Origin of the sequence: Coleofasciculus sp. E2-BRE-01 (assembly GCF_040221695.1) — a bacterium.
Taxonomy (GTDB): domain Bacteria; phylum Cyanobacteriota; class Cyanobacteriia; order Cyanobacteriales; family Coleofasciculaceae; genus Coleofasciculus.
The window spans coordinates 1-57,671 of record NZ_JAVKEA010000217.1 but is presented as its reverse complement, the minus strand read 5'-3'; the positions used below and the strand labels follow the sequence as shown (position 1 = coordinate 57,671).

Below are 57,671 nucleotides of genomic sequence, written 5' to 3'. Positions count from 1 at the left end.
TGAGGTTTTACAGAATTACAAGGCGCGATTACTGTTACAAGTTCATGATGAATTAGTCTTTGAAGTTCTACCGGATGAATGGGAAGAGTTGCAACCAAAAATCCGAGAGACGATGGAATCAGCGGTTGAGTTGACTATACCGTTGCTGGTAGATGTGAGTGAAGGAGAAAATTGGATGGAAGCGAAGTAGAAACAAGGCTTTTTGAAGGCAGGAGGTAGAAGTTATATCGTATTGCAGGGGCGGGTTTAGCCGTTTAATTGGCGGGTATACCGATAACTAATCAACAAAACCCGCCCTCTTGTCGTTTAGATTTGAGCCAAATGACAAATGACAAATGACAAATGACAAATGACCAATGACAAATGACCAATGACCAATGACCAATGACAAATGACAAATGACAAATGACCACAAATCGAGTTTGCTTTGTCGGTGACTCTTTTGTGAATGGTACTGGTGATCCTGAATGTCTGGGATGGACAGGAAGAATTTGTGCAGCTATCTGAAAACAAGGGTATGACTTGACCTATTACAATTTAGGTATACGACGAGAAACCAGTGCTGATATTGCCACTCGTTGGTTACCGGAAGTTTCTCGACGTTTACCAGATGGATGTGACGGGGGACTTGTTTTTTCCTTTGGCGTGAATGATACGACTATTGAACAAAGTCAATGTCGGGTATTTTTCGATAATTCTGTAAAAAATGCCAATCAAATTTTAACAGTAGCGAAGGGATTATTCCCTGTGTTAATGGTCAGTCCACCGCCGATTGCTGATCAGGAGCAAAATATCAGAACTGCTGAATTATCCCAACAGTTTACCGAGGTTTGTCGCCAGTTATATATTCCTTATTTAGATGTATTTCGTCCTCTGCAAGCCTCAAGAGTTTGGATGGATGAAGTAGCTGCTTATGATGGCGCTCATCCCAGTTCATCAGGTTACTCACAGATGGCAGAATTGGTGCAAAGTTGGCAGGCTTGGCAATCGTGGTTTACATAACTTCATTCATCTGCGATCGCGCTTTCCAGAATTTCGGTAACCCAGATCGCGTCTTCAGGTGCAAGGGCGGGTTTAACAGGTTGTGTGTCGGTTATTCCCGCTTGCAGTTTACGGTTACTCCTGTGCTATCTAGGTAGTGAAACAGTTACGTTATCACTTAGTTTAGTAATATGTCTGACAATTCTCAATCTTCAGCTCAACTTCCACCCACCAGCGCCATCCAAAGTCATTCTCTAACCGCCACCACTGAACACTGGTTTGAATATCCGGTGCGGGCACATCCTCACCACAGCGATTATGCAGGTGTGGTTTGGCATGGTAATTACTTAACCTGGATGGAAGAAGCACGGGTAGAATGCTTACGATCTATCGGCATCGAATATGCTGACTTAGTGGCGATGGGATGTGAGTTACCTGTAGTTGAACTCTCAATACGCTATCACCGTCAGCTTCGTATGGGTCAAACGGCGATTGTCAAAACCCGGATGACAGATATGGACGGTGTTCGCATCTATTGGGATTACCAGGTTCAATCGCCTGATAGTAAAGAACTCTATGTAACCGGTCGGGTGACGTTAGTTGCTGTTGACCGGGAGAAAGGCAAGATTCTGCGACAATTGCCGTCAGCCGTCAAAGATGCACTTGTAAAGCTTTCCCTTTAATGTCTGTAATAGTTTACGACTAACGATGATTTGTCAATTATGTGAACGAGATGTTGAGCGTTTAACGATTCATCACCTAATTCCTCGACAGAAGGCAAAGAAGAAAAAAGCCGAGACAATTCCCACCACCATGATTTGTTCTGCTTGTCATCGACAGATCCATTCTCTGTTTGACAACACCCACTTATCCCAAGAACTCAATTCTTTGGAAAAGCTAAAAAATGAACCTCAAATGCAGAAGTTTTTAATCTGGGTGCAGAAGCAAAATCCTTCTAAACGGGTACGAGTGAATCGTCAAAATTTCTAGAGTGTCGATTCATCCCAAATTCGGGTTGACTATCCCCTTTATAATCCAGTCCGTGCAGGGCAGTGAAGATGTCAACTTTGACTGGTACAAGATGTGAGTAAAGTAAACCAAAATGTTGTTCCCTCTCCTGGAGAACTAATCACGCCAATTTCGCCGCCGTGTGCTTTAATAATTTGCCGACACAGATACAATCCTAAACCAATACCACTTAAACTTCGAGAAGAAGCGCCGCGATAGTAGAGATCAAAAAGGCGATCGCACTGCTGTTGTTCCATCCCTACCCCATTATCCGCGATCGCACAGCGCACTTTCTCTTCTTCAACAGTATCCTCCACCACCGTCGCACTCAGGGTTAGATGAATTCCGGGCGGGTTATGTTTCATCGCATTAGTGATTATATTCTCGAACACTCGCCACAATTGCTTGGCGTCAGCACTCACGAACGGTAAATCATCGGGAACTTGATTGGTCAACGTCACTTGATTTTTTGCCAGTAACGGTTGCAACTCTGTCAAAATCTCTTGAATGAGTTGACTCAATTGTAATGGTTCGCACTCACAGGGAATCCCATAAGATTCAGCCGCGTGAATTTCCAATAACGAGTTAATTAAATTAAGCTGGCGATCGCTACTTTGAATCATCCGCTCTACAATAGAACGCGAGACTGGAATTGTCTGTTGTTTTTTGTCGTATGTCTGGAATTCTTCGTTCTCAGGAGAGGAGTAGCTATTGAGTAAATTCTTCAAGACCATTAACATTCCCATCACGGGTGTACGTAAATCATGGGATACCGCATGTAAAAACACATCCTTGAGTTGATTTAGTTCTTGCAGTTCCTGCATTTTTTGCTGTAATTGTGCCGTTCTTTCTTCGACTTGGTACTCTAAGTTCGTATTCAGTTCGCTAAGCTGTTGGTATAATCGTCCCTGCTTAATCGCAATGGCTACTTGTGTCGCTAGACGGCGTAGTAAATCCACTTCCAAGGGTTGCCACTGACGCGGACTTGTGCATTGATGCGCCACTAATAAGCCATACATTTGCTCATCCACAACAATCGCCACGGCTAACGCGGCTCTCACTTGAAATTGATCCAAATATTCGGCGCGTTCCGGGGACGTTTCCCAAAGAGCGGTATCGTTAATAACTTGCACATCAGTATGTTCAAATAAAGCAATTAACTCCTGAAGATACTCATCGTTTTCTACTGCTAAATCCCAACAGGAAGAAAAATTATCCGCCACGGATTCTGCCACAACTTTGCCATGCATTGCCCCATCCATATAACTAATCAGAACCCGATCCGCTTGCAGGAACTGGCGCACTTCTGCTACGGTCGTATTCATAATTTCATTCAGATCCAGCGATCGGCGAATTCGAGCCGCAATTTCTCCCAACAAACGATCGCGTTCAGCCGCTTCTCGTAACCGGGCTTCGTCTTGCTTTTGCTGGGTAATATCCCGCACCACAGCTAAAAGATGGGGTTGTCCTTTGTACATAAACCCGGTTCCCCGTACCTCAATGGGAAACGGCGTACCATCGGAACGCAAATCCACCGCTTCCCGCTGAAAGGGAACTCCCTGTCTGACAGCAGTAAGATACTCGTAAAATATTGAATGGGAGTCCGGATGAATAAAACGTTCGGGATCAAGATGGATAAACTCTGAATAGGAATAGCCATGCATTTGACACGCGGCTGGATTCACCTCCACCAGTTGTCCGTCTAAATCGCTAATAATTAAGCCATCCGTCGTGGCTTCAAAGATTGCCCGATATTGAACTTCACTCTCTTTAAGTCGCTGTTCAGCCAATTTACGCTGAGTAATATCAAGGGTGAGGGCTAGTAAGCAGGGTTCACCTTTTAAGCGGATAATTTCAGCGGACAGTAACCCGATTAAAATCTCGCCCGATTTCGTGCGAAACTCATATTCTTGGTTCGTAATCGCACCGTTGTGCTGTAGACTATGAACCATGCGATCGCGATCATCAGGATGCACCCAGATATTTAATTCCTCAACGGTGCGACCAATCACCTCTTGGCGTTCATACCCAGAATACCGCATAAAGGTTTCGTTGACCTCGATATACCGTCCATCTGCTAAGGTGCTAATCGTGATCGAGTTGGGACAACAGCGAAAGGCTTTAGCAAACTTTTCCTCGCTCAACCGTAACGCCTCTTCGGTGCGTTTGAGTTCAGTAATATCCACGCTGACACAGACAGCTGCTTGACCCTGTTGGTATTTCTGGGCAACTAATAAATAATACCGACAGTTATCACCAATCAAGGTTTCAATTTCTCGCTTGGCTTCCTGGAGGGGACTAGCAAAAAACTGGGCAATAAAGTCCTTAAATCCGGGGGTGGAATTCATAAACCCCAGTTCCTTCCCCACAAATGCTGCGGCGGATAATCCGAATGTCTTAGCCAGATAACTGTTAACGCCTTGGTACTGTAAATCTGTCCCCATCCAGGACACACATCCGGGTACAGCATCTAAAATCGCTTGTAACTGGTCTTTCGCCGCTTGCAGTGAAGCGATTAACTGCTGTTCCGTTTCCTGCGCCCGTTGACGTTCAGTAATTTCCTGGCGCAATTGCTCATTGGTTACGGTTAACGCCGCTGTGCGTTCAGCAACTCGCTGTTCTAATTGTTCATTCATCAAGCGCAGAGCGTTTTGAGCTAAATGACGCTCGGTGATATCGTGACCAATACAGAGAATACCTGTCACTTGTCCTGATCCATCGATGAGCGCTTTATTCGTCCACCCAACCCAGACGCGACTACCATCCCGCCGGATATTTTCGTTTTCGTGGTAGCGGTATTGATCGGGGTATTGAATGATGTCTTGGATCAGGGTAGTCAAGTTCCGTCCCGATGTCTCGGTTTCTGGGATAATCGTCTCCGCCGCAGAATGTCCCAGGATTTCTGCTTCCGGGTAACCCAAAAACTGTTGGGCAAATTCGTTTAAAAATGTGATTGTACCTTGAGTATCGATGCGTAAAATCAGGCTATTGGCATTTTCGACAATGTTTCGATAATAAGCCGCTCGCTCTCGCCATACCTGCTCAACCTGTTCTCGTTCTGCAATCTCGTGCCGCAGTTGTTGATTGATCCGTTTTAATTCCTGGATCTCGTCTGAGTTGTCGGCTTGGGATTGAGTCTCAGGGTACAATAACAGGGGGATAGGAGTTTGCACAGGAGAATTAGGCGATCGCGGGTGGTTATCGCCTTGATTGTTGATAATAGCTAGCCAGAGCTGTTTGAGCTGTTGATACATCGGCGGCGTTCCGAGAATGGTTCCCAAAACGGAATGTTCTTACCACTATACTCTGACAAGTCTCGCCATTTTGATACACTTGTCCCCCAACAAAGCATTAACCCACCGGGAGACGGTGGGCTAAGAGATCTATAAGTTTCATGAAAGAGTGACCCTGATGAATTCGCTGCTTGCTCGTACCTGCTCGTAATGATGTTGAGAGCCTGTCGATGTAGCGTTAAAGTATTCCGATAGCTGGTTCAATACTTCTCCTACACGATTTTGTTGGGAGTGCGGTTGGGAAGAATCCAGCACAACACGGGTGACAGAACAATTGAGAAAACAGAAACGATCAAAATCATCGATAAAACTTGGCTGAGTTCAGTAGTCATGATCTTTACCTCAATACTTGTTTATTTAGTTACGCTGCTTTTCTATTTCAAGTTTAACCGCGCTGTATCTTGGCGAACAAATTTTACTGTAATTTTATGGTAAAGATATCCGCCATTTTTATCAGGTTATCTTTATTAATTTTTATTAAATATTATTCCTGAACAGAAAAATATGTAGTGTAGAGACGTAGCATGCTACGTCTCTACAGGGTTAGTTGACCAGAGCGTTATGGTTTAGAAGCGGTAACCCGCACCCGCTTGGATACTAACCGCAGAAGCTGGACTATCTTCGTAGGCTTCGATACCGAGTTTTGTATCACCATAAACCACAATATTGCGACCAAATTGAGCTTCAGCACCGACTGTTACCACAGGCGCATTTTTGTTTCCTAATGGAGTTGGTTGTCCATCTTCTTCAATGAAGGAATAGCCAGCACCTACATAAACATTAGCGTTGTTCGTAACAGGAACATCGTAGGAAACAATTGGCATAATGGCGCTGGTATCATCGCTGAATAGAACCGCACCGCGCAGAGAAACTGGCGCTTTTGAAGTCGTTACTCGACCTTGAATATTGCCGCCAAATGTTGCAGCATCATTATCTTGTCCACCATTGGTCACGCCTGCGGAAACCCCAGCACCTATATAATTAGCATCGGTTCCTGTCGGTCTAGCAGACGCCATATCAGCCGATAATAAAACAGGCGCGATCGCAGTAGCAGCTAGGGTAGAAAAAGTAACAAAAGACTTGATTTTGCGTTGCATAGTAACTTCCATCAATAGGTAGTGTGTATTGTTGCGTTGTTACTATTCCAGTCGGTTTTAATCGAGTGAATGTTCCAGAATTAGTAAGGTTTTGATCAATTTGTTTTTGGCAAAAGCTTGGATGCCTTGAAGGTTATGCCTTTCAGGAATATTCCTGGCTTGTTTTTCAAAAAAAATCGGAATAGTCTTGATAATTACTTAGAATAAATTAAAAAATTATAGTTAGGTTTCAATAATTTGTGATCAGCTAGTAGACTATTGATTAACTGTCACATTTTTTTCTATTTCTTCCGGATGGGAGACAAAGGGAAAGTTTGTCGTTTGTAGTAAGGGCTTTAGCCCTAGATTTTATGGAGTAACAAGCCTGAACCCACCCTAAAATCTAAATATAGTAGGCTGTTGCTCTCACTATTGCCTATTGCCTATTGCCTCTCCCCACCACAAGACTTATTCAGCAACCCCTAACCTAAAAAAACCCCCCGTTCGTGTTGATCCGGGGGATGAATTCAATCTATCGATTGTGGGGGCAATCCATGACTTGCCCCGACAGAGTTCTATTTCACGGAAACCTTAGCACCAGCTTCTTCAAGCTGCTTCTTGGCTTCTTCTGCGGATTCTTTTGCTACCCCTTCTTTAATCGGCTTGGGCGCAGACTCAACCATATCTTTGGCTTCCTTGAGTCCCAACCCAGTCATGGTTCGCACGACTTTCAGGATAGCAATCTTCTTATCAGCGGGAACTTCTTCTAAGATGACATCAAATTCTGTCTTCTCTTCCGCCTCTTCCGCCGCAGCTCCGGGCGCACCCGCCGCTGCCATTCCAGGCATCATCATCATGCCACCCGCAGGAGCAGCCGCGCTAACGTCAAAGGTTTCCTCGATTTGCTTAACTAATTCCGACGCTTCGAGCAACGTCAGGGATTTTAGCTTTTCCAAAATTTCGTCGGTTGTAGCAGACATGAATAAACTCCTTTGTTTGATTTTTACGTTTGACCTTTCGACTACGCTCAGGGCAAGCTTTTTACGTACAAGGTAGCGGTATTAGTGCAGTGGGTGTGGAAATAACCCATCCGTTAACAAAATTGCAAACAAGCAGATACCATAAACCTTAAAGCCTTCTGCCGTCTGCCGTCTTGCACTAACCCCCACTTTCTTTCTGAGCGGCGAGCGCTTGCAAAACGCGACCCAGTGATCCCGGAACTTCGTTGACACAGCGACCCAGGGAAGCAGGAACTTCGTTGACACCCACAGCCAGTTTAGTGGCGATGGAATTAATCGAACCTGCAATCTGCCCGATGAGTTCTTCTTTAGACGGCAAGTCGGCAATCGCCTTAACTTGGTCTTGACTCAGGGCTTGACCTTGCATCACGCCACCCTTGAAGTCGGTTTTTTTGGTGGCTTTCTGGAAGTCCTGATATGCCCGAATTGCACCGCCTACATCGTCTTTGACTAACATGAAGGCGGAGGAACCGACCAAGAATTCGGTCATGGGTTGCCAGTTTTCATCATCCTCAACCGCCCGCCGCATCAGGGTATTTTTCGTCACCTTACAGACTGTGCCTGTGGGACGCAGCCGATTCCGCAAATCGGTAATTTCCGCAACAGAAAGTCCCTGGTAGTCAATGACGATGGCGAGTTGCGAATCACTCAAGAGTTCCTTGAGATCAGCGATGACTTCCTTTTTGTTGTCTAGGGTTCTGCCCATGCTTGTTTCACCTCCTTTTTTCCTTTCAGAGTTGCCAGTGGGAAAATCCTGCCTTTAGCCATAACGAAACCCCGGACATGCCGGGGTTACGCTGAGTATCTTTTATACCTGTACTTTAATTTTGATGTAAAGTGACAGTGGATACTTCGGGCGTTGACCTCGGCAGGATATTAAGTGATGAACACCTGCTGTCTTTGGTACAAGCCAATGAAATTATTGGATTGTAGACTGCAAAAATAACGGTTCAGATTACGCAGCTTCAGCTGCTTTCATGTCCCGTAAGCTAGGGATATCGACTTCAATCGCCGGTCCCATGGTCGCACTGATAAATATACTGCGCCAAAAGCGACCTTTCGCCCCGGAGGGACGATTGCGGTCAATCGTTTCCTGTAAAGACTTGAGGTTGAGCAACAAGTCTTCGGCAGAAAAGGAAGCCTTACCAAACATAACATGAACGATGCCTGTGCGATCGGCACGAAATTCAAGTTTACCTGCTTTGAATTCTTCGATCGCCTGGGTTAGGTCAAAGGTAACCGTACCGCCTTTGGGCGAGGGCATCAAGCCCCGTGGTCCGAGGAGCCGTCCTAACTTTGCCACTTGGGGCATCATGTCTGGTGTGGCAATCAAGCGGTCAAAATCCATCATGCCATTTTGGATTTCGCCAATTAATTCTTCAGATCCGGCGATATCTGCCCCCGCATTCGTGGCTTCGGTGACTTTTTCACCCTTGGCAATGACGGCAACTCGCACCACCTGACCCGTTCCTTTGGGTAGGGATACGGTTGTCCGCAGTTGCTGATCGGTGTATTTGGGATCAATTCCCAAGCGGATATGGGCTTCGGCGGATTCCGGGAATTTTGCCGTTGCGGTTTCTTTTAACAGCTTCAGGGCTTCTGTAGGTTCATAAGGTCGTTCTTCGACCTTGCTTTGTAATTCTTGTAATCGACGTGATAGTTTTTTGGGCATTTATCTCTCCTGGGGTGACTAACGAAGCGTCTCGCCTCTCCCCCAAATTGGGTTAACAACGGTCTGCAATTGCGGGTTGATGGCACTTAAACCTCAACCCAGGGACTATTCTGCGATCGCGACGCCCATATTCCGGGCAGTCCCTTCGACGATTTTCATGGCTGCTTCAATATCATTGGCATTGAGGTCAGGCATTTTCGTCTGGGCGATTTCTTGGAGTTGCGCCTTTGTAATCGTGGCGACTTTTTGCCGATTGGGTTCACTTGCGCCTTTTTCAATCCCGGCTGCTTTTTTAATTAGCACGGATGCGGGCGGGGTTTTGAGGATAAAGGTAAAACTACGATCCTCAAACACCGAGATTTCCACAGGGATAACCATTCCCGCTTGATCGGCGGTCTTGGCGTTGTATTCTTTACAAAACGCCATAATATTCACCCCATGTTGACCGAGTGCCGGTCCGACTGGGGGAGCAGGGTTGGCTTTCCCCGCCGGGAGCGCCAACTTAATAACTGCAACGATTTTTTTTGCCATGCTTAGCCTGTTTTTTCCACCTGATTGAATTCTAGTTCCACTGGCGTATCTCGCCCAAAAATCGAGAGTAACGCCTTGAGCTTACTGCGTTCAGGGCTAACTTCAATCACTTCGCCTTCAAAGTCTTTAAACGGACCTGATAGCACGATGATTTTGTCACCAACAGCCATGTCCACTTTAATGACTGGCTCTTGTTCTTCGGTTTGCTTGAAGATCCGTTCGACTTCCCCTGGACTCAAGGGTACTGGTTTAACGTGACCTCGCCCTCGTCCATAGCGACGTTTCTGTTCTGCCCCTACAAAATTAATCACATTGGGTGTGTTTTTGACAACCTGCCAGCTTTCATCATCCATGACCATTTCGACCAAGACGTAGCCAGGGAAGACTTTTTCTTCAGAGTGCTGGCGAGACCCATCCTTACGGATTTTTACCGTCGGGGTTTGGGGAATCTGAACTCTCAAGATTCGGTCAGCGACATCTAGGGTTTGCACTCGCTGTTCTAGATTTGTCTTTACCCGCTTCTCACAGCCGGATGCCACCTGAACCGCATACCAACGGGCAGATGGGGATTCTTGAAACTGTGAATCGCGATCGTATGATTCGTTTGCTGCAAAACTCATCCAAATACCTGTTGTGATGCCCACAAGAATAAGCCATCCACTAAATAAATTAGGGTGGCTGATAGAACGACCATCAATAACACGGCAGCCGATTCGCTAATCAGTTGCTGCCGAGAGGGCCATACGACTTTACTGAGTTCCTCTTTGGTTTCTTGAAGAAACGTTACAACATTAAACCCAGAGGTTTTTTGCTGAGACTCTGTTTCCGTTTTAGTTTTCTTTGCCACAATAGTTGACTTCCCCCTTCTACTGATTATCAGAGCTGTTCAACCCAGCGTTCATAACTCATATTAACCTGCTTCACTCATCCGTGAAGTTGACAAGATCTGGGTAGAACCGCTGATGCTCCCCCAGCCTTTTCATATTTTATAGATTCAGAACGCGCCCTGGAGGACTTGAACCCCCGACATCAGGTTTTGGAGACCTGCGTTCTACCAACTGAACTAAGAGCGCTTGGGTTGGCTGGTAGAGGTGAATTTATCCCCTTTGCTTTACTTAGTGTAACGCAATGAGGGCATGAATACCAAGCCAATATCCAAAAAAATCTAAATCCCCCGGTCAAAGCGCTGCTTAACCCGAGTCGCTTTACCCACACGCTCTCGCAAATAAAAGAGCTTCGCCCGACGCACCTTACCTCGTCGCACAATTTTAATACTGGCAATTCGGGGGGAATGGAGCAGAAAAACTCGTTCTACACCAACACCTTGGAAGATACGCCGCACGGTAATCGTTTTGTTGATGCCACCGTTACGCATGGCAATCACGGTACCTTCGTAGGGCTGAACCCGTTCCTTGTTCCCTTCGCGAATACGGACACCAACTCTAACTGTGTCACCAACATGGACTGTCGGTAAGTCTGATTTAAGCTGTTCCGCTTCTATGGAGCGAATAACCTCTTGAGCATTCATGGTTTTGTAAAAAAATCACAGCCTATAATCATAGCGCACTATCTGATCCGGCGTCTAGATGGGGGAGTGGGTAGGGACTGGTGTGGGGTGTCGGGTGTGGGGTGTCGGGTGTTGGGTATCTGTTAACCTTTGTGCAGAACCCGCCCTGACTAGGTTTTGACTAAAATGTAAAGAATTATCAAAAAATGCTGGTTTTATCTTGACCTAGGGGAAAACTAGCAGTATGCACCATTCATTGATGCGACTGGGAGTAGAGCTATGCGTTTCAAAAATCTTCTAGGACCCCTTTTGATCCTAGCCTTGCTGTTTATCACGTTAGGCGATCGCGTCCTACCTGCACCGCTAGATGATGCTAGCCGCAACACCCGCACCAGCATCAATCAATTCTTAGTCGGGTTATTTCCCGACTGGAATCCCACCAACCCGAACGAACGCACGGAAAAAGAAGTTGAGCAATTAGAACAGAGGTGGTAGCCAGAAGCCAAGGCGATTGAAATCACTGCTACACAAACAAAGTCCGCCTGCGCGGACTGGGTTATAAAGGTTGATGTCATTTGCCAATTGCCTTGCCAAAAATTAACAAATGACAAATGACAAATGACAAATGACGAATAACTACTTCTTCAACCAGCTAAACATTGCCCGTAAATCTTTACCCACTTCCTCTACCGGATGTTCCGCTTCCTGACGGCGCATGGCGGTGAATCCAGGTTTACCTGACTGATTTTCTAACACAAACTCACGGGCAAATTGACCTGATTGAATTTCTTGCAGAATTTTCCGCATCTCGGCGCGGGTTTGGTCATTAACGATGCGAGGTCCACGGGTATAATCGCCATATTCAGCAGTATTAGAGATACTATCGCGCATATTGGCTAGTCCGCCTTCCACAATCAAATCCACAATTAATTTAACTTCGTGGAGACATTCAAAATACGCCAACTCTGGCTGATAACCCGCCGCCACTAAGGTTTCAAATCCCGCTTTAATCAAAGCACTCAAACCCCCACATAACACGGCTTGTTCACCAAATAAATCGGTTTCCGTTTCTTCCCGAAATGAGGTTTCCAAAATACCCGCACGAGTCCCACCAATTCCTTTAGCATACGCCATGGCGCGATCGCGAGCTTGACCTGTGGCATCCTGATACACGGCAAATAGGCAAGGAACACCTTCTCCCTGTTCGTAAGTCCGTCTTACTAGATGCCCCGGTCCTTTGGGTGCCACCATAATCACATCAACATCAGGCGGGGGAACAACTTGACTAAAGTGAATATTAAACCCATGGGCAAAGGCAAGGACATTCCCTTCTTTCAGATGCGGGGCAATTTCTTCGGTGTATACCGTTTTCTGCACCTCATCCGGTAGCAAAATCATAATCACATCCGCCGCTTTCGCCGCATCAGCAACCGAATGAACCGTTAATCCGGCTGACTCCGCTTTCGCCACCGACTTACTGCCCGGATACAGACCCACAATCACCTTAATGCCACTCTCTTTGAGATTCAGGGCGTGGGCGTGACCTTGAGACCCATAGCCGATAATTGCGATAGTTTTATCGGTGAGTAGGTCTAAGTTAGCATCTGTGTCGTAATACATCCGGGTCATAGAAGTATCTCCCTTGCTACAAGCATTTTCGTTTGACTGCGGACTATTGATTTTACATCAAAACCCTTGCCCATTGTTATGGATTTTGTCGGGGTTAGGGCAGATACGGTCGCACTTGCTTCCTGGAGTTACCTTTACCTTTAAATAACTCAGTTATGTTCACGCACTAATAAAATGGGCATTGCCTGAGACTCTTTTAATAATTCATCTAAACAATTTCTGGCAATAATTCGTTCTAAAAATAACCTTACCGCCGCTATAGATAAATCCGTTTTTAACCAAATCCTTGCCGCGCTGACAATTTCTCTTTTTTTTAGGGCAGCAAATACCCAATGAATTTTTATAGACGACTTAATCTCTGATAGTTCTGGTAAAGTATGACGATATTTGGGGTTGATACACGAATAAATTTTTTCTTTGATAATTAAATTAATTTCCAGGCGCTTGTCAAACGTAAATTTGCTATTAAATGAACCTTGCCAAATAGTCCGATAAGCCAGACATTTATTGATCAACACAGCATCGCCAAACTGGGCAATTTTAATCCAGGAATCAATATCATCATAATTCGTATCGAATTGGGTATCCCATCCTCCTGACTTAAGGAAAGCTGAACGGGAAAAGGCTACTTGTACAGGCGTGCCAAATGGCAAGAGTTCCAACAGCATGGCGTAATGAATCTCAGCTTGGGGAATATATACAAGTGTTCCCTTGCCAACGTGCCGACTTCTGCTGATTTCTTTCTCATTCTCATTGACCTGAATGGCTCGACAGGAGCAAATGACAGCATCTGGACGCCCTGCGATCGCCTTCACCATTTCTTCAATACAATTAGGGGCAAGGTAGTCGTCATCATCCACCAGTTTTACCCATTCTCCTGTCGCCAATGCTACACCCTGATTAACCGTTCCTGAGTGACCCAAATTCGTCGAATTTCGATGATAAATTAAACGGGTGTCACCCATGTCCAAGAGTTCTTTCCGTCGCCCCTGGACATACATATCCGTATCATCAGACGAGCCATCATCCACCACAATTACTTCGCACGGTATCGTTTGAGCTAACGCACTGTCAATTGCCCGCTTGAGCAAGGTGAGGCGATTATGAGTCGTGATGACGATGCTAAATTTCATACCCTTCTCCACCAAAATTATTTTGCCTCGATTAGCTGTCCAGCATTTAGATCAGGATGTCTAAATTCCTCAATGGAAATAGGGAACGGGGAATAGGGAACAGAAATATCCAATTTCAATGCACATCGGCTGATCTAAGCATTGGTATCGTCCAGATTTTGTTTTAACCTGTTTTGGGTGTGGTTAAGATTTGGACAATACCATTAGCTATGGATATTCATAATTTTACGCGATTGAACCCTAGTGCAGCGCGGCGGAAATATTTGAGCAGCTTTGTAAGTGTGGGGAAGATGGGGAAGATGGGGAAGATGAGGAAGTCCTGTTCCAGAGTGATGACAGAAACGTCTGTCTGTAGAGGCGGGTTTAGGGACTAATATTGATTGTTATCCCTAGCTTGGCTGCAAAACCCGCCCCGATCAAATGACAAATGACAGATAAATAAAATTAAAAGACTGTCGAAGTCCAGCTTCCGTGCAATCCGTAAGGAATATGGTGCTTGAGATGTAGTCGTGCGATCGCGCCTTGGCTCAAATCTCGACTATCCAAAATCACCACATCGGATCGATGATGACTAGAATCATACACCAACGTCAACACCCAACCCTCATCTTCTCGCTTCGCGTCAGGATGGGGGACAAAAATCGGTTCGCTGACAAAGCCTTGGGGGGCTGCACTCCAAATCTGTTTCTCACCTGTGGTGACATCAAACTTAGCAATGGCTTGAAGTGGAGCATTTCCTGTGGGATTATGAGTCACTCCCATGTACACATAACGGTAAGGGCGTCCAACGTGATCGGGATGGACACAGGGAAACTCACAGGAACGTGCGAATAGTTGCTGTCGTTGTACCGTAGAATCCGCTAAATTCAGTGTAAACCGAAATAGTTGTCCCGGCGCGATCGCATCAAAATCTACGTTCCGGTAATCTATCTCTGAGTCCACTTGAGTTAAAGACTCATAGCAGATAGAATCCACACAAATTTGCTCCCCTTGCTCAAAAGCATTCGCATGGTGAAAAATAAACCCAGCTTCAGATTCCAATACTTGCATCGGTTTATTACCATGACGCGGAATTACTAAAATCCGAGTCGGTGCGTTGGGTTTAAAGTCTACACATTGACCCGCCCCTTTTAATCCCAACAGGAAAGGAACGGGATTATAGGTGACAGGATTTTGGAAAAAGATGCAGTAATTGGGTGTAATCGCAAAGTCATGGATAAAGGCAAAACCTGGAACCGTGTGACTTTTACGCCGTTGCAATTTCCCGGCGGTATCCAGTTCATAAATGGTGATTTTGGTGGAAAAACCCGGTTTAATCGCAAAATTCACCAAGCAAGGCGCACCCCCATCTTGATTGCAGCTTGGGTCAATCCAAGGATGGGCGCCAAACGCTTCGCCTTCTGCCAAAATACCATCTAAAGTGTCTTTCCCTAGGGTGTCTAAGGTTTTGGGATCTAACCGATAGGGTTCCGCCGCTTCCCAAAGGGCTAACAGTTTACCGCCCCAGTAAATCACATTCGTGTTAGCGATATTTTTGATATCAATATCAAACGCATTCGCCAGCCATCCTCCAGGCTTCTGCGTACCAAAAACACCGCGATACAGCATTTTTCCAGCATCTTGTTCTTTGAGAAAGCCTTCAGTCCGAACAAAGCGATTGCGGAAATAAGCACGACCTTGATCAAAGGCGATCGCACAAATCATACCATCCCCATCAAAGGGGTGATGCAGGGGCTGACCATGGATATCCAGTAAACCCGGACCATTGCGAAACAACGTGCCATTCAGCGCTGGCGGAATTTCCCCTTCAATGTCCTCAATCCAGTAATCGTATTCATTTGGCTGGGATTGATACCCCTGTTTCCATCCTTCGCGATCATAAGACAGTGAAGACTTTGATTCTAAAAATTGTTCTGTTGCAATCATCGTTTATTTCCTCGTTATTTAATCGTGTTTGTAGTAGGCGCTTTAGCGCCATTGATAAGAGGACTAAAGTCCTCACTACTAACCCGGTTTGTAGTAAGCGCTTTAGCGCTATTGATCCAGAGGACTAAAGTCATCACTACCAACCCGGTTTGTAGTAGGCGCTTTAGCGCCATTGACAAGAGGACTAAAGTCCTCACTACCAACCCGGATAAACTCAGGCACAACATCAGGTAGGAATGGCTGTTCAGAGAAAGAACCCGATGTATGATGTTCAAATATTTCTGCTGGCGGTAATGATTTAGCCTCTGTTTCGCCTTTAATTTCAGCTTGCGGATCAGAAGCTGGTAACCAACCCAAGAAGGGCAAAGGTAATAAGCTAGAGAGGTTGGTAATTGTCAGTAATAACCACAGCCGATCAAAGTTATGTTCTGTTACCCCTAGCCAATGGGTTAATAACGCCCCCAATTCGTGAGATAGCAATCCAGACAAATTCCATATCGACATCAGCAAGGCAAATAAAGTGGCTTCCACTCCTGACGGGCAGAGTCTGGCTGAAAGTACGAGTACGGGCATAAACGTAATCTGTCCAATCACCGTCAGAATCAAACTGTCACCTAAACTAAACCAATGATCATCGATGCCTAATGCCCGATTCGCATGGGTGACTAGGATTAGAGTCGTCATCCCTAAAACAGCCGATAGGACAGTTGTCCATCCCATAATCGTGCGGAAAGGGATACCCTTTAAAAAGCGTTGAAATACCCAAACCCCCACCAGAGACGCCAAACTGGTGACTAAACGCACCCGCCCTAAAAATTCCGGTTCAAATCCGAGTTCATTGGTGGAGAAAAAGAAAAAGGCTGAATCTGCTGTGGGTGTGGCTTGCCAGAGAAAGATAAATGCGGTGGGTAACCAAATCGCTTTTTGAGTCACCGCATGGCGCAATTGCTTAATTTGGTTGATGACGGTGGCGGTATTTATCCCTGAACTAACGGGTTCTTCGGCAATTAACCACGCCACGCCAGAAACCAGTAGGGGAAAGGTGGCGGTAATGCCAAAAACAGTTTGGGTGTTGAACGCCTCCAGCAGCCAACCACTCAGATACGCGGTAATCACTCCCCCGACAGCAGAGGTTCCCCACGTTAGGGATTGTAGGGAACCAGAGTTGCTTAATGATTCCCGCCTTGCCCGTTCCACCACAAGCGAGTCTACGATGACATCACTAATCGCTACAGAAAGGGAACTCAGGAGAATGGCAAGGGTTGCCGCCCAAGCTGTATGGACTACCGTTGCCAAACTTAACCACGCGGCTGTTCCCATCAAGCCTGACAGAACCAGATAAGGGCGGCGGCGATAGCCAAATAAGGGGAGTCCGTCAGACAGAAAGCCAAATAGGGGTTTAATTACCCAAGGTAAGGCAGCAATCCCGATTAGGGCTGCGACTTGGGCGGGACTTAAACCCAGTTCGTCTTTGAGGAAGAAGCTAATCGCTAAACGGGCTAGTCCCAGGATACCCTGGACAAAGTAGACGATGAGGATGGCAATCAACTCCGGAGTGGGTTCATTGCCAAAAAAGACTTTATCTTTAACGGCTTGTTTAAACCGATCAAAGCCGGAGGCGGATACAATCATGAACTTTTTTTAAGATTTATCTCTTTTTATATCTTACACGCCGAATTGGGTTTGCCTCATCTGTCTATAGGCGATCGCTCCGAGTTTGTTTGTAGTAGGCGCTTTAGCGCCATGAGAGGACTTTAGTCCTCACTACTGACGGCTTGTCGAGTCGAGGATTCTATGTTGTCGCCTAAGCCAAACCTGAGAAACTGGAGGATGTTCTGTGCAAATTACAATCCATTTACCTGATGAAATTGTCAACACAATCCAGGAGAAGTGGAATAACGTTCCTGGAAAAGTTATGGAATGTTTAGCCATTGAAGCTTACCGTCAGGGAGTGATTACTTCGGCGCAAGTGGGAAGAATGCTCAACCTCTCTTCGCGTTATGAGGTGGATAGTTTTCTCAAGCAAGCAGGAGCCTATTTACATTATGATGAAACTGATTTTGATCAGGATTTGTTAACGATGGAAAAACTAATGACTCAGGAGACACCAGAAAGTTAATAGCAGTTGTCTCAGATACTTTACCGTTATGCTATGATTGATGTTGAAAAATAAAGATTACAGAGGTTGAATGATGCTCTCCAAAAGGCTCAAAGTCCTATGCTACCGCGTAAACGTCTCTCGCTCCCTACTGTTCTAAGAATATTCGGCTTAGTCTTGTCTGCTGCCGGACTGACAATTTCTATGAGAGGGCTTTTCCTACCGTGGCTTTCCGGCTATAGCGTCGTAACTGGATTAGATTTTTTGGTACACGACGACTGGCTAACTATTCTCAGCTATAGTCTGGCATGGATAGTTTTTCTGACGTACTGCTTTCAACCTAATTACATTAGTTTATGTGCGATATTTTTCAGCATTATTATTCCTCTATCCTACCTTAGGTTGTGGATTTTGGTAGAAATTGGATACCAAGGGAATCCCTACGATATTTTCGATGGTTTTCGTGGTGGTGGTGTTGATTTTAGATTTACTCCAGAACCGGGATTTTGGGCTACCTTTATGGGTATGGGCTTAATTTTAATCGGTGTTTTTATTGGGATGAATACCCAGAACCGAATAATTTATTTGATCACAATAGGGATAATAATAGGATTATTTAGCTTATTTATTGGTTTAGTCTATCTGTTAAATTGATCGTATAAATTAAACTTAACAGAGGCAATGAGGTTATGATGATTGACAAGATGACTGGCGATCGCACAAACGAGTTGGACGTGGGCAATGGAGCAGGAATTTTACGAGCGCGGGCGAGAAAAGGCGCAACAAGGCGATTTAGAGGGAGCGATTCAGGAGTTTGAGCAAGCGTTGCGGATTAATCCAGAATTTGCCGATGCTTACTATAGGCGGGGATTGGCTCGTTTTGATTTAGGGGATTGCCAAGGTGCGATCGCGGATTATTCCCAGGCGCTACAGGTGAATCCTGAACATCTGGATAGTTATTTGGGGCGCAGTTTGGCTCAATTGGCGCAGGGAGAGGCTCAAGCTTCCCTGGAGGATGCTCAACAGGTTCTCCAGATCGATGGGAATCACGGGGCGGCGTATAAACTGCAAGGTACAGCCTACCGTCGGTTGGGGAAAACCAAAGAGGCGATCGCATCTTTTAAACAAGCCGCTAAACTGTATCTGGATCAGAAGGATAAAGACAATTGCCAGAGTTGCCTAGAGAGTATCAAGCAAATTCAGGCATCGCAAATCCAGGCGGCGAGTGCGGCGGAGACGCAGAAGTATCTGACTCAAGTTATCAACAAGCTACAACGGGGAAAGCATCAGGAAGCCTTAGAGGATTGCCAGTGGCTGCTGCACGTTGCACCCAATGATGCTAGAGCCTATTGTTATCGGGGAATTATTCGCAGCAAATTGGGGAATTTAAGAGGAGCGATGGAAGATTTAGGTCGAGCCATGCAGCTTGATCCTAATGATATCCAAGTGCGTCACTATCGGGGACGGGTTCGCATTGAACTGGGGGACTATCGGGGCGCGATCGCGGATTTTACCCAGTTACTTGAGTTACAACCCGACAATTCCCAATATTATGTTTGTCGAGGTCAAGCTTACTCGAAACTGGGCGACTATCGCCAAGGAATTGAGGACTATTCGCGAGGGTTAACGATTCAGCCCAATGATCCGCAAATTTATTATCATCGGGCGGCGGCGCGGGCTGATTTTCAAGATTATCAAGGCGCGGCGGATGATTATCAACAAGCGGCGAATCTGTATTTTGAGAAACAGGATTGGCAGAAGTATCATCAGGCATTAAATCAGCAGAAGCAGCAAGTGGCAAAAGCTGAAGCTGAGATCAAAAAACGCTCAGCTAAACTGAATCGGAAAGACATTTTTATCAATCAAGAACGACAAATTCGATCGAATGCGCGGGTTGATCGAGAGTTACAACAACGACTCCTGCGGATGGTGGGGGGATATTGGGATGTTGCTGCGCGTTTGATTGAAATAGCCAAGAAAAAAAATCCAGGGATGCCAGAGAATTGGTACTTGCAAAAGGTAATCGATGATTTAGAGCGCGATCGCTAAATTCCATGTCTCCACAAAATCCGTGTTCATCGGTAAGCATTAGACTCGCTTGAGGCACTAAAGTGCCTACTACAAACTGTGGCATAATGCGGTAAGGGCTTTGCTGCCACAGTCAGTTGGACAACGTGAAGGCATCTTCGGGTTTGAGTAATATCTCCATCGCTGTCCAGCGGCTTCCGAGAAGCTTAGAGATTTAGTCCTATGATTTTTCGCATCCCTCGAACGGTTAGTACGGCGTTACCCGATTTGGCAAATCTGCGAGTCGTGGGCGTTTCAACCATTGCCGTTATCATTACCCTTCTGGGCATGCGACACTTGGGTGGACTAGAACCGCTAGAACTGGCGGCGTATGACCAGTTTGTCCGCCTGCGACCTCTGGAAACGGAACCTGATCCTCGGATTTTGGTTGTCGCGATTACAGAACAAGACCTAGAAAATCAAAATCGGTGGCCCATCTCAGATCAGGTTTTAGCACAAGTATTACGCCAACTGCAAGCCGCTGAACCCGCCGTTATTGGTCTAGATTTGTATCGCAATCTTCCTGTGGAACCGGGTCATCAGCAGTTAGTGGAACAACTGCAACAACCGAATTTAATTGCGATTCAGAATATTGATATCCGCGCCGGAACCCCACCGCCACCAGATGTATCACCGGAACGCATCGGTTTTAATGATATACCCCTTGACCCGGATGATATGGTTCGTCGCAATTTGTATTTGGCGGAGAATGAAAGCGGCGTACTTTTCTCATTTTCCATGCTTTTGGCACTTGCCTATCTAGAGCCCCGTGGGATTGAACTGGAAGCCAGTCCTGATAATCCAGATATTCCCCAACTTGGTGAGGCGGTGTTGTCACCCTTAACGGAAGATGCAGGAGGATATCAAAAGGGAGATGTTGGCGGGTTCCAAGTCTTACTTAATTATCGCTCTCCTTATCAGGTAGCGCGACAAGTATCCTTAACCGATGTTTTAGCAGGAACGGTTGATCCGAGTTGGGTGGAGGACAAAATTGTGATTATTGGTTCCACTGCACCCAGTCTGAAAGACTTATTCGCCACACCCTTTAGTCCCGCCTTGGAAAAAAATGCGAAAATACCTGGGGTTTTAATGCAGGCTCAAATGGTCAGCCAATTCCTGGATGCGGCGACGGGTGAGCGTCCTTTATTCTGGTTTTGGTCAGAACAGGCGGAAATCCTGTGGATTATTGGTTGGATTGCGATCGGTGGGATATTGGGGCGGGTGACGTATCATCCCCTGGCATTAATTATTGGGGTAACGGGTAGTTTGGGGGTGTTATCGAGTGTTTGTTTTTACCTATTGACCCAAGGTGGCTGGGTTCCGTTTGCAGCGCCAGCATTCGGATTTGGGTTAACGGTAGCGATTTTTGTCACCCATCGGTCTTATGAAGCCCATCAACAGCAACGCATTGTAATGAAGCTGTTGGGACAGAATACCTCACCTGAAGTTGCTCAAGCCCTTTGGCAAGGTCGCGATCGCTTGCTAAAATCTGGCAAGTTACCGGGGATTCGCCTCACCGCCACGATGTTCTTTGCCGATATTAAAGATTTCAGCACCATATCGGAAAAGATGACCCCAGAGGCGTTGTTGGAATGGTTAAATGAAATTCTGGGAGTGGTGACTCGTGAAGTCCTCCAGCGTCAGGGAATTGTGAATAAGTTTACCGGGGATGGGGTGATGGTGGCGTTTGGTGTCCCCATGTCACGTCTGCACAGAACCGAAGTCGCCGAAGATGCGAAAGCGGCGGTAGACTGTGCGTTAGCAATTAGCGATCGCCTGGAGTCGATGAACCGAGATTGGCGACGCCGAGGTTTACCGGTGATTCAAATGCGGATTGGTATTTTTACCGGTCCTGTTGTAGTGGGCAGTTTAGGGGGCAAAGACCGCTTAGAATATGGCGTAATTGGCGATAGTGTTAATATTGCGTCCCGGCTAGAGAGTTGTGAGAAACAGCGTCAACCGACTCCCTGTCGGATTCTCATTGGTCAACAAACGCTAGATCAACTCCAAGGGGAATTTGAGGTTGAATCTTGGGGACCTTTAGCCTTGAAAGGAAAACAGCAAACGGTGAATGTTTATCGCGTTTTGGCACGAACCACGGTATCAGAGTAAAATGGCACTGAAATAAGCATTTTGACATCGCCGAAACCATTAATATACCGTAGGGTGGGTTTCGACTTCGCAAGGGCCCACCAGCCTTAAGTTAGAGAGTAGGAGTGCAGAGTATACAAGTTAACGTATCTCTCTTTTCTCAGATGGGTAAAACCTTAGAGACAACTACAAATTATAAGATTTTAAGTAGACAACTGGCTGAGAACCTGAAACATCGACCATCACTTCACTAGCCCAGTCTGAGGTATTCAGGAATCCGCCAATAACGTCTTTTGCCTCGTCTGGATTCCACCAGGGAACATCCCGAAGCTCTTGTGAACTAAAGGGACGAAATCCTTCTTTTAAGGGTTCAGTATACCCAGCACTGGTCAAAAAACTATCCAAATCACTTTGATCGAGAGTAAACCGCAGGACAATCAACGAGTCAATACCGGACTCAGTATGCACTTCGATCTCCTTACTGCTTGGAGGTAACTGAATCCGAGCGAGTTGTTCAATTTGCTGTCGATTCAAATTTTTCTCCTGACGTTGTGGAGCCTGACCACAGCTAAACATGAGCAGACTCATTAATATCAAGCTAACAACGGGTGTGGCTAATCTCATCGGTGGGTACGGTTGGGGGTGTCGCGCAACTCTCGATCCTGACGGCTAATCCTGCTCATTCTTTTCGCTAAGTTAGGTAAGTTCTGAATTCAATGATCCCTCGCTTCCACTTTCTTTTTCCATTAATGTAACTCTAGTCTGCATTATTTCTATATTCTCTTCAAAGTTTAGATCTGAATTAAATTAAACGCAATCAATGATACATCTAGCTAATTCCAAATTCAGCTTAACTACCGCCGTTACAATTCAGTCCGCGTAGGCGGACTTTGTTTGTGTAGCAGCGATTTTAATCGCCGTGACTGGGTTAGGGCGGGTTTTGTTACATCTAGGTGAGTAAGAAACGATAATTTTGAAACCCGCCCCTACAAACCAGATTTCCTGAACCAAGGGAAGGGTCAAAGCTTTTCCCGAAAACCGCCTTGCCATCGCGTTAAAGGAACACAATCAATATTGAGTTGGTCAAAGGTTCGCGCCACAACAAAATCCACTAAATCTTCAATCGTTTGAGGATTGTGATACCAGGCGGGAATGGCTGGCACAATCTTTACTCCCGCTTCAGCTAGAGTGGTGAGGTTGCGTAGGTGAATTAAGCTAAATGGTGTTTCACGGGGTACAATGATCAGTTGACGCCCTTCTTTTAACTGCACATCGGCTGACCGTTCCAATAAATCTGAACTCAAACCGTTAGCAATTTTTGCCACCGTACTCATACTACAGGGAATAATCACCATTCCCAACGTCCGGAACGAACCACTGGCAATGGTTGCACCCACATCCCCCCAGCGATGACAAATCAGCTTACCTTTGGTGGGTACACCTGCTTGCTGACGCCAGAATTGTGTCTGTTGTTCGGGTTCTGGAGGCATACGGGTGTTTTGTTCGGCTTGCCAAACCATATAGGCTGATTTTGATGCTACGAGTTCGATGGTATAGTCGGCTTCTAAGAGAAACTTCACGGCACGTACTGCATAGATTAAGCCAGAGGCACCAGTAATACCGAGGATTAAGGGGAACGTTTGGGGATTGGTTGAAGACACGCGATTTTAACGGAAGATGGTTGTCAGTCTTTACCAGTGTAGAGGCGTAGCAGGCTAAGTTTCTACATGAAATAGAATCATTTTGTCGCCAATGTTCCTATTCGGAATTTTAGTTTAAGCCCTGAACTAAAGCTAAAACCCATTTTAACGGATTCAAATATTCAGTAAGCTTTAGCTTACTTTAGCTTTCAGCCGGAAATTTATTTCTAGGCGTCCAAGTTGGCAACATTCTGTTTGACTCAGTGACATTCATATTATGTTTTTTCAACTGTTTGCGGTTGAATGGAGCTTCCTAAAAAGGGTAAAATAGATTTGACCATTGAATTGGGCGCACGTCATTCATTGGTTGGTGTCAACTTAAGCTACAACCCCTCACCCTCATCCCCTCTCCCGCCAGGGGAGAGGGGAGCAAGAAGAAAGCGATATAGAAAATGTATTCTAGAGATGCTTTGCAAGCGTCTTTATGTGATTGTTCCCCTTCTCCGTTGATGGGAGAAGGGGTTAGAGGATGAGGGTGAAAAACTTGCCAGTCGTGCCTTTCACCTTAAGTTGTCACCAATGCACGTCAGTGCGCCCCTACGGTTTCTGGGCGTAAGCTTAATTGATAAAAGTCGGTATGTTACGCCACTACAATTAGGCAACAAATTGATTCAACGAAGGACAAATGACAAATGACAAATGACAATCTACTGATTTAACACCCAGCGCCGGAAAAGTTCGACAATAATCTGCCAATACTCATCTTTTTGCTGAATCACATCATGGCGTTTTAATGTCTCCAACGCTTCCTCTAATTGTTTCTCCTCCAGGGTGGCAAGTCCTGATTCTCTGAATAATTCTGCTAACCTTACCCTTAATTGTTCAATGATTAACCCATCGGGGTGAGGTGCTAAAACCTTGAGGATTTCCTGTTGACCGGAAACCCCTCGCGCCGCTTGACCCCAAACGCCATCAAAATAATACCGTCCCCGCTGATAAAATTCAGTGTTCTTAATCACCGCTTCCACATCCTCTACCGTAAAAACGGGGTCACGAGAATGTTCCTGTTCAAACACAAAATCATTGTATCGGCGCACCAGTTGGAATCCCACCAGTTGAACTAAATAAGGTTGACCTGCGGTGAAACGATAGATAATGTCAAGGGCGTCTGGGATGTAATCCAGGGGAAAATCAACCGCTTCATTATCCGGGACATCTGAAACAGTCGCATCTGGATTTTCCAGGCTGGGATTAGCTAAAATCTGGCGAGTTGCAGCAGGTTGTAAGAAACCAACGTGAATCGGAATAACGCTAGCAAAAAAGGGTTGGAAATAATCGGCGGTCATTTCTTCTAAGGTGTGCAATCCGGCAAACACAAAGGCGACTTGAGAGTTCATTTGCACCAATCCCCGCAGATAGCCAATAAAATCATTGGGGATTTTTCCCGCTTCGATGAGTTCCTCGATTTTCTCGAATTCGTCTAGGGCAATAATTAACCCCTGTAGAGATGTTTCCCGTAATGTCTCAACCACCTGTTTAAAATAGCGTTCAAACGTCCGATAAGGAAGATTTAGCAAAGCATCATCATCGGGAGGGGGACAACCGATAGCATCAGAAATTGCATCACTAATTGCCATTAAAACTTCCCCGACACCTTGGGGACTGCCTAAACGCAGTAGGTTAATATAAACGACTTTTACCCGTGAACCAGAACAGTTTGCCACATTTAAAAGTATCGAGGTTTTCCCCATGCGGCGATGACCATAGAGAACTACAGATTGGAGTTGTTGACCCATCACCCAGAGTTCTTCTAATTGTCTGAGGATATCGTCTCGTCCCACAAAGCGATTCCCTTCAACGGGGTCACCGACAACATAAGGATTGGTGACGGGTTTGGTGATGGAAATATCGCCAATTTCAGCCGCGATTTGTAATAAGGCGTCTTGCCAGGTTTGGGCAATATCTTTGATGAGTTCTCGTTCAGCTTCGGGTAGGGTTTCGATATGGTTGAGGATAGTTTCTAGTTCTCCTAAGGCGCGGTTGAGGGCAAAGGAACGGGTGGAACGAGAGACGCTACGCTGAACCACTCGCGCATCTTCCACGACTCGACGGAGGGCGTTTATTGTGTTCCAGGTTAGGGGATGCAGTAGGGGTTCATTAGGGGTACTGGGGGCTTCTAATGTGGCGATTTTGGCGGGTTCTTTGGCTTCGTTGAATGTGGTGAGAATTTGGGCGAGGGTGAAGAGTTCTTCACCATAGAGAAGAGAACGGACAACGGCAAAGGCTTCGGTTGCTTTGGCGGGTTCTTTTTCATGGAGATGCCAAAAACCAGCCGCCGCAGCACGAGCAGGGGTGTCTAATCGAGTATCTGTAATAAAGTTAGCTTGAAGCTGTTGCCGCCAATGACGAGGAAATAAGAAAAAAAACTCTACGGCGTTTGACTTAAACACCGCATTCAGCGAAGCTGAACAAAAACGTAGTAGCTCCCAATCAAAAGGGGTTTCAGCCAGCCGAGAGATACGCCAAATTAGTTGTTCTGATGGGGCTTTAGCCAGTACCAGATTAACGCTTTTTACAACAGGAATAAATTGTAGAGTATATGCCAATAATTGATTGATATTGTGTAAACCCTTTTCCCAATCCTGTTCCAACCAATTCTGTAAGCGCAACCCTAGATAAGGTATGGGAATTAGAGTTATGCGCGGGAATAACCAACTTCTATTCTGAAGATGCCGTAGGTTTAACAGTGAACCAATCAGCCAGTTTTCTGGACGCCAGATTGCCACGCCCAACGCCACGCCTCCCGCCACGCCTCCCGCCACGCCTACCGCCACGCCTACCGCCACGCTCAACGCCACGCCCAACGCCACGCTCAACGCCACGCCCAACGCCACGGCTCCCGCCATGGCTCCCGCCACGGCTCCCGCCACGGCTCCCGCCACGCCCAACGCCACGCCCAACGCCACGCCCAACGCCACGGCTCCCGCCACGCCCAACGCCACGGCTCCCGCCACGCCTACCGCCACGCCTAACCCCAACCCTCCCGCCACGCCCAACGCCACGGCTCCCGCCACGCCTAACCCCAACCCTCCCGCCACGCCCAACGCCACGCCCAACGCCACGTGACTCCAATCAATCTCAAAACCTATCTGCTGAAGCAATCCACAAAAAGCGACAGGAATAACAATAGTCAACATCAACCCTTGAATAAGCAACTGACGCTGAACCAGATTCTGACGCAATAGTTCTAATCCCTTGCGCCAATTCATTTCTTTTGGAGGAATATACCCACCACCAAAGGTATCTACATACCAGCGCAATGCTTGAGGAAAATAAAAAACCCAATATAATAAACGCAGATAATCCAAAGGATTCCATAAAGATAAAGGGCGCTTCAGTTTCGGCGCTAAATCTAATCGGGGAACCGGGCGATGTTGGCTCATTACCCATCCTCCAAATACCGGGAATACATTCGATAACACAACTGCATCAATCGCCGGGGATGACCCCCACTATCCTCAACTAACTGATTAATGTCAGCTTCAGTAAACCGTATCGAAGTCATCGCCAAACGTGTATCAATAAAAGCACGGGCTGTTAGTTCATCCCAAGGTTTTATTATTTCTTCTTGACAAACTCCTGCCAGAGGCGAAGTTTTGGTATTATCCCAACTATCATTAAACAGTTTATCTAAAGATTCATTCGCCGCCAAAACCAGTTTAAGTGGTGCTTTCCCCTCAGCCAAACCCCGTAAATAATCCCGCAAACCGCGATTAAAGCCATCCCAGGTCATTTTCCCTACATTGTCTAAAGCTAGCAGGATTTGACGCGATTTTAAATGACGATCCAGCCTTGTTCCCTTGCTTTCCGGTATACCAATTTCATAACATAATGCACTATAGAAATCATCTTCATCTTCAACCAGATTTAAATCGATAAAAACAGGCTGGCGCGGCGAATAGAGATGAGTATCCGCCAGTTGGCAAATCTGGGAAAGTAAAGAAGATTTACCGATACCCTCTGCTCCGATTAAGGCAACACTGCTACCACTATTAAGCACCTCAAATATCTGCCGAATTTCCCGTTTTCGGTTAAAGAAATCTTGCGGATTATCGATTCTGCCTTGTTGGGGAATAAAAGGATTAATCGTTAGATTGTCAAAATCTACAGAAGTAGAGGTTTGTTGTAAGAGTTCAGGGGGGGCTGACATCTCAGATTTTGGCGGTTTAGTTTCAACCTCTACACCATAAAGATATTCAATTTGCTTTTTAAAATTTCGTTTATTAATTTCAGCATTAAAATACTCTTTCAGTCTTTTGCATAACTTTGCGCCTAATTCTCTAGTGTATTGATAATCAAAACAGTTTTGGGCAGCAATCTGTTCATAACCGTTACCTTGCCAAATCCCAATCACAATCGCCTCTTCTGCTTCAGTCAAAACAGGCTGAGAGTTCTCCCACAGCCGCCTGTTGATGAATTCTAGCGCCTCTTTTGAGTTCATTAGTGAGCCTTGAGATTCATTTGCCAATTTTATCAAACCCATCCCCATTCTGCCAGTTTGTAATTGCGCTTTAGCGCCATAAACGTTTCAACATTGAGAACAAACTGATAAGAGGGCGACCCAAGTCAATTGAGTAGATTGGTGTTGTTCATTAGTGCAAGCGGGTCGCCCCTACAGGATTTCAACAGACTTACTTGAGTTCATTCTCTGCATCTAGCTGATTGTAATAATCCTCCATTTCTGTATCGAGTTCACGGCGGTAAGCTTGGATATAATCCAGCATCTGATAAAATTGTGGATCGTCTTTATACTTACCCGCCAATTTCACCCAAGGATGATCTGATTTAGGCAATTCAAGCTCAAGCTTATCCATTTAATCATTACTCCAATTTCAAAAGATTAGTTACTACAGGCGTGAGGGCGCAAGCCTTGCGCCCCTACAGGTGGTTAAATGACAAATGACGAAGAACAAACCAACATTATCCTACATCTCCCTACAAACACTAACGTTCTAAATTCCCCTACTTTTGCCTACCTAAAATACCTGCTACCCAAGTCATCATGGTTGTATCGATAACCGAGGTAAACACGATGATTAACACCAACCCCCAAACCCAACCGAATCTAGAACCCCAACCCAACGCCATGGAAACCATCACATCCACACCCCTAACCCAAATCAACCCCACAACCTTAATCCAGTACGGCGGGATCACCACAGCCGTTATATTAGCGATCGCACTCCTGATTCTGGCGTTAGCGGAATATAATAGGGTCTTCTTTCCCCCTCGCCGTTAGCCGATAACGGTAAACTAAGAAAAGCCTTGGCAAGCATTGCCTCTCTCAAACCTGATCACGACTGAATTCATGACTACTTCGCTCAACGAGCTAGAAACCCAATTAGTCGCCCTCAAACAAGAAGCCACTCCTGCGATCGCAAAAACGGATACGCTGGATCAATTGGAACAATTGCGCGTCAACTACTTGGGGAAAAAAGGACAGTTATCCCAAATCTTGCGCGGGATGGGGAAGCTATCCCCCGACGATAGACCGCGAATTGGGGCGCTTGCTAATGAAGTCAAAGAAGCCCTGCAACAATCCCTAGACAACAAGCGCCAAGAGTTACAAGCCGCCCAAATTCAGGCACAATTAGCCGCCGAAACCCTTGATGTGACCATGCCAGGGGTGTATAAACCTCAAGGTCGAATTCATCCCCTCAATAGCATTATCGACCAAGTTCTGGATATTTTTGTCGGTTTGGGGTACACCGTCGCCACCGGACCAGAAATGGAGACCGATTATTATAATTTTGAGGCATTAAATACCCCCCAAGACCATCCGGCGCGGGATATGCAGGATACCTTTTATCTCCCCGATGGGAACCTGCTGCGAACTCATACCTCTTCGGTGCAAATTCGCTACATGGAAAATAACGAACCCCCCATCCGAATTATTGCCCCAGGGCGGGTTTATCGCCGGGATACCGTTGATGCGACACATTCGGCTGTTTTCCATCAAATTGAAATTTTAGCCGTTGATGAGGACATCACATTTGGGGATCTCAAAGGGACATTAAAAGTCTTCTTCCAAGAATTATTTGGTGAAGATGTCGATGTTCGCTTACGCGCCAGTTATTTCCCATTCACAGAACCCTCGGCGGAAGTTGATGTCAAATGGAGAGGGAAATGGTTAGAGATGGGCGGCTGTGGAATGGTTGATCCCAATGTGCTGAAAACCGTTGGTTATGATCCAGAAGTTTATACTGGGTTTGCCGCCGGATTTGGCGCGGAACGTTTTGCCCTCGTCATGCACCAAATTGATGATATTCGCCGTTTATATACCAGTGATTTACGCTTTTTGCAACAGTTTTAAGGAGTCATTTCTCATTGGTCATTTGTCCTTTGTCGTTCCTCAAATAGGAGTTTCCTATGTCTAGCGATTCAAAGAAAAACGTTGCCATGGTAACAGGCGCTTCCTCTGGGATCGGTAAAGCGATCGTGCAGCAACTTCTAAAAGAGGGTTGGATCGTCTATGGTGGGGCGCGGCGAGTGGAAAAAATGGCGGATATTAAAGCAATGGGAGCCAAAGTTCTGTCTCTTGATGTGACCGATGATGCCAGTATGACAACGGCTGTGCAAACCCTGCTTTCGGCTGAAGGGCAGATTGATGCATTAGTGAATAATGCGGGTTATGGTTCCTACGGGGCGCTGGAAGATGTGCCACTCCAAGAAGCGAAGCGACAATTTGACGTGAATGTGTTTGGCTTAATCCGGCTGACGCAATTGGTTCTACCATCGATGCGAATGGCAAAATCCGGCACCATCGTGAATATCAGTTCCATGGGCGGGCGGATTTGGATGCCCATCGGTGGTTGGTATCATGCCACAAAACACGCAGTTGAGGTATTATCTGATGCCTTGCGGATGGAAACCGAACCCTTTGGCATTCGTGTGGTGGTGGTGCAACCGGGGGCGATTGAAAGTGAATGGTCAAGTATTGCGGCTCAGACGTTACGGGAAAATTCTCAGGGATCAGCGTACCAGGGAACGGTTGAACCCATGGCAAAGGTGTTAGAGGATTACCAAAATGCCTCAAGTCCTAATGTGGTTGCTAAAGCGGTGTCCAAGGCGGTGAATAGTCGCAATCCCAAGCGGCGGTATGCTACACCAATGGATGCCAAACTCTATATATTTTTGCATTGGTTGTTACCGGATTGGGCTTGGGAGCGTTTGATTGCCAGTGCGATTCAGTAGAAAGCTGGGGAAGATGGAGAAGATGGGGGAGATGGGGGAGTATTGAATGTGTAGGGGCGGGTTTCATGATTATTGTTGCTGAATTGACCCCGATGTGAATAAACCCGCCCTGACCGAGTGTTGACGTTTTGATTAACTTGATCTGTTCTCTGCCGAAAGACGTGCCATGGCGCGTTTCTACACTCAGGATTTTCTGACTAAAACTCCGGGTTCTTTCTGAATCGGTAAAACGTCTAAACTATCCGCTTGGGCGCAATACTTTAAATCCTCATGACCGTTTAGCCGCAGTAGGCGTTTACCATGACTGGCATGGTGAAACATTTCTAACATCTTGTCTTTCCACTGAGTATAAAGAGCAAAAGCGCCAATCACTTCATCATTACCCGTAATATCGCCCAGAGTGTGATCGGTTTGAGAAATCAGGCTATCGGCGATCGCACCTGCACAGGCGGTATCTTCAAGGGAGTAAGACCCTTCCCAGCCTGAACCGACTAGCCAAACAGTTTCCGGCTTTTGCTCAAGCAGATACTGTACCACCGTCTGACGATTCACCATGGCGGCGGCTAGCACCACAGGGGCGTTCTGGACGCGCTGTAAAGCGCGAGTACCATTTGTGGTCGTAATAAACAAACGGCGTCCCTGAACCCGCTCTGGCGTGCAGTCTAGGGGAGAATTGCCTAAATCACAACCCGCGACTTTTGATCCGCCCCGTTCTCCGGCGCGAAGGCGTTTTTCTGGGAGCCATTTTTCGCTCACTTGCATTAACTGATCAATATCGCTGAAGGCTTGCACTGCTTCAGCACCTGCGTGTAAGGCTGTCGCAATCGTGGTTGTAGCTCTTAGCACATCAACCGCGATCGCACAATCTGGCGTCGTATCCGTTGGGGTAAGTTCGGGGGTGTGGTAAATAAATAGCTTCACTGGCTCACTGCACCTGCGTTTTCAAATGCCGACTCCATATTTTACCCACTTAAGGTCGTGGAATTTAGGCTTTTATAAGATCATCTAACCATTGCAATCATTTGGAACGATTTATGGCAACGATTTACACCGTCCATCCGGAAACGCCTCAAATACGCCGAATAGAGAAAATAAGGGACAACCTGCAAGACGGTGCGGTGATGTTATATCCCACAGATACCGTCTATGCCATTGGTTGCGACTTGAATGTCAAATCGGCTGTGGAACGGGTCAGGCGTTTAAAGCAACTCTCGAATGAGAAACCTTTAACGTTTTTGTGTTCCTCGTTATCCAACATCTCTGAATATGCTTGGGTCAGTGACCCGGCTTACCGGATTATGAAGCGTCTGATTCCTGGACCCTATACCTTTTTGTTACCCGCAACTAAGTTAGTACCTCGGCTAGTGATGAGTCCCAAGCGTAAAACCAGTGGTATCCGAGTTCCGGATCATCCGGTTTGTCAAGCCATACTCGAAGCGCTAGGTAATCCTGTCATTTCCACGTCGGCTCATTTACCTGATGAGATGGGAAATTTCCCCACCGTGGGACTGGAAACCGCCAGACTCTTTGATCAGTTTGAGGGTTTAGTGGACATTATTGTCGATGATGGCTCGAAACCCAGTTTCCAGGTATCCACCATTCTGGATATGACTGGGAATGAACCCACAATCCTGCGGAAAGGATTGGGAGCGGAAGCCGCCATGACATGGGCTGTACCCGCTAACCAGAGCTGGGAATAGGGTTATAAGGTTTGACCCATCGGTGTAACCCGTTAGAGTCAAACCCAATCCAGTTCGGCTTTCGCTAATCAGCATTCGGACTACAGGAGACAGACCGGGGATTTCGGATGAACGTCCAGAAATAAACCCAGTTTGTGAATTGTCTACTCTCACTCAATATTAAAGCCGTGGAAATACTGACCCCTTGCCAATTGCCTAAATGCAGGTGTAGCAAGGGTTAGCAGCCATAAGCATAGTCCCTAAATAGGCGAGGGTGTCTGCCGTGTACTCGTGATCTCTCGTTTAGTGACACACCACTCAACCAAAGACTAGGCGTAACGTTTTACATTCAAATTGTGGACAGCAACAGAGCATTTATTCCGAATAACCTCTCGTTCCTCTGCTGATGTCTTGGTAATTCGTAACTGTAGTCTTTAGGGGCAATACCATGAACGTTAAAACTGTTAAATCTATCACTCAACCTTCCCCAAACCACCTAGAGAATCCGGAAGTTTTCGGCACAGACACTCAAAGTTTAATTGATCTGTTGCTAGAGGAAATGCGGTCGGCACTCTATGGTTCCAAAGCTTTAGAAACCAATGGTGGTTTGACTTCTGAGCCCAAACGCCTACCCAGTCGCGCTCAAATCGTGGCAAAACGAATGGTGCAGGAGGTACAACGAATTTGCCGCAAGAGCGATCGCATTCAAACTTCGGGTCAAGTTCGCTCCTGGCAAATTACGTTAATTCGTCACCGCTTACACAAGTGTTTAGGCTACTATAAATTGGGGTCTAAGCAAGGGCGTGTTGAATTGCACAGCACATTAAGTGCCATGGTTTATCGCCATGTTGCCCAGCCTCAATCCCAGTTAAAATTCTCGGCTCGTTATAATCTGATTGAGGACTTTTTACAAGACTTTTATGCTGAGTCCTTGAAAGCATTTCGCCGGGAAAATGAGGTGGATGTAGATTACACGCCTCGCACTCAAATTGAACTGGCGGAGTATATGGCATTTACGGAACAGTATGCCAAGCGGCGCATCACCTTACCGAACCGTTGTAGTCAACAGCTTATCGTCCTAAGAGCGCAAAGCTTTGCCAGACGCCAACCCAATGAAACGGCTCTGGATATTGAGCAAGCGGTGGAATTTGCCAAGGGCGAAGAAGCCCAAGAGTTAAGCCGCTCCCCGGCGATGCAACAAGTACGGGCGCACCTAGTCGCTCAAACCACTGATCCCAGTGAATCAGTATTGCGCGATCGCGTGGTTGGTGAACTGATTAATTATCTTGAGCAACAAGGTCACTCTGACTGCGCGGATTACCTAGTCTTAAAGTTACAAGACCTCGCCGCACCGGAAATCGATGAGATTTTAGGGCTAACCCCCCGCCAACGGGACTACCTGCAACAGCGCTTTAAGTACCATGTCGAAAAATTCTCCCGGTCATCCCACTGGAAACTGGTACACCAATGGCTAGGAGCTGATTTAGACCAAAAATTAGGCATGACCTCTGACCAATGGGACACCTTTTTGGCTACACTTGATGAGCAACAACAGCAACTCCTGTCTCTCAAACAAGCCCACAAGAGCGATGCTGAAATTGCTAAAACCCTCAAGTGTACACCCAAACAATTACAAAAGCGCTGGACAAAGTTACTAGAATGTGCATGGAAAACGCGCAATTCTGATGGTTCTCTTGCCAAGTAAGGAGTGCAACAGTTGAATGTGGAGGAGGTCGAACGCAAAAACTTGATTCTCTTAGCGTGTCATTTAAACGGTTCAAGTCCAACCGTCCGTTATCCCCCTCTAACTCCTCCGGTTTAGATGGGGGATTCTCCTAGTACAGCCAATGGCAGACGGTTCTTAGCTGGCTACCTCTGGGAGAAGTGGAAAGATTAGTAAACGTTATGCTAACGCGAGAAATTACCAATGGAAAATGAGACCGCTTTACAGGGTTTTTACAGACGATGACTACTAAGTTTTGCTAAGGTAGTGTTAACAATTTGAAATGATTAGGACGTATTTCTGGGCAAGCTTACTGGCTTAAGCAGTTGAGGAGAGCCTCTCATTCATTAGACTCATCTATTAATAATATCAGCAAACATGGTGGTTAAAATGGCTCCAGTTTTAGTATCATCCCCTATAGCAGAACAAGATCAACACGCTCTCCGGCAGGTCTGGCAAACCTTGGGTCCCGATAGTTGTCCTCGTTCCTACAATTTCCATTGTCATACCAAGGCGTCTGATGGTCAGCTTCATCCCAAAACGTTAATTGAACAAGCTGTTTCCATCGGTCTGAAAGGGTTTGCTATCACCGATCATCATACAATCGAGGGCTATCAAATCGCTAAAACCTGTCTAGATTCCCTCCAAGACGCTTTACCCACTCAGGCAATTCCTCACCTCTGGACTGGCGTAGAAATCAACGCTCGCTTATTGAATACGGATGTTCATATCTTGGGCTATGCATTTGATCCCAATCATTTCAGGTTAAAGTCTTATCTCCAAGGCAAAGCCCCCAAACATCAGCAGGCTGAAGCCGCAACTGTCATTGATGTTTTGCATCAGGCAGGTGGATTGGCGGTATTGGCTCATCCATGCCGTTATCGACGTTCAGCCAAGGAACTGATTCCCGCCGCCGCCAATTTGGGCATTGATGGCGTAGAAGCCTATTATGCTTACGCGAACCCGAATCCTTGGCATCCCAGTTCTAGGCAAACTCAGCAAGTGAAACAGTTAAGTGCCACCTATAATTTGTTCAATACTTGTGGTACAGATACCCATGGTTCAAACTTGCTACGGCGTTTGTGATGACAAATCTCAATCAACCAGTAGGGGCACGACATGTCGTGCCCCTACACTGTATTGGTGCTAAGTTCTCAGTGATACATCACCGTCGAACTTCATCCCCCGACTAAAGTACGGAAGCTTCCGTTCTCCCGACCTCTATCTGTGAGGACTAGAATGTTTTCGGTGTTTATTTTGAGGATAGATTATGAACATATCAAACTTTTCGTTAAGTTTATGAGAAAAAGCAATATAACTTGGTTTTGTTTAACATAAGTACACGGTTTAAAGGTTTCAAAGCGGTATAGGTAAATGAGAAGCCGTAGGGGAAAATAGTTTTGAGGTATATTTACTTACACGGTTTTGCGTCCAGTCCGGGATCAGCAAAAGCGGTTTATTTACGCGATCGCTTTGCGGAGTTAGGAGTTACTCTACTCGTTCCCGATCTGAACCAGGGTGACTTTTCTCATCTGACACTTACCCGTCAGATTCAGCAAATTCAGACGGAGTTTTTGGCAACGCCAACGCCAATCACGTTAATCGGTTCGAGTTTAGGTGGACTTACGGCGGCTTGGTTAGGGGAATATCACACGTTCATCCAGAGGTTGGTTTTGCTAGCGCCAGCCTTTGGATTGCTCTCTCATTGGTTATCTACTCTGGGAGAAGAAACACGGTATCAATGGCAAGTTGAAGGATATCGTCCTATTTATCACTATGGCGAACAGAAAGAACTGCTCCTTTCTTATCAATTTGTGGAAGATATCCGTCAGTATGAACAAACTCACCGATTGAAACGACCCATTCCTACTCTAATTTTGCATGGGCAGCATGATAAGGTGATTCCCATTAATGAAAGCTTAATCTATGCCAAGGAACGGTCTTGGGTGGAGCTTATTCCACTCAATAGTGATCATTCGTTAAGTGACGTAAAAGCCGAAATTTGGCAGTCAATTTTGGCATTTTGTCAATAACCTTGTAGAGACGTTGCATGCAACGTCTCTACAATCAGTCGAAGATTGGAACCTTTAGCATTTCGTAATTCAAATTGGTCGCAAACGTGTCACCTTCAAGGTAAAAGGACCCCCTCCCGTTTCTCCAAAAGCCCGCACCCGAATAATATAGGTTCCGGTTTCAGTAATCCGGGAAAATAGCAACGAATTCGTCGTACCATCGGGACCATCATCATTTTCGGCAATAGTTGAGCCATCAGAGGCTAAGAGCGTAACAATTGTATCGAAGCTATCTGAAATTAAATCAATAGCCACTTGATCGCCAGCACTCAATTCTATCGTGTAGTCCCGGGCAAACCCCCCCTCTCCCGTGGGAATATCTTGGTCAGTGAGGGTATCAGAAACTTGATTACGCTCAGGAATCGGAATCGGATTATACAGGTCATTTTGCGCTCTCACAGCCGCCGCCGTTAAGCCCACTAAAAAGGTTGTAGGAACAAGCAGAGCAAAGCTAAAACGAGCGGCAAAGGCATTCATCATAGAAAATCATTTAGGCTGAACGGGTCAATTATAGGCGTTCTACTGTAGGTATTGATGATGCGGCACTCCTAATCATCTATCGTCGAATATTAAAACAACACCACTCTTGGCGTTTCCAGAGAGTCGCTACTGTCCAGTTATGTTGTTCTAGGGTATCAGCAATAGGTTTAGCCTGATCCAACAATATCCCGCTAATAATTCCCCAACTGTGGGAACTGGCGATCGCACTGATTCCAGGAATCAGGTCAATAATCACTTCTGCCAGGATATTGCAGAGAATACCATCAACCTTTTTCTCCCCCAAAAGATGAGATAATAGCTCAACACTACCTTTCTTCACCACCAAGCGATCGGCACTAATCTGATTCAATTCTCGGTTGCTGCGGGCAGAGCGCACAGCGAGGGGATCAATATCTACCCCCAAGACTTTTTTTGCCCCCAATAACACAGAGGCAATGGATAAAATACCCGATCCACACCCAATATCCGCAATAACGGGGTGGCTATGATCATAACCGATTCGCATTTCCAGGGCTTCTAGGCACAGATGCGTGGTGGGATGGGTTCCCGTACCAAATGCTGCACCCGGATCGAGACGCAACAGCAGGCGCTCTGTTTGTGGGGGTACAGATAACCAAGCCGGGTAAATCAAAAAGCAATCGCCAATTTCTGTGGGTTGCCAATGCTGTTTCCAACTACTCGCCCAGTCTTCTTCATCAATTAAGTGCCACTGGGTTAGGGGAATGGGCAATCCTACCGTCAGCGCATCTTGGCGCAACCACAAGGATAGTGCTGCCAAATCCAACAAATGTGCCTGATTTTGGGGTAAGTGAGCTCGGATTAGTTGAGAGTGTCCTTTGCTTTCACACGACATTCCCCGACAGCCGAAATTGTCCAGTCGCCAGAAGATTAAATCCTCCAAGTCTGGATCACCCAAAATTTTAATTTCCCACCAGCTATTTGCCATACGATTTCAGATTTCAGATTTCAGATTTCAGATTTTAAATTGAGGGAGAGCCGTTGGAAACCAACAGATATCGGAGGATCGTAGTTCTACCGTCTGAGTCATCCAAAATCCAAAACCCAAAATCCAAAATTGACGTGACTACAGTGTTACCGTATAAGCGTCCCGAATACCAGGAACTTCGGTAATTCCGGTCAAAATTCCCTCCGGTAGGGGATCATCAATGCTCAAGACCATTACAGCATCCCCTCGCACAATTTTGCGACCGACCTGCATACTGGCAATATTCACATTAAAACTACCCAGCAGCGACCCAATTTTACCAATAATTCCCGGCATATCGCGGTGCAGGGTAAAGAGCATGTGGTGACTCGGTGGTACATTAATCGGAAACTCGTCAATACTGGTGATGTGAATTTCACCATCACTCAGTAGCGCTCCCGTCACCGAATGTTCACCCAAGGAACCCTTTGCCGATAGCAGCAGCGAACCGCCAGAATAATCTTGCACTGAAGCATCACGGGTTTCAATCACTCGAATCCCCCGCTCTTTTGCCTCTATTGAAGCATTGACGTAGTTAACCCGCTCCCGCAAGGCTTGGGATAGCAGTCCTTTCAGGGATGCTACCACTAATGGCTGACTATTATTCGTGGCTAACTCTCCTTGTAACCGGACATTTAGCTGTTCAATTCGCCCACCCGCTAACTGACTGACCAAATTACCCAGGGTTTCTGCCAACCGCATGTAGGGTTTGAGCTGTTCTAACACATTAGGCGATAGTCCGGGAATATTCACGGCTGAACGCGCCGGTAATCCTAAGAGGACATCGCGAATTTGTTCAGCCACATCAATGGCAACATTAACTTGGGCTTCTGCGGTTGACGCACCCAGGTGAGGCGTAAGGATCACTTCCTTACCCAGTTCACGTAGGGGAGATTCTCCCAGGGGTTCTGACTCAAATACATCCAGTGCTGCCCCAGCTATTTTACCTGCCTTTAACGCTTCGGAAAGTGCCGCCTCATCAATGACTCCACCTCTAGAGCAATTGATAATTCGAGCCGTTGGTTTCATTGTCGCCAAGGCTTCGGCATTAATCAGATGAGTGGTTTCCGGGGTTTTGGGAATATGCAGGGTGACGTAGTCCGACTCCCGCAACAACAAATCCATATCCACCAGACGACAGCCAAGCTGATCCGCACGTTCCAAGGAAATAAAGGGATCATAAGCCAGTAACTTCATCCCCATGGAGCGGGCGACAGTTGCCACATGGGAACCAATTTTACCCAAGCCCACAATACCGATGGTTTTTTTGTAAACTTCGGCACCGATAAAGCGCTTGCGATCCCATTGACTATTTTTCACCGACTGATTGGCTTCTGGGATATGACGTGATAAAGACAGCATCATCGCTAAAGCGTGTTCAGCCGCCGCAATGGTATTTCCTTCCGGGGAGTTAACCACCACAATACCTTGACGGGTAGCCGCCGGGACATCAACGTTATCAACGCCAACTCCCGCACGTCCAATAATCTTGAGTTGTTTACCTACTTCGATGATTTCTTTGGTCACACGAGTGCCAGACCGAATCATCATGGCATCATACTCAGGAATGATGCTAACGAGTTCCTCAGGCGATAGATTGGTTTTCACATCAACCTGAGCCACTTGGGAGAGGATATCAATTCCAGCTTGATCGATGGGATCGGATACAAGTACTTTAGACATTGCCAGTAGATGGGTTGAAATGAGTTACACCGATTGTGCCTTGCTGTAAATTAATGCAGGGCAGCTTATCAACTACACAACAGGGCTATCGCCGGACAATCGCGATGACTGACCGCAGTAGGTTATTGTAACGGCAAAGGGGTCAGTGCTTACGACATTGGCTAAAAGATTTAACACTTAGCTGGGAAGTCCCACGCCATACCCGAAGGGTAACATTATGTTGACACGCCGCTTCGCTAACGAGAGTTTGTCTTGATGAAAGTCGCGATCATTCCATCATTTATAAGGGTTTCTGGTTTTTGCCGCAAGCCCTAGTTATGACTTAGCAAGGGCGGGTTTTGTTGAGGAGTTATCGGTGAGCTAGGGCGGGTTTTGTTGTTCAGTTATTTCATCAATAGCTGAGTGTAGTTCCTAAACCCGCCCCTACAATTGTGGCTAAACCCGCCCCTACAAAACTTATGATCTATTACTTCTTTTGACCGCTAACGGTGGTTATACCAACCGATGCTCTAGATCACTTTCCCAAAATGACATCTGGGCGTCGAGTCAGGCGCCGTCGCCGCCCGCGCCGCTTCAGCCATTCGGTGGCATCGTCGATGAAGGAATACACGACTGGTACTACCACCAAAGTTAACAGGGTGGAGAGTAGCAACCCCCCTAGAATTACGGTAGCGATGGGGGAATAGGCATCCATACCAATTTCTGGGAAGAACGCCAGCCGCACAATTACAATAACGGTGGTACAGGTTGTCATGGTAATTGCTTTTAACCGAACTGGACCTGCCATGCGAATCGCTACGTCGCGGGGAACTCCTTCTTCTCGTTTCGCCAGGATCAATTCGAGTAGTAAAATTGCTGCGGATAGAGACAAACCAGATAGGATGACAATGCCCAGAATTGAGACGCTTGAAAGGGTTTGATCCGCCAAAATCAATCCGCCGAAGACACCGACTAATTGTAGGGGAACTGACAGCATCATCACCAACGGTTGAATAAACGAGCCAAACTGAATGACGAGAATCAAATAAATTAAAATCAGTGATACGAGCAACCCTTTAAGCAAACGGTCAAACTCGATCATCATGTCGGTCATATCACCCATGGAATCGATACCATAACCCGGAGGGAATTGCAACTCCATCCCCGCCCGCATCGCGATCGCCATCGACAAATCCATGGAAGCCGGACCCCCTTTCCGGTAGTAGCCGTTGACATACACCACCCGTTTCCCATTAATATGCTCAATCACGGTAGGACCATTGTGCCGTTCCAGGGTAGCGACGGTTTTCAGGGGAACCTGTTGTCCCATGGGTGTGGTAATGTATGTGTTTGCCAGATTGCTCAGAGTGCCACGTTCCTCCTCCTCGTAGCGCACCAGAATCGAATTTTGCCGCAGGTTGGGGCGGTTGTAATAGCGGCGGGTAAAGCCACCTGTGAGAGCGTAGCGGGCTTGTTCTGCCACCATCCGCACATTCATTCCCAGTTCTTCGGCGCGGCGGCGATCAACTTTGATCTGATATTCTGGCTGAGTTAGGGCTGAACTGGTTTGGGGCATGACTAAACCGGGCGTATCTTCAGCAATGCGGAGGACATCTTGGGCTAAACGATGGAGTATATCTAAATCCTCCCCATACACCGCAAGCTGAACCGGAGCCGCAGAAGTTGCCATTACGTCTACACCCATTTCCTTTAAAGCAATGCGGCGCAAACCGGGAATAGTACGGCGGGCTTCGGCTTCGACGCTATCCATAATTTCCCAGATGTCACGGTTGCGATCGCCCTTGAGGGTGACAATCAGAGAGGCGGAGTTAACGCTGCCCATACTGTAGCCACTGAAATAGGTACTATTACGAGTCAGTTCAAACCCCGTTTGGGAGGACACTTTGTCGATGTCCGGTTGGGCGAGTAAAATCTGCTCAAAGCGATAGGTACTCTCGTCAGCCTTAGCAAAAGACGTGCCAGGTTCCATCTCCAGCGATGCCATAAACTGACCCGAATCCCCCAGGGGCATCATTTCTTGAGGCACAAAGGGATAAAGTGCGATCGCAAACACAATAGCAGATCCTGCGATCGCCAGCGTCACCTCCCGATTGTTCATACAGCGATCCAGCAGCCAACCATAACCCTGTTCGAGTTTCTCAAAGCCTACCCGCACCGGGGTCAACAGCCATTGCAACCATGTCTTTCGTTGGCGTCTTTGCTGGGGTGGCTTCAGCACAAATGCTGCAATTAGGGGAATCAGCGTTACCGACACAATCAGCGAGGCGATAAAAGCAAACACCATGGGCCACACAATGCCCACAAACATCAGTCCCGTCAACCCTCCCGCCATAATAGTCGGTAACAGGGCTGCAATCATTACACAACTTGCCGCTGCACTTGCCAGAAACACCTCCCCTGTTCCCTGAATTGCCGCCTGTCTGGGGCGTAACCCTTCTCGTAGTTTCCGATCAATGGAGTCGATGACGATGATCGAATCATCCACCAGTTTGCCAATCGCCATCATCATCCCAATCAGGGTGGAGGAATTCAGGGACATCTCGATGGGAATAAAAGGCAAGGTGGAGAGAGCCAGAGAGGTAGGGATGGAGATCATAATCAGCGCCGTGGCGCGGAAATCTTCCAAAAAGATTAAAATCACCACCCCAGCGAGCAACACACTAATCAGCAGTTCCTGGAAGGTGCTATCAAGAATAATATTGACTAAGTAGGAGTTATCATAAGCTTCTGCAAAACTCAGACCCGGATACTCTGCCTGAATCTGCTCCAATTCTGCCCGTACCTGCTTGATCACCTTCGGGGAACTCGAATCTGGCTTTTGGATCACATTCACGGCTAAAGCTGCCTCGCCATTGTAGCGGTAGCCACTGCGCCGTTCCTCAAAGGTATCTTCTACCGTAGCCACATCTCGGACGTAAACTACCTGCCCATCCTGCTCTAAAACGGGGTAATCCATTACATCCGCCGCACTCAGCGCCCGTTTATCTGCCCGCACCAGGATTTCCGAGTCCCCCTGAGTCAGCACCCCAGCGCCCTGGCTGACGTTATTGGCATCAATTGCATCGCGCACCTGCAAAATTGATAACCCGTAGGCGGCTAACTTCTGTCGATCCACCACCACCTGAAGCTGTCGCCGATAGCCGCCGAAGATGGATACAGCCTGAACGTTTGGCACTTGAGTTAGCCGATCAACTAGAGTGTTATCCGCAAATTCCCGTAGCTGCACCGGGTCCCAGCCATCTCCCTGTAGTGCTAGAGTTAACACCGGACGATTTAGAGGGTCAATCGGCAATACCCAGTAAGAACGGGAGTTCAAGCCATCCAGTTCAATATCTCCCTCCGCAGCCGTCATAATGCTCTGCACAGATTGCACGGCTTGATTGATATCGTCTCCCCAGGCAAATTGAATCGTCACTAAGGACATATCCTGCTGAGAGCTAGAGCGAATAAACCGCACATTGTCCAGCACCGTCAGCCGCTGCTCGATCGGCTTACTAATATAGGTTTCGACTTCTGTGGGCGAGGAACCTGGTGCCATGGTGACAATCGACACCAATGGACTTTCCACGTAGGGCATCATCCGCACTGGTAGGAGTATTAGACTCAGTACGGATAGGACTAGCACGGCAATGTACAGCGCGGCGACAATTACCGGATGCTTAATCGACCAACGGGTGAGAAAGGTTTTGATCATGGGAGCGCTGGGGTTGTAGAGACGTTCCGCTGGAACGTCTGGGAGATGGGGAAGATGAGGGAGATGGGGAACACCTCGACTTACTTCGACTTACTTCGGCTTACTTCGGCTTCGCTCAGTAACACGCTCAGTAACACGCTCGGTGTGTCAGATGGGGAAATTGTAGGGGCGGGTTTAACTACTATCGTTTGAAATGGTGCGTTACGCTTCGCTAACGCACCCTACACCCGCCCTGTCTAAATGACGAATGACAAATGACAAATGACAAATGACGAATAATTACTTCACCTCAATATCAAATGTTTCTTGTCCAGACATAGCCGGATCATTCGATTTCACCGCCATCATCCATTTTCCTTTCATACCCATGTTAGTCATCACCTTGTATCGTCCAGGCTGAGTGTCAGGTTCTACCTTAGTCATGGCTGTCATTGGCTCCATGTCTTCCATTTCCATAGACAGATCGACTTGTAGATCCTCGACAGCTACAGGTTCATTGGTAGCAGGATCAATTACCTCGACCACGAATTCCGCATCACCCATCGGCACAGTGCCATCTTCCGGAGACACCATGGTGATGATTACGTCATTTTCGGCAGAGGGTTCCGTCGTTTCGGTTATCGGAGCAGTCGCTGCATCCGTTTCGACTTCACTCTCCGCTTGATTAGCACTACTGCAAGCGGTGGTTAAAACGCTGATTGTCAGCACGAGCAACAAAAGTTTTTTCATCAGAATCCTCACTGAAATAGAATTGAACAATTGTGAAATAAAAAGGATTGCCGTTAATCTAATCAGATACACTCATTGCATTTTTTCCATCCCTATCTTCCCCATCTCCCTCATCTCCCTCATCTCCCTCATCTCCCAAAGGTTCCAGCGGAACGTCTCTACTATTGCCTGATAATGTTACTCAACTGGCACCGTGAGCATAGTTTGACCCGCATAATCGGGGTCTTTAACCTCGACTTTAATATGCCACTCTCCTGCCATGCCAAAATGAGTGTTGACCTGGAATTGTCCGGGTTTGTCCGTTGGTTCTAGTTCCACCATTGTGGTCATTGGCTGCATATTCGGCATGGGCATGGTGACGTCTACCGCCACATCCTTAGCGGGTAAGGGTTCCTGAGTCTGGGGATCACGCACTTCTAGGATGAGTTCAGCCCCCCCTGACTTAAATCCCTTGGTGGGATCAGGGCGAACGATCGCAACCTCAATTTTGTCCTGATTACTCTCACCCAGCATCGGTACGGGATCGCCAGTGTCATCCACCACCGTCACTTGAGCATTAGGAACCAGACGGCTATTCCCAGAGGTAATCACGCGATCGCCTACTTTGAGTCCCTGGGTGATTTCAATGCGATCGCCACTGATCATCCCTGTCTCAACCTGACGCCGTTGCGCCTGATTGTCCTCAATCACCCACACTGAATCTGCGCCCTTGAATTCCCCCAAAGCGTTTCGAGGCACTGATATCGTATTTGCCTTACGATTGGTGAGAATAGTCATATCCAAAAACTGTCCGGATAACAGACGATTTTGAGGATTATCCACCACCGCTTCCACTGTCACCGTGCGGGTGTCATTGTTAGTTTGGGGAAAAATACTGGTAATCTTCCCAGTTAAAGGCTGATCCGTTACCCCTGGCACCTGGGCTTGAATCGGTGTACCTACCCGAATATATCCAGCATCCTCCTGTGCTACATTCGCCTGGAGTCGTACTCGCGAATAGTCCCCGATTTTTAGTACGCCCATACCAGGTTGTATGACAACGCCGGGATCAACCATACGAGTTTGGACAATGCCGCTAATCGGAGATTGTAATTTGGTATAACTCTGCATTACCTTCGCTGTACTCACCTCCGCTCGCGCTTGACCCACCTTGGCGCGATTTTGATCTACTTCGGCGATTAGCCTTGTCCGTGCTGCTTTCGCTTTCCTAATCGCCGCCTGTTTAGCATTCACTTCAGAGGCGACAATATCCAAGTCATCTTGGGCGATCGCGCCTTCTGCGACTAACGTGGCAAAGCGATTTTGTCGTAGCTGTAAATAATCCAGTTCGGCTTGCAAGCGAGCAATTTCTTGAGTCTGTTCTTCAATCTGGACTTGGCTAGCCCGTAACGAGGTTTCCATCGCATCGGCTTCCGCCTGGGCTTCTGCCAATTCCGTCGAGCGTTCAGTTGCATCCAATTGAGCCAACACTTGTCCCGCCTTTACGCGATCGCCGGGATAAACTGAATAATTGGTTAATTGTCCGGCAACCCGTGGATAAACAACCACTTCCTGATAGGGCATGATCGATCCGGTGTAGGATACATTTGCCTCAAATTCTCCAGGCTGCACCACCTCTACCGTCACCGGAATCGGGTTAAACGCACCATTCACCTGCATCATGTCATCGTGAGACATTCCCGACATATCATGACCTTCCATCCCAGCCATAGAGTTAGTCGGTTTGATTTGATCGGTGATCAGGAGGATACTGCTGCTGAGTACAGCGAAGATTCCTAGACCTAATAAAACCCGTCCGTATTTCTTGCGGTTAGATGGCTGTCGCAGTTCTTGGTCTGGTTCGGACGTTAAAGGGTCGGGAGATTCAGAAGAGGCGTCTGGAGCGTTGGGACGAGACTCGTCAATATCCGAATGGGGTAGGGGAGGTTCCAGAGACATAAGACATTCAGTCTGGATCAGACTACTGAAGAATCGTATCTATTTAAAGGTATCAGTTAATTATGAAATCAGAATGAAATCCTGACTGGACGCACACCTGAATGGCATTTTTGGCTAGAACCTAGCTGCTAACGACAGCAGCAAAGATTCACACGATCTTCATCTTGATTCACGGTAACTTCATCATTTGACCGTTGATACTGAAGAATAAGGCTGCACGGAATAGAAAGGGATATAAGGAGCCAAAAATGTTAAACGGTGACCTAAAGAAAAAAGCTTTAGCTAAGCTTGAAGCTACTGATAAAGAATATCAGACAGTTGCAGCAGATGTAACTAAAAGAGCGGTAGAACTGTACGAGAAACGCAAAGTGACTACTGAGCAAGTGATTCAGGCTTGCGAGGAATATGTCAACACTTTTGCCAAGTCACCAAAAGAGTTCGATAAGTCAGTGTATGAATTCAAGGTGGAATTCGACAAGTTTACCAAGGTAGCTCAGCCAATTAAGGCTGAGGCAGATAAAGCTACAAAGATGAAGGAGTCAGCGGTAGCAGCAGCAGCAGCAACAGGTGTAGGTGTTGCGGCTTTTGGTCCAACTGCGGCAATGGCTATTGCAACAACCTTTGGTACTGCTTCAACAGGTACTGCTATCTCGGCACTGTCAGGAGCTGCTGCAACTAACGCGGCACTGGCATGGCTTGGTGGTGGTGCGATCGCTGCTGGTGGTGGTGGTATGGCAGCAGGGAATGTTCTGCTGGCGTTGGCTGGACCAGTTGGCTTGGCGATTGGTGGTATAGCTCTAACAAGCGGTGCTTTTATGCTTCGAGGTAAAAATGAAGAAATTGCCAAGAAAGCTACTCAGGAAGCAGCCCGTATTAAGGCAAAGACAGCAACTCTGAACGCTGCTAAGGAAGAGATTGCCAAACTCTTCACTTTAACTCAACAACACGCTGACGGTGTTAACACGCGATTGAACTTTCTCAAGATAGATGCCCCTAACAACTATCAGCACTTCAGCAATCAGCAAAAGATGGAGTTGGCTACCTTGATTAACAACATCCAAGCGCTTTCTAAACTGCTGAATAAGAAACTGAGCTAATTAAGGACATCGATGAAAGAAAACGTTCATCAGACGACTCAGATAATTGGCGGTATGGTGGCGGGGGATAATCTCCGTCATGCAGAACAGCTCAAAGCTGCTCTGGAAAGTCAAGATTCCGCCTTCGCCAAGGCTATTGAGCAGGTTGTGAAAGTAAGAGATTTTGTTGGAAGCCCTGAGCAAATTCTAGGTAGCGACAAAACTAAACATGGCGAGATTGCCGAGCAAGTTGAAGTAGGCATTCGTAACGCCAGGGACTATTTGCGTCAGCAAACTCCAAGTGCAACATTCGAGGGAGTTGGTCGAACAGCTCCTGAAGACTACCTTATTAATAGTGTTCAAGTTCAGTCCAAGTTTATCAATGGTCTTAACAAAAACTTGGATCATGTACTAGAACACATGAGCAAGTATGAGAATTTCGGTAGAGAAGGTTCCTATTACCATATTCCAAGAGACTACTACGAGACTATTCAAAAGGTACTGAAGGGTGAGTCTGTAGAAGGATTAGCCAACCGCACATTACAAAAAATCCAGCAAAAAGCCCAAGAAATAGAAGAGCTTTCTGGTAAGTCATTTAGTGCCGTCGTCAAGCCTGGTATTTCTAATTACACTGAGGTACAGCAAGGCAAGCTCCACGACACATTAGACAGGCACGAGCAAAAACTTAGCGACGAGAACAAACAAATCAAGGAGAACATCCGAACTGATGTACAACCGAATTTAGGAGATATGGCTCAAGTAAGCTGTAATGCATTTAAATTGGGTATTAGTAGCGAGCAAGATGCTCGCAATACAAGGATTGTGCCATTATTGATATTAAGGTTTAAATGCCAAACAGCTTAGCTGGCAAGGGAGCCTTAATCGCTGGTGGAATTCGGTTAGCTTTCAAAGTATATCAGAAGTACAAACAGGGCAAAAATCCCTTTAAGGGTGATTACACAGCCGACGACTGGAAAGAGATAGGCATTGATACTGCTAAAGGAGCTGCTTTTGGTGGTATCGCTGCTGGAGCCATCTATGCCCTCACTAATTTTGCTAGTCTATCTGCTCCCTTGGCAGGTTCTTTTGTTAGTGCTAGTCAGGTGATTGCCAGTCTTGTTAACGACCTGAATGTGGGGAACATTTCCTTTGACCAATTTACTGAGCTGAGTCAGTTGGCTTGTATGGAGTCGGCAGCAGCAGCTTTGGCTTCTGTTCTTGGACAGGCTGTAATCCCAGTTCCTGTTATAGGTGCGGTTCTGGGAACAATTGCTGGGCGCATAGTTATAGATTTTAGTAAAAAATACCTTGGTAAAGAAACTGAAAAGTTGCAGCGTCAGATGGATGAATACTACAATCAGTGCCTTGCTAAAATTGACCAAACCTACCGTGCAGTCGTATCGATAATTATCGCGGAATATGAAAAACTTGGAGACTTGACCAAGGCTGCATTTGATACAGGTAAAAACGTGGCGCTGAGGCTGCAAGCTAGTATTCAATTGGCAGAAGCCTATGAGGTTTCAGAAACCGATATTATCCACGATATCGATGAACTTGATGCCTTTATGCTGTCTTGAGGTTATCTGAAAAGCTTGGAAGTGAGAACAACTAGGCTGATAATTGAACCAATACATCAAACATTTTTGAGTTTAAATACTTTACTTTACTTTACTTTTCTTGTTTTTGGATCTAAGCTATCTCATTTTATTTTTATGTCTTTGCTGTCAACGATGGAGGAGCATCGGGATAATTATTGGATAATCTCAACAACGAAAAGTATTCTTAAGTAAACAAACTCATATAGAGTACTAAGACCACCAGAACAGGGGAATGTACACAAGCAATGAGATGAGATTAATGCGAAGGTTGTTAACAGTTATGAGTAAGCTTTTTGGCGTTTAAACATTAATGTGCATAATGAGGAAATCCTTGTAGTGCGAGCATCTTGCTCGCTACCCATTCCCAATTTAAATGCGTGACAGCTTACCGCGCTCAGAATGAATGTTTAAGTACTTATACCAAATCCGCGTTTGAAACCCCGTTTATCCCTTAGCTACTTTTCATTCTATCCCTTCTGCCTTCTGCCCTCTGCCTTGTCCCAACCAAAACGGGGGTAAGTGACCCGGATTTAGTATTATACTCAGGTTGATGGTGGAGATGTCACCGAACTTCCCACCAAAGGCAATCGCAGGGTGAAAATACTGCCAACGCCTAATTCACTCTGTACCTGCAAACTACCGTGGTGTGACTGCGCGATCGCGCGGGCAATAGCCAACCCTAATCCCGAACCCCCCGTATGACGAGAGCGATCGCTATTCACTCGATAGAAGCGATCAAAAATCTGTCTTTGGTCTTCTGGGGTAATGCCAATTCCCGTATCTTTAACTTGGATCATCCCATGATGATCACTCTTGTCTAAAATAACCGTTACGTTTCCCCCAACTGGAGTATATTGGATAGCATTAATAATTAAATTAGACACTAAGCGATAAAGCTGTTCCTCATCCCCGATCACCTCTAGAGGAATTCCCACTCGTACTTCAGAACTCAGCATGATCTGAGAAGCAACAGCTAAGGCGGCTAATTCCTCAACTAAATCGCTCACCAAGTCATTCAGACAGCACCTCTGACGTAGTACAGGTGCAGGTTGCCGATCCAGGCGAGACAACAATAGCAAATCCGCAACCAACTGACTCAGCCGCCGATTCTGTCGTTCAACAATTTCCAGGGTGTTTCGTGCCTCGTTTTCATCTAAGCTGGGTATCAATAGAGCCGATTCTACCGTCGCCAGTGTCGCCGCGACAGGGGTTCGCAACTCGTGAGCCGCATCAGCGGTAAATTGTTGAATCTGCTTGTAAGATTTGTAGATGGGTTGCATGGCTAACCCCGCTAACCCCCAACTGGCAACACCAACAAGAATCATGGCGATTGGCAACCCCAATCCCAAAATTAATTTCACTGTACTCATGTAGTCGTTGATGTCTTGCACAGAACGCCCTACCTGTAAGTAGCCCCAATCCTGCTGATCTTGGGTATGTAGGGATAGGGAAATTTGCTCATAAGTGTTGCCCTCTTCATCTGATACAGTGTGCCAAGAGTCCCGGTTGAACACGAGGGGTAATCCGGCTGGATCAGCCCCCGCGATCGCCACCAAACTGCCTGACTGATCAAATAGCTGGATGTAGTAGTCTCCTTGATTAACAGCACTGAGCCTGTGGCGTTCACCATTCACCCGTGCTGGAGAGCAGTTTATCTCCACTAGACAAAGATTCGGTAAAATATCCCTAACCCTTGGCTCCACTTGTCCAGGCTGCTTGAGTTTTGATTCTAGGCTGTCATGGAGTGTCCCGGCTACAGATTTTAACTCCCGCTCTAAAGTGATTAAATGAGCATGAGCGATCGCTTCATAAACGCCAAACCCCAACAGGCTCAAAATGACACCCATGACGAAGGCATAGGAAAGTGCCAATTTTCGACGAGTCTGGCTAAATAGCTTATTTTGATGCATCGTTGCCTAGGTTAAGACGGTATCCTATACCATGTACCGTTTCAATCGGAATCGCGCAGCCAATTGATTCAAGTTTGCGGCGCAGCAAGCGCATTTGTGCCGCCACGACATTACTCATCGGTTCTGCACTCACTTCCCAGAGCTGATTGCGAATTTGGTCGCTAGTCACCACTTGATTGGGATGCCTCATGAAATACTCTAGAAGCTGGTACTCCTTATTAGTCAGCGGAACCTCCTGTTTTTCTCCCCTAGCCGCGACACGATAAACCGTTCGAGTACCGCAGTCGAGCGTCAGGCTTCCCACTTGAAGTTGTTGGGGTTGGAGTTGAGGCGATCGCCGCTGCAACGCCCTAACTCTGGCTAGCAATTCTGCCATTCTAAACGGCTTGACTAAATAGTCATCTGCTCCCGCATCCAACCCCGCCACCCGGTCTTCCAAGCGGTCTTTTGCGGTTAGCATCAAAACGGGCAAGGAACTTTTTTTCGCACGCAGCCGACGCAGTAGCTCTAGTCCCGATAGTCCTGGTAGTAACCAGTCTAAAATAGCCAGGGTATACTGCATTTCCTGGTTTTCTAAATAGCCCCAAGCTTCAGTACCATCAACAACCCAATCAACCACGTACTTTTCTAGACTTAACGCTCGCTTAATGGCAGCCCCCAAGTCTGGCTCATCTTCAACTAGCAACACTCTCATAGACTTAATCGGTCAACTGTTTAGGGTAAGCTTCAATTTTTAGACTACAACTCTACTTACGGTAGATGACTAAATTACCAGTTGCCATTATGCCAAAACAAGATGAAATCGAGATGAAATCTGTCTGGATTTAGCCAACAATTTAAGCAGAGGGAAAGCCAAGATAATTTCATGCTAATTTCATTGGCTTTTGAGAGGATAGTTACTATCCTTCTTGACAAAAGTCGCGTCTGGGAAGTCCACGATGGGAATAGTCTCTCTGAGTTGACTCTCCACCTAACTGGAGAGTTTAAAATCAAAGTAGAGTCCCAACCCCAAACAAAGAATTAATGGTGAGGTTTTAATTATGCTCAAACGTTTGACATCTTGGATGCATCAACAGTCGCGTCCCCTTCTGTTATCGGGTGTTGCTGTCGTGGGAGTATTGGGAGCGACATATTTGACAGTCGGGGTGTGGGGAAAAAGCACCAATAGCCAAGGAGTCAATTCTCAATCACCCAATCTTGTTGCGGCTGAACCCGTCAGCATCAATGGCAGTGTCTGGGATCAGGCAACCGAACCCCTGTCAGAACCGCTCTCAGTTACCGTATATCGTAGTCCCTCCTGTGGTTGCTGTGGAGAATGGATTAAACACTTAGAAAAACACGGTTTTAAGGTTACTGATACTAAAACCGACGAAATGACCGCTATTAAAGAAAAATATAACGTACCCCAGGACTTCGCCTCCTGTCACACCGCGATTGTCAATGGCTATGTCGTTGAAGGGCATATACCCGCTGATGATATCAAACGTTTGGTTCAGCAAAAGCCTGATATTGCTGGCATTGCTGTACCGGGAATGCCCTTGGGAAGTCCGGGAATGGAGGCGGGGGAGAGAAAAGAATCCTTTGCAGTGTTGGCGTTTAATCAGGACGGAAAATTTGAGGTTTTTCAGGAGTATCAGTCTTACTAAATTCCGATTGAGGCAACACCATCAACCCTTGGTATCAACTAAAGAATGTTTCTTGGCACGCAAAGGGGGAGAATTCAAAGCCTTCTCAAGAGCAGGAGAGAGGTTTGGAGAGAGGTTTTCCAGATCCCGACCAAAAGTAAGCCAAAGCCGTACTCAACCGAATCAACCATGTCAAAGATAAATCGCCGCACGTTTCTTGCTCTGAGTGTAGCTGGAGCTGGAGTGGCTTTAGGAACAAGCTGTGCAATCGGACAAAATAGCAAACAAACCTCAAAATCACCAATTGCCGGATCTTCACTGCATCAAAGCCGGGATGGTTTACTAGAACTTGACCTAGAAGCCAGTTCCGGTGCTGTTGATTTGGGGGGTCAGCCGGCATATCTTTTGACCTACAATGGACAGATTCCTGCTCCTCGTTTGGAAGCTAAACCCGGAGATACCGTTCGTATCCACTTCACCAACAATCTCTCCCAACCCACTAATTTGCACTATCACGGATTGCACATTCCGGTTACGGGAAATGCGGATAATGTCTTTCTCAGCATCGAGCCGGGAGAAAGATTTGACTACGAGTTTACCATTCCCCAAGACCATCCGGCTGGTACGTTTTGGTATCATCCCCATCGTCATGGTTTAGTCGCCGAACAGCTATTTGGCGGTTTAGCGGGTTTATTCATCGTGCGAGGAGAGTTGGATGACATTCCCGAAATTCAAGCCGCTCAGGAAGAATTCCTGGTTCTCCAAGATTTTGCCCTGGATGAGAACGGGCGAATGTTACCTTCAAACCAAATGTCAGCGATGACGGGACGGGAAGGACAACTGATCACGATTAATGGTCAGCTTAACCCAACATTATCCCTACCCGCTAATGGTTTACTCCGATGGCGCATCCTTAATGCTTCCCCTTCCCGTTTTTATCGGCTGTCTCTGGAAAATCATCCCTTTTATCTGATTGCTACAGATGGCGGTTCCTTAGCCGAACCTGTAGAACTGTCAGAATTGCTGCTAACACCTGGACAACGAGCAGAAGTGCTGGTGCGGGGGGATAGAAATCCAGGACAATATTCCTTGCGGAATCTTCCCTATAATCGAGGCGGAATGGGAATGATGGGTGGTCAAGGCATGATGGGTGGCAGAGGTATGATGGGTGGTCGAGGTATGATGGGTGGTCAAGGCATGATGGGGCAAGATGACAACGCCCCAACAGTGCTAGCCACTCTTAACTACGATAAAGCAATCGAACCCGTTCCTCTACCCACCAAACTTATATCCATACCGACGTTACCTGAACCCCAACAGGTGCGACGCTTTCAGCTCAATCACGGGATGGAGCCTGGGATGGGCATGGTATTTCTAATTAACGGTCAACCTTACAAGAGCGATCGCATTGATACCCAAGTTCAGCTTAATACAGTTGAAGACTGGGAAATCGTGAATACGGGAATGATGGATCATCCCTTTCACATTCACACCAATCCATTCCAAGTCATCAGCCGCAACGGTAAACTAGAACCTTACCCAGCTTGGACAGATACAGTTTTAGTTCCTAGAGGGGAAACTGTTCGCATTCGCATTCCTTTCCGAGATTTTGCAGGTAAAACTGTTTATCATTGTCACATCCTTGATCATGAAGATTTGGGTATGATGGGCAATCTGGAAATTCGGGCGTAACTCCTTCGATAAGTACTTTGGCTACTTTAGGAGATGTTGGCATCTCCCTAACTGCCTTTTGGATTGTTGCCGTCATATCTAAGTCTGGTCAATGGATTTAATTCCGAAGCCTCTGTAACGCTTTAGCTCTATCTGATACTATGAACTACCTGATTGCTGTCCTGAAAAATCGCATTGAAGCCGAAGAAGCTTACACAGTTCTGGAAAAAAGAGGCTTGCCGCTGAATCAAGTCACGATTCTGGGGAAAGGTTACCAAAGTGCTGATGAGTTTGGCTTAATTGACCCGAATCTGCAAGCCATTAAGCAAGTTAAGCAACTCGCCTACTGGTTGCTCCCTTTTGGCTTTGCGGCTGGATATGCCTTTAACCTACTCACGGCGATCGAAATTCTACCTATAGGTCCCATAGGGAATCATATCATTGGCGGTATCTTCGGTGCGATCGCGGCAGCAATGGGCAGCTTTTTTGTGGGTGGCGGAGTTGGCATTGCCTTGGGTAGTGGTGACGCACTCCCCTATCGCAATCGTCTCAATCAAGGGCAATATATAATCGTCGTCAAAGGTTCGGAGGACTTAATTCGCCAAGCTACCCCACTACTGAAGCGATTTGAGCCGGAGACAATTCAGGGGTATACTGAATGATTTGTGATTAATTCATAATTCATAATTTATTAGGTCTTATGCTGCCACGAGAGGACTTACTCAAAGGCGTCGAAAATCGTGATACTGTTGCCCGTGTGATTGATCAAGCGGAACAAGCGATCAAAACGTGGGAAGTGGTGTTAACCGATTTCCTCTCACCACCTGTACTGGTGGAAATTCAGCAGCAGTTTTCTCGGTTGACAGAGGTGCAACTCTTGCCATGGGGAGGATATCCTCAAGCTGAACGTCAACGGCTGGGGATCACCCGTGAAGAATTGCCTCTGGATCAGTCTCAGGTTGAGGTAGCGGCGTTAGATATTGAGGGCAATTTTCTCTTTGATCCAGCCACTCATCGGGATTTCTTGGGCGCGATTCTGGGAACCGGGATTGTTCGAGAGAAAGTTGGCGATATTATTGTTTTAGGCGAACGTGGCGCTCAAGTGATTGTGATTCCAGAAATTGTCCCGTTTCTGGAGACGCAGCTAACTCAAGTGCGTTCGGTTCCGGTGAAAACTCGACCGATTGAGTTGAGTCAACTCAAGATTCGAGAACCCAAGAAGAAAGAAATGACGACAGTTGAAGCATCGATGCGCCTGGATGCGATCGCGTCAGCCGGATTTGGCACATCCCGCAGTAAGATGGCGGATATGATTGGGGCGGGTGATGTGCGGGTAAACTGGAAAGACGTTAGCCAAGCGAGTTACTCGGTTAAACCGGGTGACTTAATCGCGATTCGGGGTAAAGGGCGCTTGCAAGTTGGAGATGTTAGCATAACCAAAAAAGAGCGTTACCGTATCCAGTTAACCCGATTTATTTAACCATTTTCCAGCAGCATTAGATGACAGACTCAGTAAGCCATCAGCAGGAGGAACTTCCCGTCGAGATGCAATCATCTAAACTCAAGCCGAGCTTTTCTTGGCAAGGGATATTTTCTTTGCTGATGTTTTTTTATATGTATCTGCCGATTTTGGTCTTGACATTTTATAGCTTTAATCAGTCAGCCTATAGTGCCAATTGGCAGGGATTTACGTTGGAGTGGTACATTAAGCTATTTAGTGATGTACGGGTGCTGAAGTCGTTGCAAAATAGCTTGACGGTTGCTTTTGTGGCTGTGGTTATTTCCGCTGTGATTGGCACGTTGATGGCGGTGGGGTTGGTGCGTTATCAATTTATGGGGAAGGGGTTATATCGTGGGGTATCCTACTTACCGTTGATTATTCCCGATATCGCAATGGCAGTGGCGACTCTGGTGTTTCTGGCGGTGATTGGCACGCCATTAAGTTTGTGGACAATTGTGGCGGCGCATGTGGTATTCTGTCTGGCATACATTGCCTTTGTTGTCTCTTCGCGTATTTCCAGTCTTGATCCGTATTTGGAAGAAGCAGCACTCGATTTAGGCGCAACCCCGTTTCAAGCGTTTATTAAAGTGTTATTGCCCGAATTGATGCCTGCCATAATTGCGGGGTGTCTAATTTCCTTTGTTCTCAGTATGGACGATTTCCTGATTGCTAGCTTTACGGCTGGAACCGGATCGACAACGCTACCGATGGAAATTTTTAGCCGCATTCGTACTGGAGTTAAACCCGATATTAATGCCTTGAGTGTAATTTTAATTGGCGCATCTGGGGCAATTGCCTTTGTGGGTGAGTGGCTGCGCTATCAAGGGGAAAAGAAGCGGTTGAGATAGAGATTCGTCATTTGTCATTGGTCATTTGTCATTTGTCATTTGTCAAAGAATAGTAAACGTTAAATTATAAAAAAATATAGGCTAGTTGTCAAACAATAAGACTATATTCCCCAGACTCGGTTAAATGCATTAAAATTTGTAAATATAGAGAAATAGGATATAGCGTTTAAAATTGTCTGACGAAGCTGGAAATAAGGAGGGGAGAAGTGGAACCTACCATAAACTGTGCTGAAGCCTGCGTCAATGGTTGTGTATTGGGTGATAAATGTCCCCACAAGGAGTATGCGGCTAAAGCCTCAACATTTATCAATGAGACGTCACTGGATAAAATGTATGAGATAGCTGAGGAGGCGCGACGGAAGAAACTGATGGAACCTCCCAAGTGGGTGATTCCTGATTTTCCAGAGTAGTTAAAATTGGATTAAACTCACGTCTTGCACCAATCTCAATCCGCCAATGTCATGTAAGGTGGGCAAAGAGTTATAACCGTTACTCCCCTGAGAGTAAAGCGTGTTGCTTTTGTCCACTACATGGCAACTTAGAATTCAGGATTCAGTCAAAAGAGAGGATAGGAATGATGATAAATAAGTATATGGATATAAATTTTTGTTAACTGAGTTACAGGTTGTCAAGCAAATTAATTATTTACTATTCTCTGTTTTTAAGTTGACCTGATTCTACAAAACTTTTTAAGCCCGACAGTAATAAATCCCAAATTTTAAGCATTTCAGAGTACATTTGTTCAGACTTTAAGTTGGTATGTTCCAGTTGAAGATTCGTTCCCCCTTCAACTTCATCAAGAGTGTAACAAATAGTCAACTGGTTTTCTGGTGTTCTATCTGTACCGTGATTATCGCTCCAATATGTATATTGAAACTTCTGATTAGGTGTTAAGATTTCAATTTTACCATAATCAATAAAGTCTTTACCGTTATTGTTTCCTTTAAGGAGAATATCACTACCAACTTGCCAATCGGATATAACTTCTTTTAGAGGATAATATTGGATAATCTTTTCTGAATTAGTTAACGTGTCAAAGAGTAAACTCGGCGGTGCATTAATAAACAAGTTTTTTGTTATTGAAAAGCTTTTCATGATTTCTTGTCCTACAGCGTGAGCAGGAGAATTGGTATCATACGCAGTACCATCACCAGGCGTGGCACGGCAAATCCCTATTTTTAGCGGCTATGGCTAGTTATAGCACTACGCACTAAGGTTAGGACATAAAAGAAAAATTCAAATCGCTCAATCCCTTGTAAAGTAAGCTTTTGTCTTCACTATTGCCTATGGCACACCGAGCGAAGCCGAGGTGTTGCCTATTGCCTATTCCCTGGCGCGTAGCGCTATATAGCCTACGTTAACACTACCCAACGCGATCGCACTTTCTCTTGCCTTAACCCAAAAACGCCCCAACTGTGGCAATCTGGGAGAATAGAGAACATACAGACAGATAGTTTAGCTAGAAAAATTATCCCGATAGGTTATGCAAACACTTCCAACCCCTCAAACTGCC

General features: G+C 46.4%; 53 protein-coding genes, 1 tRNA gene and 1 other annotated feature (1 of these 55 running past the window's edge). Of the genes, 25 read left to right on the top strand and 29 right to left on the bottom strand.

Features of this window, described 5'->3' with window-relative positions; translation table 11 throughout:
• The 4 genes from polA to RIG66_RS29730 all read left to right on the top strand — a co-directional run.
• Positions 1-190, top strand: the 3' end of a protein-coding gene (gene polA / locus RIG66_RS29745) for a DNA polymerase I (protein WP_446383106.1). The gene continues 2,765 nt to the left of window position 1, outside the view; 190 of the gene's 2,955 nt are visible here — the last part of the coding sequence; its start codon lies beyond the left edge, outside the window; the stop codon is at positions 188-190.
• A 332-nt stretch (positions 191-522) separates the two neighbouring features.
• Entirely contained in the window at positions 523-1,002 is a 480-nt protein-coding gene (locus RIG66_RS29740) for a GDSL-type esterase/lipase family protein (protein ID WP_446383104.1), read from the top strand.
• A 170-nt stretch (positions 1,003-1,172) separates the two neighbouring features.
• Positions 1,173-1,664: an acyl-CoA thioesterase gene (locus tag RIG66_RS29735; protein WP_446383102.1), complete on the top strand. Its 492-nt coding sequence runs from the start codon at positions 1,173-1,175 to the stop codon at positions 1,662-1,664.
• Between the two features lie 25 nt (positions 1,665-1,689).
• Positions 1,690-1,971 (top strand): HNH endonuclease, encoded by a 282-nt coding sequence (locus RIG66_RS29730; RefSeq protein ID WP_446383100.1) that lies wholly within the window; start codon positions 1,690-1,692, stop codon positions 1,969-1,971.
• Between the two features lie 71 nt (positions 1,972-2,042).
• Here the strand turns inward: RIG66_RS29730 and RIG66_RS29725 are convergent, their stop codons facing one another.
• The 10 genes from RIG66_RS29725 to rplS all read right to left on the bottom strand — a co-directional run bounded on the left by RIG66_RS29725 (position 2,043) and on the right by rplS (position 11,108).
• Complete coding sequence (locus tag RIG66_RS29725) at positions 2,043-5,270, bottom strand: sensor histidine kinase (protein ID WP_446383098.1); 3,228 nt, start codon at positions 5,268-5,270, stop codon at positions 2,043-2,045.
• Positions 5,271-5,848: 578 nt separating this feature from the next.
• Complete coding sequence (locus RIG66_RS29720; RefSeq protein WP_446383096.1) at positions 5,849-6,379, bottom strand: outer membrane beta-barrel protein; 531 nt, start codon at positions 6,377-6,379, stop codon at positions 5,849-5,851.
• Positions 6,380-6,933: 554 nt separating this feature from the next.
• Positions 6,934-7,338, bottom strand: a complete 405-nt coding sequence (rplL, locus tag RIG66_RS29715; protein ID WP_446383094.1) for a 50S ribosomal protein L7/L12 — start codon at positions 7,336-7,338, stop codon at positions 6,934-6,936.
• 178 nt (positions 7,339-7,516) lie between these two features.
• Positions 7,517-8,083, bottom strand: a complete 567-nt coding sequence (gene rplJ, locus RIG66_RS29710; RefSeq protein WP_446383092.1) for a 50S ribosomal protein L10 — start codon at positions 8,081-8,083, stop codon at positions 7,517-7,519.
• A gap of 54 nt (positions 8,084-8,137) precedes the next feature.
• Positions 8,138-8,299: a sequence feature (ribosomal protein L10 leader region), on the bottom strand.
• 33 nt (positions 8,300-8,332) lie between these two features.
• Positions 8,333-9,049, bottom strand: coding sequence for a 50S ribosomal protein L1 (rplA, locus tag RIG66_RS29705; protein WP_446383090.1), 717 nt, complete (start codon positions 9,047-9,049; stop codon positions 8,333-8,335).
• A gap of 105 nt (positions 9,050-9,154) precedes the next feature.
• A complete protein-coding gene (rplK, locus tag RIG66_RS29700) occupies positions 9,155-9,580 on the bottom strand; it encodes a 50S ribosomal protein L11 (protein ID WP_044207237.1) in 426 nt (141 codons plus the stop codon).
• A gap of 2 nt (positions 9,581-9,582) precedes the next feature.
• Positions 9,583-10,200: a transcription termination/antitermination protein NusG gene (gene nusG / locus RIG66_RS29695; RefSeq protein WP_446349420.1), complete on the bottom strand. Its 618-nt coding sequence runs from the start codon at positions 10,198-10,200 to the stop codon at positions 9,583-9,585.
• Complete coding sequence (secE, locus tag RIG66_RS29690) at positions 10,197-10,427, bottom strand: preprotein translocase subunit SecE (protein WP_006101045.1); 231 nt, start codon at positions 10,425-10,427, stop codon at positions 10,197-10,199. The genes nusG and secE overlap by 4 nt, the downstream gene beginning before the upstream one ends.
• Positions 10,428-10,580: 153 nt before the next feature.
• Positions 10,581-10,653: transfer RNA gene (locus RIG66_RS29685), tRNA-Trp, on the bottom strand.
• Between the two features lie 92 nt (positions 10,654-10,745).
• Positions 10,746-11,108 carry a 50S ribosomal protein L19 gene (rplS, locus tag RIG66_RS29680; RefSeq protein ID WP_446383087.1) on the bottom strand — a complete coding sequence of 121 codons (363 nt, stop codon included), beginning with the start codon at positions 11,106-11,108 and terminating at the stop codon, positions 10,746-10,748.
• Between the two features lie 258 nt (positions 11,109-11,366).
• Here rplS and RIG66_RS29675 point away from each other — a divergent pair, with 258 nt between their 5' ends.
• Positions 11,367-11,582: a hypothetical protein gene (locus RIG66_RS29675; protein ID WP_446383086.1), complete on the top strand. Its 216-nt coding sequence runs from the start codon at positions 11,367-11,369 to the stop codon at positions 11,580-11,582.
• A gap of 141 nt (positions 11,583-11,723) precedes the next feature.
• Here the strand turns inward: RIG66_RS29675 and ilvC are convergent, their stop codons facing one another.
• The 4 genes from ilvC to RIG66_RS29655 all read right to left on the bottom strand — a co-directional run bounded on the left by ilvC (position 11,724) and on the right by RIG66_RS29655 (position 17,407).
• Positions 11,724-12,716 carry a ketol-acid reductoisomerase gene (ilvC, locus tag RIG66_RS29670; protein ID WP_446383084.1) on the bottom strand — a complete coding sequence of 331 codons (993 nt, stop codon included), beginning with the start codon at positions 12,714-12,716 and terminating at the stop codon, positions 11,724-11,726.
• Positions 12,717-12,865: 149 nt separating this feature from the next.
• Positions 12,866-13,849, bottom strand: a complete 984-nt coding sequence (locus RIG66_RS29665) for a glycosyltransferase family 2 protein (protein WP_446383082.1) — start codon at positions 13,847-13,849, stop codon at positions 12,866-12,868.
• Between the two features lie 444 nt (positions 13,850-14,293).
• Complete coding sequence (locus RIG66_RS29660; RefSeq protein ID WP_446383080.1) at positions 14,294-15,775, bottom strand: carotenoid oxygenase family protein; 1,482 nt, start codon at positions 15,773-15,775, stop codon at positions 14,294-14,296.
• A gap of 108 nt (positions 15,776-15,883) precedes the next feature.
• Entirely contained in the window at positions 15,884-17,407 is a 1,524-nt protein-coding gene (locus tag RIG66_RS29655) for a folate/biopterin family MFS transporter (RefSeq protein WP_446383078.1), read from the bottom strand.
• Between the two features lie 205 nt (positions 17,408-17,612).
• Here RIG66_RS29655 and RIG66_RS29650 point away from each other — a divergent pair, with 205 nt between their 5' ends.
• From RIG66_RS29650 to RIG66_RS29635, 4 genes are all read left to right on the top strand, one after another.
• Positions 17,613-17,894: a UPF0175 family protein gene (locus tag RIG66_RS29650; RefSeq protein WP_446383076.1), complete on the top strand. Its 282-nt coding sequence runs from the start codon at positions 17,613-17,615 to the stop codon at positions 17,892-17,894.
• 183 nt (positions 17,895-18,077) lie between these two features.
• Positions 18,078-18,527 (top strand): hypothetical protein, encoded by a 450-nt coding sequence (locus RIG66_RS29645; RefSeq protein ID WP_446383074.1) that lies wholly within the window; start codon positions 18,078-18,080, stop codon positions 18,525-18,527.
• Positions 18,528-18,614: 87 nt separating this feature from the next.
• Entirely contained in the window at positions 18,615-19,922 is a 1,308-nt protein-coding gene (locus RIG66_RS29640; RefSeq protein ID WP_446383072.1) for a tetratricopeptide repeat protein, read from the top strand.
• Positions 19,923-20,123: 201 nt separating this feature from the next.
• Entirely contained in the window at positions 20,124-22,052 is a 1,929-nt protein-coding gene (locus RIG66_RS29635; protein ID WP_446383070.1) for a CHASE2 domain-containing protein, read from the top strand.
• Positions 22,053-22,217: 165 nt separating this feature from the next.
• Here the strand turns inward: RIG66_RS29635 and RIG66_RS29630 are convergent, their stop codons facing one another.
• The 5 genes from RIG66_RS29630 to RIG66_RS29610 form a co-directional block, all read right to left on the bottom strand.
• On the bottom strand, positions 22,218-22,655 hold the full coding sequence (locus RIG66_RS29630; RefSeq protein WP_446383068.1) for a hypothetical protein: 438 nt from the start codon (positions 22,653-22,655) through the stop codon (positions 22,218-22,220).
• A gap of 395 nt (positions 22,656-23,050) precedes the next feature.
• Positions 23,051-23,692, bottom strand: coding sequence for a flavin prenyltransferase UbiX (locus tag RIG66_RS29625; RefSeq protein WP_446383066.1), 642 nt, complete (start codon positions 23,690-23,692; stop codon positions 23,051-23,053).
• Positions 23,693-24,378: 686 nt separating this feature from the next.
• A complete protein-coding gene (locus RIG66_RS29620; protein ID WP_446383064.1) occupies positions 24,379-27,114 on the bottom strand; it encodes an AAA family ATPase in 2,736 nt (911 codons plus the stop codon).
• The gene (locus RIG66_RS29615) at positions 27,114-28,172 is read right to left on the bottom strand and encodes an AAA family ATPase (RefSeq protein ID WP_446383062.1); all 1,059 of its coding nucleotides are present in this window, start codon (positions 28,170-28,172) and stop codon (positions 27,114-27,116) included. Before RIG66_RS29615 ends, RIG66_RS29620 begins: the two co-directional genes overlap by 1 nt.
• 190 nt (positions 28,173-28,362) lie before the next feature.
• A complete protein-coding gene (locus tag RIG66_RS29610; RefSeq protein ID WP_446383060.1) occupies positions 28,363-28,545 on the bottom strand; it encodes a hypothetical protein in 183 nt (60 codons plus the stop codon).
• Positions 28,546-28,733: 188 nt separating this feature from the next.
• On the opposite strand from RIG66_RS29610, the gene RIG66_RS29605 reads away from it, so the two are divergent.
• The 3 genes from RIG66_RS29605 to RIG66_RS29595 all read left to right on the top strand — a co-directional run bounded on the left by RIG66_RS29605 (position 28,734) and on the right by RIG66_RS29595 (position 30,925).
• Positions 28,734-28,970 carry a hypothetical protein gene (locus RIG66_RS29605; protein WP_446383058.1) on the top strand — a complete coding sequence of 79 codons (237 nt, stop codon included), beginning with the start codon at positions 28,734-28,736 and terminating at the stop codon, positions 28,968-28,970.
• Positions 28,971-29,039: 69 nt separating this feature from the next.
• Positions 29,040-30,044 carry a phenylalanine--tRNA ligase subunit alpha gene (gene pheS, locus RIG66_RS29600; RefSeq protein ID WP_446383056.1) on the top strand — a complete coding sequence of 335 codons (1,005 nt, stop codon included), beginning with the start codon at positions 29,040-29,042 and terminating at the stop codon, positions 30,042-30,044.
• A 56-nt stretch (positions 30,045-30,100) separates the two neighbouring features.
• The gene (locus tag RIG66_RS29595; protein ID WP_446383054.1) at positions 30,101-30,925 is read left to right on the top strand and encodes an oxidoreductase; all 825 of its coding nucleotides are present in this window, start codon (positions 30,101-30,103) and stop codon (positions 30,923-30,925) included.
• Between the two features lie 183 nt (positions 30,926-31,108).
• On the opposite strand, the gene RIG66_RS29590 is transcribed toward RIG66_RS29595, so the two are convergent.
• Positions 31,109-31,846, bottom strand: a complete 738-nt coding sequence (locus RIG66_RS29590) for a 2-phosphosulfolactate phosphatase family protein (protein WP_446383052.1) — start codon at positions 31,844-31,846, stop codon at positions 31,109-31,111.
• A 113-nt stretch (positions 31,847-31,959) separates the two neighbouring features.
• Between RIG66_RS29590 and RIG66_RS29585 the strand changes: the two genes are divergently transcribed.
• The 4 genes from RIG66_RS29585 (at position 31,960) to RIG66_RS29570 (ending at position 36,360) form a co-directional block, all read left to right on the top strand.
• Entirely contained in the window at positions 31,960-32,625 is a 666-nt protein-coding gene (locus RIG66_RS29585) for an L-threonylcarbamoyladenylate synthase (protein WP_446383050.1), read from the top strand.
• 427 nt (positions 32,626-33,052) lie between these two features.
• On the top strand, positions 33,053-34,309 hold the full coding sequence (locus tag RIG66_RS29580) for a HetZ-related protein (protein ID WP_446383048.1): 1,257 nt from the start codon (positions 33,053-33,055) through the stop codon (positions 34,307-34,309).
• A gap of 396 nt (positions 34,310-34,705) precedes the next feature.
• Positions 34,706-35,413, top strand: a complete 708-nt coding sequence (locus RIG66_RS29575) for a PHP domain-containing protein (RefSeq protein ID WP_446383046.1) — start codon at positions 34,706-34,708, stop codon at positions 35,411-35,413.
• A gap of 314 nt (positions 35,414-35,727) precedes the next feature.
• Positions 35,728-36,360: a YqiA/YcfP family alpha/beta fold hydrolase gene (locus RIG66_RS29570; RefSeq protein ID WP_446383044.1), complete on the top strand. Its 633-nt coding sequence runs from the start codon at positions 35,728-35,730 to the stop codon at positions 36,358-36,360.
• Positions 36,361-36,429: 69 nt separating this feature from the next.
• On the opposite strand, the gene RIG66_RS29565 is transcribed toward RIG66_RS29570, so the two are convergent.
• The 6 genes from RIG66_RS29565 to RIG66_RS29540 all read right to left on the bottom strand — a co-directional run bounded on the left by RIG66_RS29565 (position 36,430) and on the right by RIG66_RS29540 (position 45,929).
• A complete protein-coding gene (locus tag RIG66_RS29565; RefSeq protein WP_446383042.1) occupies positions 36,430-36,879 on the bottom strand; it encodes a PPC domain-containing protein in 450 nt (149 codons plus the stop codon).
• Between the two features lie 76 nt (positions 36,880-36,955).
• Positions 36,956-37,846 carry a 50S ribosomal protein L11 methyltransferase gene (prmA, locus tag RIG66_RS29560; protein WP_446383040.1) on the bottom strand — a complete coding sequence of 297 codons (891 nt, stop codon included), beginning with the start codon at positions 37,844-37,846 and terminating at the stop codon, positions 36,956-36,958.
• A 138-nt stretch (positions 37,847-37,984) separates the two neighbouring features.
• Positions 37,985-39,568, bottom strand: a complete 1,584-nt coding sequence (gene serA / locus RIG66_RS29555; protein WP_446383038.1) for a phosphoglycerate dehydrogenase — start codon at positions 39,566-39,568, stop codon at positions 37,985-37,987.
• Between the two features lie 514 nt (positions 39,569-40,082).
• A complete protein-coding gene (locus RIG66_RS29550) occupies positions 40,083-43,259 on the bottom strand; it encodes an efflux RND transporter permease subunit (protein ID WP_446383321.1) in 3,177 nt (1,058 codons plus the stop codon).
• 282 nt (positions 43,260-43,541) lie between these two features.
• Positions 43,542-43,991 carry a FixH family protein gene (locus RIG66_RS29545; protein WP_446383036.1) on the bottom strand — a complete coding sequence of 150 codons (450 nt, stop codon included), beginning with the start codon at positions 43,989-43,991 and terminating at the stop codon, positions 43,542-43,544.
• A 177-nt stretch (positions 43,992-44,168) separates the two neighbouring features.
• The gene (locus tag RIG66_RS29540; RefSeq protein WP_446383034.1) at positions 44,169-45,929 is read right to left on the bottom strand and encodes an efflux RND transporter periplasmic adaptor subunit; all 1,761 of its coding nucleotides are present in this window, start codon (positions 45,927-45,929) and stop codon (positions 44,169-44,171) included.
• Positions 45,930-46,177: 248 nt separating this feature from the next.
• Here RIG66_RS29540 and RIG66_RS29535 point away from each other — a divergent pair, with 248 nt between their 5' ends.
• From RIG66_RS29535 to RIG66_RS29525, 3 genes are read left to right on the top strand one after another with little or no spacing between them, the layout of a single operon-like run.
• The gene (locus RIG66_RS29535) at positions 46,178-47,026 is read left to right on the top strand and encodes a hypothetical protein (RefSeq protein ID WP_446383032.1); all 849 of its coding nucleotides are present in this window, start codon (positions 46,178-46,180) and stop codon (positions 47,024-47,026) included.
• Between the two features lie 12 nt (positions 47,027-47,038).
• The gene (locus RIG66_RS29530; protein ID WP_446383030.1) at positions 47,039-47,869 is read left to right on the top strand and encodes a hypothetical protein; all 831 of its coding nucleotides are present in this window, start codon (positions 47,039-47,041) and stop codon (positions 47,867-47,869) included.
• Entirely contained in the window at positions 47,854-48,582 is a 729-nt protein-coding gene (locus RIG66_RS29525; RefSeq protein WP_446383028.1) for a hypothetical protein, read from the top strand. Before RIG66_RS29530 ends, RIG66_RS29525 begins: the two co-directional genes overlap by 16 nt.
• Positions 48,583-49,145: 563 nt before the next feature.
• Here the strand turns inward: RIG66_RS29525 and rppB are convergent.
• Complete coding sequence (gene rppB / locus RIG66_RS29520; protein WP_446383026.1) at positions 49,146-50,513, bottom strand: two-component system sensor histidine kinase RppB; 1,368 nt, start codon at positions 50,511-50,513, stop codon at positions 49,146-49,148.
• The gene (gene rppA, locus RIG66_RS29515) at positions 50,500-51,207 is read right to left on the bottom strand and encodes a two-component system response regulator RppA (protein ID WP_446383024.1); all 708 of its coding nucleotides are present in this window, start codon (positions 51,205-51,207) and stop codon (positions 50,500-50,502) included. Before rppA ends, rppB begins: the two co-directional genes overlap by 14 nt.
• A 346-nt stretch (positions 51,208-51,553) precedes the next feature.
• On the opposite strand from rppA, the gene RIG66_RS29510 reads away from it, so the two are divergent.
• The 6 genes from RIG66_RS29510 to RIG66_RS29485 all read left to right on the top strand — a co-directional run bounded on the left by RIG66_RS29510 (position 51,554) and on the right by RIG66_RS29485 (position 56,568).
• Positions 51,554-52,159: a DUF411 domain-containing protein gene (locus RIG66_RS29510; RefSeq protein WP_446383022.1), complete on the top strand. Its 606-nt coding sequence runs from the start codon at positions 51,554-51,556 to the stop codon at positions 52,157-52,159.
• A 168-nt stretch (positions 52,160-52,327) separates the two neighbouring features.
• Positions 52,328-53,830 carry a multicopper oxidase family protein gene (locus tag RIG66_RS29505; protein ID WP_446383020.1) on the top strand — a complete coding sequence of 501 codons (1,503 nt, stop codon included), beginning with the start codon at positions 52,328-52,330 and terminating at the stop codon, positions 53,828-53,830.
• Between the two features lie 140 nt (positions 53,831-53,970).
• Complete coding sequence (locus RIG66_RS29500) at positions 53,971-54,471, top strand: hypothetical protein (RefSeq protein ID WP_446383018.1); 501 nt, start codon at positions 53,971-53,973, stop codon at positions 54,469-54,471.
• Positions 54,472-54,509: 38 nt separating this feature from the next.
• Positions 54,510-55,289, top strand: a complete 780-nt coding sequence (locus tag RIG66_RS29495) for a photosystem II S4 domain protein (protein ID WP_446383016.1) — start codon at positions 54,510-54,512, stop codon at positions 55,287-55,289.
• A 20-nt stretch (positions 55,290-55,309) separates the two neighbouring features.
• Positions 55,310-56,158, top strand: a complete 849-nt coding sequence (locus RIG66_RS29490; protein WP_446383014.1) for an ABC transporter permease — start codon at positions 55,310-55,312, stop codon at positions 56,156-56,158.
• Between the two features lie 206 nt (positions 56,159-56,364).
• On the top strand, positions 56,365-56,568 hold the full coding sequence (locus RIG66_RS29485; RefSeq protein ID WP_446383012.1) for a hypothetical protein: 204 nt from the start codon (positions 56,365-56,367) through the stop codon (positions 56,566-56,568).
• 238 nt (positions 56,569-56,806) lie between these two features.
• Here the strand turns inward: RIG66_RS29485 and RIG66_RS29480 are convergent, their stop codons facing one another.
• Positions 56,807-57,253: an SRPBCC family protein gene (locus RIG66_RS29480; RefSeq protein ID WP_446383010.1), complete on the bottom strand. Its 447-nt coding sequence runs from the start codon at positions 57,251-57,253 to the stop codon at positions 56,807-56,809.
• Positions 57,254-57,671 lie beyond the last annotated feature (418 nt).

Bases quoted from the DNA above. Each gene is read 5' to 3' on its own strand.
- RIG66_RS29735 (WP_446383102.1), top strand. From the start codon at position 1,173: ATGTCTGACAATTCTCAATCTTCAGCTCAACTTCCACCCACCAGCGCC.
- RIG66_RS29730 (WP_446383100.1), top strand. From the start codon at position 1,690: ATGATTTGTCAATTATGTGAACGAGATGTTGAGCGTTTAACGATTCAT.
- RIG66_RS29720 (WP_446383096.1), bottom strand. From the start codon at position 6,379: ATGCAACGCAAAATCAAGTCTTTTGTTACTTTTTCTACCCTAGCTGCT.
- rplL (WP_446383094.1), bottom strand. From the start codon at position 7,338: ATGTCTGCTACAACCGACGAAATTTTGGAAAAGCTAAAATCCCTGACG.
- rplJ (WP_446383092.1), bottom strand. From the start codon at position 8,083: ATGGGCAGAACCCTAGACAACAAAAAGGAAGTCATCGCTGATCTCAAG.
- rplA (WP_446383090.1), bottom strand. From the start codon at position 9,049: ATGCCCAAAAAACTATCACGTCGATTACAAGAATTACAAAGCAAGGTC.
- rplK (WP_044207237.1), bottom strand. From the start codon at position 9,580: ATGGCAAAAAAAATCGTTGCAGTTATTAAGTTGGCGCTCCCGGCGGGG.
- nusG (WP_446349420.1), bottom strand. From the start codon at position 10,200: ATGAGTTTTGCAGCAAACGAATCATACGATCGCGATTCACAGTTTCAA.
- rplS (WP_446383087.1), bottom strand. From the start codon at position 11,108: ATGAATGCTCAAGAGGTTATTCGCTCCATAGAAGCGGAACAGCTTAAA.
- RIG66_RS29675 (WP_446383086.1), top strand. From the start codon at position 11,367: ATGCGTTTCAAAAATCTTCTAGGACCCCTTTTGATCCTAGCCTTGCTG.
- ilvC (WP_446383084.1), bottom strand. From the start codon at position 12,716: ATGACCCGGATGTATTACGACACAGATGCTAACTTAGACCTACTCACC.
- RIG66_RS29665 (WP_446383082.1), bottom strand. From the start codon at position 13,849: ATGAAATTTAGCATCGTCATCACGACTCATAATCGCCTCACCTTGCTC.
- RIG66_RS29660 (WP_446383080.1), bottom strand. From the start codon at position 15,775: ATGATTGCAACAGAACAATTTTTAGAATCAAAGTCTTCACTGTCTTAT.
- RIG66_RS29655 (WP_446383078.1), bottom strand. From the start codon at position 17,407: ATGATTGTATCCGCCTCCGGCTTTGATCGGTTTAAACAAGCCGTTAAA.
- RIG66_RS29645 (WP_446383074.1), top strand. From the start codon at position 18,078: ATGAGAGGGCTTTTCCTACCGTGGCTTTCCGGCTATAGCGTCGTAACT.
- RIG66_RS29640 (WP_446383072.1), top strand. From the start codon at position 18,615: ATGGAGCAGGAATTTTACGAGCGCGGGCGAGAAAAGGCGCAACAAGGC.
- RIG66_RS29635 (WP_446383070.1), top strand. From the start codon at position 20,124: ATGATTTTTCGCATCCCTCGAACGGTTAGTACGGCGTTACCCGATTTG.
- RIG66_RS29630 (WP_446383068.1), bottom strand. From the start codon at position 22,655: ATGAGATTAGCCACACCCGTTGTTAGCTTGATATTAATGAGTCTGCTC.
- RIG66_RS29620 (WP_446383064.1), bottom strand. From the start codon at position 27,114: ATGAGCCAACATCGCCCGGTTCCCCGATTAGATTTAGCGCCGAAACTG.
- RIG66_RS29615 (WP_446383062.1), bottom strand. From the start codon at position 28,172: ATGAACTCAAAAGAGGCGCTAGAATTCATCAACAGGCGGCTGTGGGAG.
- RIG66_RS29610 (WP_446383060.1), bottom strand. From the start codon at position 28,545: ATGGATAAGCTTGAGCTTGAATTGCCTAAATCAGATCATCCTTGGGTG.
- RIG66_RS29605 (WP_446383058.1), top strand. From the start codon at position 28,734: ATGGTTGTATCGATAACCGAGGTAAACACGATGATTAACACCAACCCC.
- pheS (WP_446383056.1), top strand. From the start codon at position 29,040: ATGACTACTTCGCTCAACGAGCTAGAAACCCAATTAGTCGCCCTCAAA.
- RIG66_RS29595 (WP_446383054.1), top strand. From the start codon at position 30,101: ATGTCTAGCGATTCAAAGAAAAACGTTGCCATGGTAACAGGCGCTTCC.
- RIG66_RS29585 (WP_446383050.1), top strand. From the start codon at position 31,960: ATGGCAACGATTTACACCGTCCATCCGGAAACGCCTCAAATACGCCGA.
- RIG66_RS29580 (WP_446383048.1), top strand. From the start codon at position 33,053: ATGAACGTTAAAACTGTTAAATCTATCACTCAACCTTCCCCAAACCAC.
- RIG66_RS29575 (WP_446383046.1), top strand. From the start codon at position 34,706: ATGGTGGTTAAAATGGCTCCAGTTTTAGTATCATCCCCTATAGCAGAA.
- RIG66_RS29565 (WP_446383042.1), bottom strand. From the start codon at position 36,879: ATGATGAATGCCTTTGCCGCTCGTTTTAGCTTTGCTCTGCTTGTTCCT.
- prmA (WP_446383040.1), bottom strand. From the start codon at position 37,846: ATGGCAAATAGCTGGTGGGAAATTAAAATTTTGGGTGATCCAGACTTG.
- serA (WP_446383038.1), bottom strand. From the start codon at position 39,568: ATGTCTAAAGTACTTGTATCCGATCCCATCGATCAAGCTGGAATTGAT.
- RIG66_RS29545 (WP_446383036.1), bottom strand. From the start codon at position 43,991: ATGAAAAAACTTTTGTTGCTCGTGCTGACAATCAGCGTTTTAACCACC.
- RIG66_RS29540 (WP_446383034.1), bottom strand. From the start codon at position 45,929: ATGTCTCTGGAACCTCCCCTACCCCATTCGGATATTGACGAGTCTCGT.
- RIG66_RS29535 (WP_446383032.1), top strand. From the start codon at position 46,178: ATGTTAAACGGTGACCTAAAGAAAAAAGCTTTAGCTAAGCTTGAAGCT.
- RIG66_RS29530 (WP_446383030.1), top strand. From the start codon at position 47,039: ATGAAAGAAAACGTTCATCAGACGACTCAGATAATTGGCGGTATGGTG.
- RIG66_RS29525 (WP_446383028.1), top strand. From the start codon at position 47,854: ATGCCAAACAGCTTAGCTGGCAAGGGAGCCTTAATCGCTGGTGGAATT.
- rppB (WP_446383026.1), bottom strand. From the start codon at position 50,513: ATGCATCAAAATAAGCTATTTAGCCAGACTCGTCGAAAATTGGCACTT.
- rppA (WP_446383024.1), bottom strand. From the start codon at position 51,207: ATGAGAGTGTTGCTAGTTGAAGATGAGCCAGACTTGGGGGCTGCCATT.
- RIG66_RS29510 (WP_446383022.1), top strand. From the start codon at position 51,554: ATGCTCAAACGTTTGACATCTTGGATGCATCAACAGTCGCGTCCCCTT.
- RIG66_RS29505 (WP_446383020.1), top strand. From the start codon at position 52,328: ATGTCAAAGATAAATCGCCGCACGTTTCTTGCTCTGAGTGTAGCTGGA.
- RIG66_RS29500 (WP_446383018.1), top strand. From the start codon at position 53,971: ATGAACTACCTGATTGCTGTCCTGAAAAATCGCATTGAAGCCGAAGAA.
- RIG66_RS29495 (WP_446383016.1), top strand. From the start codon at position 54,510: ATGCTGCCACGAGAGGACTTACTCAAAGGCGTCGAAAATCGTGATACT.
- RIG66_RS29490 (WP_446383014.1), top strand. From the start codon at position 55,310: ATGACAGACTCAGTAAGCCATCAGCAGGAGGAACTTCCCGTCGAGATG.
- RIG66_RS29480 (WP_446383010.1), bottom strand. From the start codon at position 57,253: ATGAAAAGCTTTTCAATAACAAAAAACTTGTTTATTAATGCACCGCCG.